51 protein-coding genes and 7 tRNA genes (2 of these 58 only partly in view) are annotated in these 57,460 nt (G+C 56.5%); 22 read left to right on the forward strand and 36 right to left on the reverse strand.

The window, feature by feature from the left end; translation table 11 throughout:
* From PGR79_RS10495 to miaB, 7 genes are all read right to left on the reverse strand, one after another.
* A protein-coding gene (locus PGR79_RS10495) for an amino acid ABC transporter permease (protein WP_087860236.1) crosses the window boundary here: on the reverse strand, positions 1–153 show its beginning. The gene continues 588 nt to the left of window position 1, outside the view; only the first 153 of its 741 coding nucleotides appear in the window; the start codon lies at positions 151–153; its stop codon lies off the left edge, out of view.
* A 163-nt stretch (positions 154–316) separates the two neighbouring features.
* Positions 317–1,228, reverse strand: a complete 912-nt coding sequence (locus PGR79_RS10500) for an amino acid ABC transporter substrate-binding protein (RefSeq protein WP_113373852.1) — start codon at positions 1,226–1,228, stop codon at positions 317–319.
* A 428-nt stretch (positions 1,229–1,656) separates the two neighbouring features.
* Entirely contained in the window at positions 1,657–3,195 is a 1,539-nt protein-coding gene (lnt, locus tag PGR79_RS10505) for an apolipoprotein N-acyltransferase (protein ID WP_087860234.1), read from the reverse strand.
* A gap of 22 nt (positions 3,196–3,217) precedes the next feature.
* Positions 3,218–4,096 (reverse strand): CNNM family magnesium/cobalt transport protein CorC, encoded by an 879-nt coding sequence (gene corC, locus PGR79_RS10510; protein WP_015704743.1) that lies wholly within the window; start codon positions 4,094–4,096, stop codon positions 3,218–3,220.
* A 158-nt stretch (positions 4,097–4,254) separates the two neighbouring features.
* Positions 4,255–4,728 (reverse strand): rRNA maturation RNase YbeY, encoded by a 474-nt coding sequence (gene ybeY, locus PGR79_RS10515; protein WP_087860233.1) that lies wholly within the window; start codon positions 4,726–4,728, stop codon positions 4,255–4,257.
* Positions 4,725–5,771 (reverse strand): PhoH family protein, encoded by a 1,047-nt coding sequence (locus PGR79_RS10520; RefSeq protein WP_015367714.1) that lies wholly within the window; start codon positions 5,769–5,771, stop codon positions 4,725–4,727. Before PGR79_RS10520 ends, ybeY begins: the two co-directional genes overlap by 4 nt.
* Positions 5,772–5,927: 156 nt before the next feature.
* Positions 5,928–7,352, reverse strand: coding sequence for a tRNA (N6-isopentenyl adenosine(37)-C2)-methylthiotransferase MiaB (miaB, locus tag PGR79_RS10525; RefSeq protein WP_045381508.1), 1,425 nt, complete (start codon positions 7,350–7,352; stop codon positions 5,928–5,930).
* 170 nt (positions 7,353–7,522) lie between these two features.
* Between miaB and ubiF the strand changes: the two genes are divergently transcribed.
* Positions 7,523–8,698 (forward strand): 3-demethoxyubiquinol 3-hydroxylase, encoded by a 1,176-nt coding sequence (gene ubiF, locus PGR79_RS10530; RefSeq protein WP_113373854.1) that lies wholly within the window; start codon positions 7,523–7,525, stop codon positions 8,696–8,698.
* 114 nt (positions 8,699–8,812) lie between these two features.
* Here ubiF and PGR79_RS10535 read toward each other — a convergent pair.
* The 12 genes from PGR79_RS10535 to nagB all read right to left on the reverse strand — a co-directional run bounded on the left by PGR79_RS10535 (position 8,813) and on the right by nagB (position 15,771).
* A tRNA-Gln gene (locus PGR79_RS10535) sits at positions 8,813–8,887 on the reverse strand.
* 35 nt (positions 8,888–8,922) lie between these two features.
* Positions 8,923–8,997: transfer RNA gene (locus tag PGR79_RS10540), tRNA-Gln, on the reverse strand.
* Positions 8,998–9,042: 45 nt separating this feature from the next.
* A tRNA-Met gene (locus tag PGR79_RS10545) sits at positions 9,043–9,119 on the reverse strand.
* A 23-nt stretch (positions 9,120–9,142) separates the two neighbouring features.
* Positions 9,143–9,217, reverse strand: a tRNA-Gln gene (locus PGR79_RS10550).
* Positions 9,218–9,253: 36 nt separating this feature from the next.
* Positions 9,254–9,328, reverse strand: a tRNA-Gln gene (locus PGR79_RS10555).
* Positions 9,329–9,351: 23 nt separating this feature from the next.
* A tRNA-Leu gene (locus tag PGR79_RS10560) sits at positions 9,352–9,436 on the reverse strand.
* A 9-nt stretch (positions 9,437–9,445) separates the two neighbouring features.
* Positions 9,446–9,522 (reverse strand) — tRNA-Met (locus PGR79_RS10565).
* A 226-nt stretch (positions 9,523–9,748) separates the two neighbouring features.
* On the reverse strand, positions 9,749–11,413 hold the full coding sequence (gene asnB, locus PGR79_RS10570) for an asparagine synthase B (RefSeq protein ID WP_015367711.1): 1,665 nt from the start codon (positions 11,411–11,413) through the stop codon (positions 9,749–9,751).
* 279 nt (positions 11,414–11,692) lie between these two features.
* A complete protein-coding gene (locus PGR79_RS10575; RefSeq protein ID WP_045392984.1) occupies positions 11,693–12,445 on the reverse strand; it encodes an HAD-IIA family hydrolase in 753 nt (250 codons plus the stop codon).
* Positions 12,446–12,490: 45 nt separating this feature from the next.
* Entirely contained in the window at positions 12,491–13,711 is a 1,221-nt protein-coding gene (nagC, locus tag PGR79_RS10580) for a DNA-binding transcriptional regulator NagC (protein WP_087860229.1), read from the reverse strand.
* Positions 13,712–13,719: 8 nt separating this feature from the next.
* Entirely contained in the window at positions 13,720–14,868 is a 1,149-nt protein-coding gene (gene nagA, locus PGR79_RS10585) for an N-acetylglucosamine-6-phosphate deacetylase (RefSeq protein ID WP_015367708.1), read from the reverse strand.
* A 102-nt stretch (positions 14,869–14,970) separates the two neighbouring features.
* Positions 14,971–15,771: a glucosamine-6-phosphate deaminase gene (nagB, locus tag PGR79_RS10590; protein WP_015367707.1), complete on the reverse strand. Its 801-nt coding sequence runs from the start codon at positions 15,769–15,771 to the stop codon at positions 14,971–14,973.
* A gap of 314 nt (positions 15,772–16,085) precedes the next feature.
* Between nagB and nagE the strand changes: the two genes are divergently transcribed.
* From nagE to chiQ, 4 genes are all read left to right on the forward strand, one after another.
* The gene (gene nagE, locus PGR79_RS10595) at positions 16,086–18,038 is read left to right on the forward strand and encodes a PTS N-acetyl glucosamine transporter subunit IIABC (protein WP_113373855.1); all 1,953 of its coding nucleotides are present in this window, start codon (positions 16,086–16,088) and stop codon (positions 18,036–18,038) included.
* Positions 18,039–18,215: 177 nt separating this feature from the next.
* Entirely contained in the window at positions 18,216–19,883 is a 1,668-nt protein-coding gene (gene glnS / locus PGR79_RS10600; RefSeq protein ID WP_045381516.1) for a glutamine--tRNA ligase, read from the forward strand.
* A gap of 435 nt (positions 19,884–20,318) precedes the next feature.
* Positions 20,319–21,719, forward strand: coding sequence for a chitoporin ChiP (chiP, locus tag PGR79_RS10605; protein ID WP_430921633.1), 1,401 nt, complete (start codon positions 20,319–20,321; stop codon positions 21,717–21,719).
* A 47-nt stretch (positions 21,720–21,766) separates the two neighbouring features.
* A complete protein-coding gene (chiQ, locus tag PGR79_RS10610) occupies positions 21,767–22,099 on the forward strand; it encodes a ChiQ/YbfN family lipoprotein (protein WP_113373857.1) in 333 nt (110 codons plus the stop codon).
* Between the two features lie 52 nt (positions 22,100–22,151).
* On the opposite strand, the gene PGR79_RS10615 is transcribed toward chiQ, so the two are convergent.
* The 8 genes from PGR79_RS10615 to ybfF form a co-directional block, all read right to left on the reverse strand.
* Entirely contained in the window at positions 22,152–23,447 is a 1,296-nt protein-coding gene (locus PGR79_RS10615; RefSeq protein ID WP_113373858.1) for an MFS transporter, read from the reverse strand.
* A gap of 55 nt (positions 23,448–23,502) precedes the next feature.
* Positions 23,503–24,642: a tricarballylate utilization 4Fe-4S protein TcuB gene (gene tcuB, locus PGR79_RS10620; RefSeq protein ID WP_113373859.1), complete on the reverse strand. Its 1,140-nt coding sequence runs from the start codon at positions 24,640–24,642 to the stop codon at positions 23,503–23,505.
* Positions 24,629–26,032, reverse strand: a complete 1,404-nt coding sequence (tcuA, locus tag PGR79_RS10625) for an FAD-dependent tricarballylate dehydrogenase TcuA (RefSeq protein ID WP_087860226.1) — start codon at positions 26,030–26,032, stop codon at positions 24,629–24,631. The genes tcuB and tcuA overlap by 14 nt, the downstream gene beginning before the upstream one ends.
* Before the next feature lie 96 nt (positions 26,033–26,128).
* Positions 26,129–27,055, reverse strand: coding sequence for a tricarballylate utilization LysR family transcriptional regulator TcuR (gene tcuR / locus PGR79_RS10630; protein WP_113373860.1), 927 nt, complete (start codon positions 27,053–27,055; stop codon positions 26,129–26,131).
* Positions 27,056–27,168: 113 nt separating this feature from the next.
* Positions 27,169–27,621, reverse strand: coding sequence for a ferric iron uptake transcriptional regulator (fur, locus tag PGR79_RS10635; RefSeq protein WP_015367698.1), 453 nt, complete (start codon positions 27,619–27,621; stop codon positions 27,169–27,171).
* 292 nt (positions 27,622–27,913) lie between these two features.
* Positions 27,914–28,444: a flavodoxin FldA gene (gene fldA / locus PGR79_RS10640; RefSeq protein WP_015367697.1), complete on the reverse strand. Its 531-nt coding sequence runs from the start codon at positions 28,442–28,444 to the stop codon at positions 27,914–27,916.
* A 149-nt stretch (positions 28,445–28,593) separates the two neighbouring features.
* Entirely contained in the window at positions 28,594–28,887 is a 294-nt protein-coding gene (gene ybfE / locus PGR79_RS10645) for a LexA regulated protein (RefSeq protein WP_015367696.1), read from the reverse strand.
* A gap of 133 nt (positions 28,888–29,020) precedes the next feature.
* Entirely contained in the window at positions 29,021–29,794 is a 774-nt protein-coding gene (ybfF, locus tag PGR79_RS10650; protein ID WP_430921636.1) for an esterase, read from the reverse strand.
* Between the two features lie 229 nt (positions 29,795–30,023).
* Here ybfF and seqA point away from each other — a divergent pair, with 229 nt between their 5' ends.
* Positions 30,024–30,584, forward strand: coding sequence for a replication initiation negative regulator SeqA (gene seqA / locus PGR79_RS10655; protein ID WP_113373862.1), 561 nt, complete (start codon positions 30,024–30,026; stop codon positions 30,582–30,584).
* A 32-nt stretch (positions 30,585–30,616) separates the two neighbouring features.
* A complete protein-coding gene (gene pgm / locus PGR79_RS10660) occupies positions 30,617–32,257 on the forward strand; it encodes a phosphoglucomutase (alpha-D-glucose-1,6-bisphosphate-dependent) (protein ID WP_113373863.1) in 1,641 nt (546 codons plus the stop codon).
* A 54-nt stretch (positions 32,258–32,311) separates the two neighbouring features.
* Here pgm and kdpE read toward each other — a convergent pair whose 3' ends face one another.
* The 6 genes from kdpE to kdpF are packed head-to-tail and all read right to left on the reverse strand — an operon-like array spanning position 32,312 to position 40,097.
* The gene (gene kdpE, locus PGR79_RS10665) at positions 32,312–32,989 is read right to left on the reverse strand and encodes a two-component system response regulator KdpE (protein ID WP_047049246.1); all 678 of its coding nucleotides are present in this window, start codon (positions 32,987–32,989) and stop codon (positions 32,312–32,314) included.
* Positions 32,986–35,673: a two-component system sensor histidine kinase KdpD gene (gene kdpD, locus PGR79_RS10670; protein ID WP_430921639.1), complete on the reverse strand. Its 2,688-nt coding sequence runs from the start codon at positions 35,671–35,673 to the stop codon at positions 32,986–32,988. The genes kdpE and kdpD overlap by 4 nt, the downstream gene beginning before the upstream one ends.
* 3 nt (positions 35,674–35,676) lie before the next feature.
* Entirely contained in the window at positions 35,677–36,249 is a 573-nt protein-coding gene (gene kdpC, locus PGR79_RS10675; protein ID WP_087860219.1) for a potassium-transporting ATPase subunit KdpC, read from the reverse strand.
* 10 nt (positions 36,250–36,259) lie between these two features.
* Positions 36,260–38,308 carry a potassium-transporting ATPase subunit KdpB gene (kdpB, locus tag PGR79_RS10680; RefSeq protein WP_015704756.1) on the reverse strand — a complete coding sequence of 683 codons (2,049 nt, stop codon included), beginning with the start codon at positions 38,306–38,308 and terminating at the stop codon, positions 36,260–36,262.
* A 20-nt stretch (positions 38,309–38,328) separates the two neighbouring features.
* Complete coding sequence (gene kdpA / locus PGR79_RS10685) at positions 38,329–40,008, reverse strand: potassium-transporting ATPase subunit KdpA (protein ID WP_430921641.1); 1,680 nt, start codon at positions 40,006–40,008, stop codon at positions 38,329–38,331.
* Positions 40,008–40,097 (reverse strand): K(+)-transporting ATPase subunit F, encoded by a 90-nt coding sequence (kdpF, locus tag PGR79_RS10690; protein ID WP_020079348.1) that lies wholly within the window; start codon positions 40,095–40,097, stop codon positions 40,008–40,010. The genes kdpA and kdpF overlap by 1 nt, the downstream gene beginning before the upstream one ends.
* 313 nt (positions 40,098–40,410) lie before the next feature.
* Here kdpF and PGR79_RS10695 point away from each other — a divergent pair, with 313 nt between their 5' ends.
* On the forward strand, positions 40,411–40,617 hold the full coding sequence (locus PGR79_RS10695; protein WP_015367687.1) for a DUF2517 family protein: 207 nt from the start codon (positions 40,411–40,413) through the stop codon (positions 40,615–40,617).
* 178 nt (positions 40,618–40,795) lie between these two features.
* Positions 40,796–42,205, forward strand: a complete 1,410-nt coding sequence (phrB, locus tag PGR79_RS10700; RefSeq protein ID WP_430921643.1) for a deoxyribodipyrimidine photo-lyase — start codon at positions 40,796–40,798, stop codon at positions 42,203–42,205.
* A 3-nt stretch (positions 42,206–42,208) separates the two neighbouring features.
* On the opposite strand, the gene dtpD is transcribed toward phrB, so the two are convergent.
* A complete protein-coding gene (gene dtpD, locus PGR79_RS10705; protein WP_430921645.1) occupies positions 42,209–43,687 on the reverse strand; it encodes a dipeptide permease DtpD in 1,479 nt (492 codons plus the stop codon).
* 268 nt (positions 43,688–43,955) lie between these two features.
* Here dtpD and ybgI point away from each other — a divergent pair, with 268 nt between their 5' ends.
* From ybgI to nei, 8 genes are all read left to right on the forward strand, one after another.
* Positions 43,956–44,699 (forward strand): radiation resistance protein YbgI, encoded by a 744-nt coding sequence (ybgI, locus tag PGR79_RS10710; RefSeq protein WP_430921647.1) that lies wholly within the window; start codon positions 43,956–43,958, stop codon positions 44,697–44,699.
* A gap of 14 nt (positions 44,700–44,713) precedes the next feature.
* A complete protein-coding gene (gene pxpB / locus PGR79_RS10715; protein ID WP_316424638.1) occupies positions 44,714–45,370 on the forward strand; it encodes a 5-oxoprolinase subunit PxpB in 657 nt (218 codons plus the stop codon).
* The gene (gene pxpC / locus PGR79_RS10720) at positions 45,364–46,296 is read left to right on the forward strand and encodes a 5-oxoprolinase subunit PxpC (RefSeq protein ID WP_213317412.1); all 933 of its coding nucleotides are present in this window, start codon (positions 45,364–45,366) and stop codon (positions 46,294–46,296) included. Before pxpB ends, pxpC begins: the two co-directional genes overlap by 7 nt.
* Entirely contained in the window at positions 46,286–47,029 is a 744-nt protein-coding gene (pxpA, locus tag PGR79_RS10725; RefSeq protein ID WP_430921649.1) for a 5-oxoprolinase subunit PxpA, read from the forward strand. Before pxpC ends, pxpA begins: the two co-directional genes overlap by 11 nt.
* A 73-nt stretch (positions 47,030–47,102) precedes the next feature.
* Positions 47,103–47,828 (forward strand): DUF969 domain-containing protein, encoded by a 726-nt coding sequence (locus PGR79_RS10730; protein ID WP_015704763.1) that lies wholly within the window; start codon positions 47,103–47,105, stop codon positions 47,826–47,828.
* The gene (locus tag PGR79_RS10735; RefSeq protein WP_213317413.1) at positions 47,825–48,820 is read left to right on the forward strand and encodes a DUF979 domain-containing protein; all 996 of its coding nucleotides are present in this window, start codon (positions 47,825–47,827) and stop codon (positions 48,818–48,820) included. Before PGR79_RS10730 ends, PGR79_RS10735 begins: the two co-directional genes overlap by 4 nt.
* Positions 48,821–48,829: 9 nt before the next feature.
* Positions 48,830–49,474: a pyroglutamyl-peptidase I gene (pcp, locus tag PGR79_RS10740; RefSeq protein ID WP_213794495.1), complete on the forward strand. Its 645-nt coding sequence runs from the start codon at positions 48,830–48,832 to the stop codon at positions 49,472–49,474.
* A 15-nt stretch (positions 49,475–49,489) separates the two neighbouring features.
* Positions 49,490–50,281, forward strand: coding sequence for an endonuclease VIII (nei, locus tag PGR79_RS10745; protein WP_213317416.1), 792 nt, complete (start codon positions 49,490–49,492; stop codon positions 50,279–50,281).
* Positions 50,282–50,379: 98 nt separating this feature from the next.
* Here the strand turns inward: nei and gltA are convergent, their stop codons facing one another.
* Positions 50,380–51,663, reverse strand: a complete 1,284-nt coding sequence (gene gltA / locus PGR79_RS10750; RefSeq protein WP_015367676.1) for a citrate synthase — start codon at positions 51,661–51,663, stop codon at positions 50,380–50,382.
* Positions 51,664–51,846: 183 nt separating this feature from the next.
* Positions 51,847–51,978, reverse strand: a complete 132-nt coding sequence (locus PGR79_RS10755; RefSeq protein WP_418268990.1) for a hypothetical protein — start codon at positions 51,976–51,978, stop codon at positions 51,847–51,849.
* Between the two features lie 324 nt (positions 51,979–52,302).
* On the opposite strand from PGR79_RS10755, the gene sdhC reads away from it, so the two are divergent.
* From sdhC to sucA, 5 genes are all read left to right on the forward strand, one after another.
* Entirely contained in the window at positions 52,303–52,707 is a 405-nt protein-coding gene (sdhC, locus tag PGR79_RS10760; RefSeq protein WP_020079340.1) for a succinate dehydrogenase cytochrome b556 subunit, read from the forward strand.
* Complete coding sequence (gene sdhD, locus PGR79_RS10765) at positions 52,701–53,048, forward strand: succinate dehydrogenase membrane anchor subunit (protein ID WP_015367674.1); 348 nt, start codon at positions 52,701–52,703, stop codon at positions 53,046–53,048. The genes sdhC and sdhD overlap by 7 nt, the downstream gene beginning before the upstream one ends.
* On the forward strand, positions 53,048–54,814 hold the full coding sequence (gene sdhA, locus PGR79_RS10770) for a succinate dehydrogenase flavoprotein subunit (RefSeq protein ID WP_032707635.1): 1,767 nt from the start codon (positions 53,048–53,050) through the stop codon (positions 54,812–54,814). Before sdhD ends, sdhA begins: the two co-directional genes overlap by 1 nt.
* Positions 54,815–54,829: 15 nt before the next feature.
* Positions 54,830–55,546: a succinate dehydrogenase iron-sulfur subunit SdhB gene (gene sdhB / locus PGR79_RS10775; protein ID WP_430921652.1), complete on the forward strand. Its 717-nt coding sequence runs from the start codon at positions 54,830–54,832 to the stop codon at positions 55,544–55,546.
* A gap of 265 nt (positions 55,547–55,811) precedes the next feature.
* On the forward strand, positions 55,812–57,460 hold the 5' portion of the coding sequence (sucA, locus tag PGR79_RS10780; RefSeq protein ID WP_045381571.1) for a 2-oxoglutarate dehydrogenase E1 component. It continues 1,159 nt past the right edge of the window; the window shows 1,649 of its 2,808 coding nt (coding positions 1–1,649); it begins with the start codon at positions 55,812–55,814; the stop codon falls past the right edge of the window.

Below are 57,460 nucleotides of genomic sequence, written 5' to 3' on the forward strand. Positions count from 1 at the left end.
GCCGAACAGCGAGCCGACAAGGAAAGCGATAATCCAGGCGCTAATCGACAGCGCGACGGTAACCTGAAAGCCGCTCCATAACCAGCCTAAGTAAGTCGTGTTGCCGAACGGGGCGGGTTGCAGGAATATTCCCCAGTTCCAGTCTATTGACATAAATAAACTCCAGAAAAAAAAGGGTAGCAGCGCTACCCTCGAAGATTGTTGCCCTGCTTGTTTCGGTATTCGCGGCGGCTGGGGAACGACCAGCCACCGTATAGTCTGTCCGTGCGAAGGCAACAATCGGGAGGGCTACTTAGTCGAGCCCCTGTTTTTTTAATTAGTTAAGAGCTTTGTCATTCGGTGATTTGAACAGCGCCTTCATGTCTTCTGACAGTTCGAAGTTCAGGTTCAGATTTTTCGGCGGAATCGGGTTCTTGAACCACGTGTCGAACCATTTTGCCGCTTCGCCGGAGGTCTGCGCCTGGGCGACGGTGTCATCGACCAGCGTTTTGAACGATGCGTCATCTTTACGCAGCATGCAGCCATAAGCCTCTTTTGACTGCGGCGTACCGACGATTTCCCAGTTATCCGGTTTCTTCGCTTTTGCGCGCTCGCCGGCCAGCAGGGCATCGTCCATCATAAAGGCTACCGCACGGCCGCTTTCCAGAGTGCGGAAGGAGTCGCCGTGATCTTTCGCGCTGATGATGCGCATGTTCATTTTCTTCTCGTCGTTAAGCTTATGCAGCAGCACTTCCGAGGTGGTACCGGAAGTAACGACCACCGCTTTGTCTTTCAGGTCCGGGAAGTCTTTAATCGGGCCACCTTTTTTCACCAGCAGACGAGTGCCGACGACGAAAATGGTATCGGAGAAGGCGGCCTGCTTCTGACGCTCAAGGTTGTTGGTGGTGGAACCACACTCGAAATCATAAGTGCCGTTCTGCAGCAGCGGGATGCGGTTCTGCGAGGTGACTGGAATCAGTTTCACCTGCAGGTCGGGTTTGTTCAGCTTTTTCTTGATGGCTTCAACGATAGCGTTGGAGTAATCCTGAGAGTAACCCACCACTTTTTGTTGGTTATCGTAATAGGAGAATGGTACTGACGATTCGCGGTGGCCGACGACGATCACCCCGTTTTTGGCGATTTTATCCAGCGTGCTCTGACCTGCGGCCGGGGCGGCATCTTCAGCGTGCGCCAGACCGGTGGTCACTCCCATGACCAACATTGCGGCGGCCAGTTTACGTAATTGCATATCCAACTCCTTATCCTTAACGCCAGGGACGCTAGTGATACCCATTGTGATTGTGTGTATGTGTTGTTATTCCTTCCGGCACTGCGGTAAGGCGGCGCTTTCGGGAATCGTCTGCAATCTTAAAGTGCAGTATTTGTATGAGCTTGTTAGCATTTAGTTTGGCTTAATGTAAAGATTTTGATGCTTTATTGTTTATTTTTGCGAAGTGCTCCGCACCATTTGTGGGCAAAAATGGGTTGTTGCACCAACCTGGCGCGAAGTGCGAACGCTTTCGGTGCAACCCCGGTACAACCGCGGTCAAAATCGCCTACAGGGATGAAATTAAGCAATGGACGTGCCAGATTGGCGCTGGAGAGCGTAAAGCGGGGAAGACCCGCCGGCGACGAATGCCGCCGGGAGCAGGCCGGGCGGCTGCCCGGCGGAAAAGATTAGCGTCGACGCTGGCGCAGGCTCATCACCAGCGCGGCAAAGCCAAAGAGGGCGGTTAACGCCCACAGCGGCCAGTTGCCGGTACGGGCATACGGCGTCAGGCCGGTGGTTGGCGTGACTTTGGTGGTCAACACCGCGCGGGTAAACTGCGGGATCATGTCCTGAATTTCACCTCGAGGGCCAATAACGGCGGTGATACCGTTGTTGGTGCTGCGTAGCAGCGGACGCGCCAGTTCCAGCGCGCGCATCCGCGCCATCTGGAAGTGCTGCCACGGGCCTATCGACTTACCAAACCACGCATCGTTGGAGATGGTCAGCAGATAATCGGTATCCGGGCGGAAATTATCTCGGACCTGTTCGCCGAGAATAATTTCGTAGCAAATTGCCGCCGTAAGCTTCAGGTTATGCGCCACCAGCTGCGGCTGCACGTAAGGTCCGCGGCTGAACGAGGACATCGGCAAATCGAAGAATGGCGCCAGCGGGCGTAAAATCGACTCCAGCGGTACGAATTCGCCGAACGGCACCAGATGGTTTTTGTTATAGCGATTGCTCGAGTCGTAGCTGTACGGGTTATCTTTACCCAGCGTGATGATGGTGTTGTAGGTATCGTAGCGGTTTTGTTTATTGAGCCGCGCATCGACAATACCGGTAATCAACGAGCTATTTTTTGCCCGCATCAGGTCATCAACCATGCTAAGGAAATGCTGCTGATTGATTTCCAGATCCGGAATCGCCGACTCCGGCCAGATAATCAGCTGCGATTTACCCATATGCGGCTGGGTGAGATCGAGATAGGTTTTCAGGGTGTTTACCAGCTGGTTTTCATCCCATTTCATCGCCTGCGGAATATCGCCCTGCACCAAAGAGACTTCCGTCGCCCGTTCAGGCAGCAGTTGATACCACTGGATATAACGCAGCGGGAAGGGCAGGGCAAACAGCACTATCGCCACCAGCAGCGGTTTCCAGTGACGCTGTACGACCGCCAGCGCCAGCAGGCCGCTGACCATCATCAACAGAAAGTTTATCGCCTCAACGCCCATCACCGGCGCCAGCCCCTTCAGCGGGCCGTCAATCTGGCTATAGCCGAACTGCAGCCACGGGAAACCGGTCAGCACCCAGCCGCGGAGAAATTCGGTAATTTGCCAGATGACAGGCGCGGCGATGGCCAGACGGATCCAGTTGGTTTTCGGCCACAGCCGCGCGAGGATCCCGGCGAACAGACCGGTATACAGCGATAAATAGGCCGCCAGCAAGGCAACGAGGAAAACGTTAACCGGGCCCGGCATGCCGCCGAACTGCGCGATGCTAACGTAAACCCAATTGATGCCGGTGCCGAATAGCCCAAGCCCCCAGAAGTAGCCAATCCAGGCGCTCTGTAGCGGCCGACGGTTGAGAGTGAGCGCCTGCAGACCAAACAGCGAGACAATTGCCGCTGGCCAGAAGTCGTAAGGTGAAAAAGCCAGCGTTCCGCTGGCTCCGAATAACAGCGCCAGCAGCAGACGTACGCGCTGGCGTTCAAGTAAAGAGGCAAATACCATTTAGGTTAATCGTCCCGTTAAATTAGTCTTCCAGCTTCGGCTGCGGCGCATCATCAGGAAGCTTTACATGGACCTGAATAATACGTCTGCTGTCAGCCATTGCGACCTTGAATTGGTAACCATCAATGTCAATCGACTCGCCGCGGGCCGGGAGATGACCAAAGGCCTGCATCACCAGTCCGCCGATGGTATCGACCTCTTCATCGCTGAAGTGGGTACCGTAGGCTTTATTGAAGTCTTCAATCGATGCCAGCGCGCGTACCGTCCAGGTATGACGGCTTAGCTGGCGAAAATCGATATCTTCCTCTTCATCGTATTCGTCTTCGATTTCGCCGACGATAAGCTCAAGAATATCTTCGATAGTTACCAGACCGGAGACGCCGCCGAACTCGTCGATGACGATCGCCATATGATAACGTTGCGAGCGGAACTCTTTCAGCATGCGGTCAACCCGCTTGCTTTCAGGCACGACAACCGCCGGGCGTAACACTTTTTCCATGCTGAAAGCTTCGGCGTCGCTGCGCATAAACGGCAGCAGATCCTTAGCCATCAGAATCCCTTCAATGTGATCTTTATCTTCGCTAATGACCGGGAAACGCGAGTGGGCGGATTCGATGATGACATCGAGGCATTCGTCCAGCGTCTGGTTGCGTTTCAGGGTAATCATTTGCGAACGCGGGATCATAATATCGCGGACGCGCTGGTCGGCGATATCCATTACCCCTTCGAGCATGTCGCGCGTATCTTCATCGATAAGCTCGTTCTGCCCGGAGTCACGGATCAGCGCCAATAATTCATCACGGTTTTTCGGTTCACCGTGGAAAAGTTGGCTGAGTAAGAGGGAGAAAAATCCCTTTTTGCTGTTTACTGTGTCACTACTGTGTGAATTGTCGTCGCTCATGGCGTCGTATGGGTTCTCGTGTTGATTTAATTGTCGCTCGTCGCGCGTAAACTCAGCGTCGTACGGCATGTTTCGCCTGATGGCGCTACGCTTATCAGGCTTGGGATACGCATAAATGTAGGCCGGATAAGGCGCTCGCGCCGTCATCCGGCAAGTTACTATTCAGCAATCTTCTCGGCAATGTACGGATCCTCATAGCCCAGAGCAAGCATTATCTCTGTTTCGAGGCCTTCCATTTCTTCCGCTTCGTCGTCTTCGATATGATCGTAGCCCAGCAGGTGCAGGCTACCGTGCACGACCATGTGCGCCCAGTGGGCCTCCAGCGGTTTTTCCTGCTCTTTGGCTTCCTGTTCAACCACCTGGCGGCAGATGATCAGATCGCCGAGCAGCGGCATCTCAATGCCCGGCGGGGCTTCGAAGGGGAAGGAGAGGACGTTAGTCGGCTTATCCTTGCCGCGATAGGTCAGGTTCAGCTCGTGGCTTTCGGCGACATCGACCAGGCGAATCGTTAACTCTGACTCTTCCTGGAACTGCGGGATGACGGCATCCACCCAGCGTTGAAAGAGGGCTTCGTCCGGTAGACCGCCGGTGTCTTCGCAGGCCAGCTGTAAATCGAGAATCACCTGACTCATTTTTGCTCCTGTTCCTGGGCTTCGCGTTTGCGCTCGGCGGCCAGTTCTGCTTTACGTTTTTGTTCGGCTTCTTCCCATGCCTCATAGGCATTGACGATGCGGGCGACCACCGGGTGGCGCACCACGTCTTCGCTGTGGAAGAAGTTGAAGCTGATTTCATCGACTTCCGCCAGCACTTCAACGGCGTGACGCAGACCTGATTTGGTATTGCGCGGCAGGTCGATTTGGGTAACGTCGCCGGTGATAACCGCTTTCGAGTTAAAGCCGATACGGGTCAGGAACATCTTCATCTGCTCGATGGTGGTGTTCTGGCTTTCATCGAGAATGATAAAGGCGTCATTCAGCGTACGCCCGCGCATGTAGGCCAGCGGCGCGACTTCAATGACGTTACGCTCAATCAGCTTCTCGACTTTCTCAAAGCCGAGCATCTCGAATAGCGCGTCGTACAGCGGGCGCAAATACGGGTCAACCTTCTGGCTTAAGTCGCCCGGCAGGAAGCCGAGCTTCTCGCCTGCTTCGACCGCCGGACGGGTCAGCAGAATACGGCGAATTTCCTGGCGCTCCAGGGCATCTACCGCCGCGGCAACCGCGAGGTAGGTTTTACCGGTACCCGCAGGCCCGACGCCAAAGGTAATGTCGTGGTCGAGGATATTGGCGATGTACTGCGCCTGGTTTGGCGTACGCGGTTTGATGACCCCGCGTTTGGTTTTGATATTGATGGCCTTACCGTATTCCGGCACGCTCTCGGCGCTCTGCTCGAGCACCCGGGCTTCTTTAATAGCCAGGTGGATTTGTTCCGGTTCAATATCCTGAATCTGGCCGCGCATTGGCGCGGTATCAACATACAGGCTTGTCAGAATATCTGCCGCGGCGTGCACGCAGATGGCGCGGCCGGTCAGTTTAAAATGATTGTCGCGGCGGTTGATCTCAATACCCAACCGGCGCTCCAGCTGTTTGATGTTGTCGTCAAACGGGCCGCACAGTGCTAACAGGCGGGCATTGTCCGCTGGCTCCAGGGTAATTTCACGGGTTTCTATGTTCAAACTGTTCCTCTTATTACGTGTGTTGCCGGAGGACAATCGTCATCCGGCCAATAAGGAAATTATTCACGTCACGGGAATATGGCGCAAGCATTGCTGTAGATATAGGGGCGAGGAGGGGAAATACAAGGCCTGTCGGAACCGACAGGCCTTCGGGGATTACGGCTGGTAGATGCCGACGCCCAGATCGTTTTCTTTACGCGTACGCGCAATGACCGATTCCGGCGATTCCACGACGCGCAGCCCCATCTCGTCTTCGGTGCGGACAATTTTGCCGCGCAGTGAGTTAGTGTAGACATCGACGATTTCCACGTCGACGAATTTACCGACCATATCCGGCGTACCTTCGAAGTTCACCACGCGGTTGTTCTCGGTGCGCCCGGAGAGCTCCATTAGGCTCTTACGCGACGTGCCTTCTACCAGAATACGCTGGGTGGTGCCGAGCATGCGGCGGCTCCACGCCATCGCCTGCTGATTAATACGCTCCTGCAGAATGTACAGGCGCTGTTTTTTATCGGCTTCAGAGACATCGTCGACCATATCCGCCGCCGGGGTGCCCGGGCGGGCAGAGAAGATAAAGCTGTAGCTGACGTCAAAGTTAACCTCGGCAATCAGCTTCATGGTTTTTTCGAAGTCTTCCGTCGTTTCGCCCGGGAAGCCGACGATAAAGTCGGAGCTAATCTGAATATCCGGGCGCGCTTCGCGCAGCTTGCGGATAATCGCTTTATATTCCAGCACGGTGTGGGTACGGCCCATCAGGTTCAGCACGCGATCGGAACCGGCCTGCACCGGCAAATGCAGGAAGCTCACCAGCTCAGGGGTATCGCGATAGACCTCGATGATATCGTCAGTAAACTCAATCGGGTGGCTGGTGGTGAAGCGAATACGGTCGATACCGTCGATGGCGGCGACCAGACGCAGCAGATCGGCAAAGTTGCCGGTCGTGCCGTCGTAGTTTTCGCCGCGCCAGGCGTTCACGTTCTGCCCGAGCAGGTTGACTTCACGCACCCCTTGCGCCGCCAGTTGGGCGATTTCAAACAGAATATCGTCGCACGGACGGCTTACTTCTTCACCGCGGGTATAGGGCACCACGCAGTAAGTGCAGTATTTGTTGCAGCCTTCCATGATGGAAACGAAGGCGGTCGGCCCCTCGGCGCGCGGTTCCGGCAGGCGATCGAATTTTTCGATTTCCGGGAAGCTCACGTCGATAACCGGTTTATGGTTGTTGCGCACCGCGTCGATCATCTCCGGCAGGCGGTGCAGCGTCTGCGGGCCAAAAATAATGTCAACGTAATGGGCGCGCTGGCGAATCAGCTTGCCTTCCTGGGAGGCAACGCAGCCGCCGACGCCGATAATCACGCCGGGTTTTTTCTCTTTCAGCAGTTTCCAGCGGCCAAGCTGATGGAACACTTTTTCCTGCGCCTTCTCGCGAATTGAGCAGGTGTTGAGCAGCAGCACGTCCGCTTCTTCGGCCACTTCTGTGAGTTGATACCCATGGGTGGCATCCAGCAGATCGGCCATCTTGGATGAATCGTATTCGTTCATCTGACAGCCCCAGGTTTTAATATGGAGTTTTTTTGTCATCGACTTGCTCATGCTCAATTATAAAGACGGGTATAAGTTAAGAATTAGAATTCGTTTGCAGGGTACGCATTGTAATGCTTTGGTTGCCACCTGACCAGTGCGACCACGATCCCCCGCAAGGCGCAAAAAATCCGGTAAACTTAAGGAAATCAGCTTTAAGGATAATTGCCATGACAATTCATGCAACAGATATCGCCATTGTCGGCGGCGGAATGGTCGGCGGCGCGCTGGCGCTGGGGCTGGCGCAACACGGGTTTTCGGTGACGGTGATAGAAAAACACGCGCCTCCGGCCTTTGATGCCGCTGCGGCGCCGGATGTGCGTATTTCGGCGATCAGCGCGTCGTCGGTCGGCTTGCTCAAAAGCCTCGGCGTCTGGGAGGCGGTGCGCGCTATGCGCGCGCATGCTTATCGTCGTCTTGAAACCTGGGAGTGGGAAAGCGCGCACGTTGACTTTAATGCCGCCGAACTGAAGCTGCCTGAGCTTGGCTATATGGTGGAAAATAACGTGCTACAGCTGGCGCTGTGGCAGGCGCTCGAAGCCCATCCGCAGGTGACCTTGCGGGTTGGCGTGACGTTAAGCGAGCTTAATCGTGAGCCGCAGGGCGTTTCGCTGCGCCTGAGCGATGAGAGCGTTTGCACGGCGCAACTGGCGATCGGCGCAGACGGCGCGAATTCTCAGGTGCGCGAACTGGCCGGCATCGGCGTTCAGGCGTGGCAATATCAACAATCCTGTATGCTAATTAGCGTGCAGTGCGCCGACGATCCCGGTGATAGCACCTGGCAACAGTTTACCCCCAGCGGGCCACGCGCCTTCCTGCCGCTATTCGATAACTGGGCGTCGCTGGTGTGGTACGACACCCCGGCGCGCATCCGCCAGCTGCAGGGGATGTCGATGTCCCAACTGCAGCAGGAAATCAGCGCGCATTTTCCGAAACGTCTGGGCGGCGTGACGCCGATGAGCGCCGGCGCCTTCCCGTTAACCCGCCGTCATGCATTGCAGTACGTGCAACCGGGACTGGCGCTGGTGGGGGACGCGGCGCATACCATTCATCCGCTGGCGGGGCAGGGGGTTAACCTTGGCTATCGCGACGTTGACGCGCTGCTGGATATTTTGGCGGAAGCCCGCGGGCGCGGGGAAGCCTGGTCCAGCTTGCCGGTGCTGAAGCGCTATCAGGCGCGGCGTCGGGCGGATAACTTTATTATGCAATCCGGCATGGATCTGTTCTATGCCGGCTTCAGCAACGATTTAGCGCCGGTACGCGTGTTGCGTAATATTGGCTTGATGGCAGCCGAACGTGCTGGAGTATTAAAGCGCCAGGCATTGAAGTATGCGTTAGGGTTGTAAAGAGGCATTTGCCGATGGGTGCTGCAGACTAAAGTTTTGCAGTACCTGCATCGGCAAGATGACTATCCGCAGAAAGCAAAAAAGCTCACCGAAGTGAGCTTTTTTGTGAATAAGTGGCTGGGGTACGAGGATTCGAACCTCGGAATGCCGGAATCAGAATCCGGTGCCTTACCGCTTGGCGATACCCCAACAGGCTGCGTTCACAGAGGAACGTCTTTTGAATTTGGCTGGGGTACGAGGATTCGAACCTCGGAATGCCGGAATCAGAATCCGGTGCCTTACCGCTTGGCGATACCCCAACAAATTTTTACGGATTTACCGATGTTAACCGATAGTCCTGAATATGGTGGCTACGACGGGATTCGAACCTGTGACCCCATCATTATGAGTGATGTGCTCTAACCAGCTGAGCTACGTAGCCAAATTGTCATGCTGTTTCTTCGATGGCTGGGGTACCTGGATTCGAACCAGGGAATGCCGGTATCAAAAACCGGTGCCTTACCGCTTGGCGATACCCCAATACCGTCGCGGCTAACCGCAAATATCGAAGAAATATGGCTGGGGTACCTGGATTCGAACCAGGGAATGCCGGTATCAAAAACCGGTGCCTTACCGCTTGGCGATACCCCATCCGTGCAACGCTTTTTGGTGAATGGTGCGGGAGGCGAGACTTGAACTCGCACACCTTGCGGCGCCAGAACCTAAATCTGGTGCGTCTACCAATTTCGCCACTCCCGCAAAAAAAGATGGTGGCTACGACGGGATTCGAACCTGTGACCCCATCATTATGAGTGATGTGCTCTAACCAGCTGAGCTACGTAGCCATCTTTTTTTCGCGTTACCTTATCGGCGTTGCGGGGCGCATTATGCGTATTGGGCCTGCGAGCGTCAACCACTTTTTCAAGGAAAATCGTCGTAATGTGACTGTTTGGTTAGGTTGCGAACAGCATGCTGCAATAATCGGCAAGAATTGATTATTTATCGTTTTTATTTGCCAAATTCGGCATAAAAAAAACGGACCCCGTAGGGTCCGCTATGCGTGTTGATTGCTTATTTATAAGCTGACTGGTGCACGCCGACCGCGCGTCCTGATGGATCGTTCATGGTTTTGAACGCTTCATCCCACTCGATGGCTTTCGCCGAAGAGCAGGCGACGGACGGGCCGCCGGGTACGCATTCCGCCGCGCTTGGCAGCGGGAACAGCTCTTCGAAGATTTCGCGGTACAGATAACCTTCTTTAGAGGTCGGCGTGTTGTACGGGAAGCGGAAGCTTGCCGTCTCCAGCTGCTGGTCGCTAATCTGTTTTGCCGCCACTTCTTTCAGCGTATCAATCCAGCTATAGCCCACGCCGTCGGAGAACTGCTCTTTCTGGCGCCAGGCGACGCTGGCTGGCAGATAGGACTCAAAGCATTCGCGCAAAATATGTTTTTCCATTTTGCCGTTGCCGCACATTTTATCCTGCGGGTTGATGCGCATCGCCACATCGAGGAATTTCTTATCGAGGAACGGTACGCGGGCCTCTACCCCCCAGGCAGACATCGCTTTGTTGGCGCGGGCGCAGTCAAACATGTGCAGCGCCTGCAGTTTACGCACCGTTTCTTCATGCAGTTCTTTGGCGTTCGGCGCTTTGTGGAAGTAGAGATAGCCGCCGAAGACTTCATCGGAACCTTCGCCAGAGAGCACCATTTTAATGCCCATGGCTTTAATTTTACGCGACATCAGGTACATCGGCGTCGAGGCGCGAATGGTGGTCACGTCATACGTTTCGATGTGATAGATAACGTCGCGGATCGCATCCAGCCCTTCCTGCACCGTAAAGTGAATTTCGTGATGCACGGTGCCGAGGTGGTTCGCGACTTCCTGCGCCGCTTTCAGGTCAGGGGAGCCTTCGAGGCCGACCGCGAATGAGTGCAGCTGCGGCCACCAGGCTTCGCTGCGCTCCTGATCTTCAACGCGGCGGGCGGCGTATTTTTTGGTAATGGCCGAAATCACCGACGAGTCCAGGCCGCCGGAGAGCAGCACGCCGTAAGGTACGTCGGACATCAGGTGGCTTTTTACTGACTCTTCCAGCGCCTGACGCAACTCGTTTTTATCCGTGACGTTGTCTTTTACCGCGTCGTAGTCGAACCAGTCGCGCTGGTAGTACTGGCGAATTTCGCCATCCTGGCTCCACAGGTAGCTACCCGCAGGGAACTCTTTAATCGTGCGGCAGACCGGCACCAGCGCTTTCATTTCAGAGGCGACGTAGAAGTTGCCGTGCTCGTCGTGGCCCATATACAGCGGGATAATACCGATATGGTCGCGGCCAATCAGGTAAGCGTCTTTCTCGCTGTCATACAGCGCGAAGGCAAACATCCCCTGCAGTTCATCGAGGAACTCAGGCCCTTTTTCCTGGTACAGCGCGAGGATTACTTCACAGTCGGAACCGGTCTGGAACTGGTAGCGATCGCCATATTCGGCGCGCAGCGCCTGGTGGTTGTAAATTTCACCGTTGACCGCCAGCGCATGGGTTTTTTGTTGGTTATAGAGCGGCTGGGCCCCGGCGTTGACGTCGACGATCGACAGACGTTCGTGGGCGAGAATCGCTTTATCGCTGGCATAAACGCCGGACCAGTCCGGTCCGCGGTGGCGCATCAGGCGGGAAAGTTCCAGTGCCTTTTTACGCAGTTCGCCTGCGTCAGTTTTGATATCCAGTACGCCAAAAATAGAACACATAGCCTTCTCCGTTACCCTGTCTTGTAGTGATGTTATGCAGACCTCGTCTCTTGCAAGGTCTTAGTGCGTGTTAAAGAAAATGCCGTAAAGGAGAGTGGGGCGCAAGAGATTTACTGGCAGGAAAGTAAAAAGTGCAATGCTGATTGCCGGATGTTGAAAAATGAGTATGTTTAGCGCGGCTTTATTGATGATTGTTTAGTGGTAAGCCATTTTCATTAGATGAATCTATTTTTGGCAGCACCAAAAATAAAAAACCACGTCCAGGGACGTGGTTTCGGCTCAAAAAACGTCGATTTCGGCGACCGACGGATAAATCCACGACGGGCGGAACGGCATGCTATCGATATCATCCAGTGTGGAGACTCCGGAGAGCACCAGAATGGTCTCAAGGCCCGCCTGGAAACCGGCGAGGATATCGGTACGCAGGTTATCGCCGACGATCACCGTTTGCTCGGAGTGGGCCTGCATTTTGTTAAGCGCGGAACGAATAATCCACGGGCTCGGCTTACCGACATAAAACGGTTTCCGGCCGGAGATTTTTTCGATTCCCGCACAGAGCGCGCCGCAAGCAGGGTAGTAGCCACGGCCGTGAGTATCCGGGTTGGTGGCGATGAAACGCGCGCCGTTGGCGACGAAGAAAGCCGCTTTATGCATCATTTCCCAGTTAAAGGAGCGGGTTTCGCCAACGATGACGAAATCAGGGTTAACGTCGGTGATGGTGAAGCCGGCCTTATACAGTTCGTGGATGAGCGCGCCTTCGCCAACCACATAGGCTTTTTTACCTTCCTGGCGACGCAGGAAATCAGCGGTGGCCATGGCGGAGGTGTAGAACGCGGTATCCGGCACTTCGATACCGGCGGTGGCGAAACGGTTGGCCAGGTCCTGGCCGGTTTGCGAAGGATAGTTGGTCAGCATCACCAGCGGCATGCCTTTATCCAGGATGCGTTTGATAAATTCAGCGGCGCCGGGAACAGCCACGTTATCGTGCATCAGCACGCCGTCGATATCACAAATTACGTTTTGAATGGTCATGGACAGTCCAACATCATTAACGAAAGGCGAAACTATAAAGCTGGATTAGCTTTCCAGCAAATGCTGTAGCAGGATGCCGTTGAGCATCGCGCGCTTGACCAGCGCGAAGGCGCCGATGGCCGAGCGGTGATCGAGCGTCGAACGTACCACGGGCAGGTTTTTACGAAACGCTTTCAGCGCCTGGCCGTTGATACAACCTTCAATGGCCGGCAGCAGCACCTTTTCCGCCTCGACGATTTCGCCGGCAATCACCACTTTTTGTGGGTTAAACAGATTGATGGCGATGGCGATGGTTTTACCCAGATGACGACCAACGTATTCGATCACTTCACAGGCCAGCGCATCGCCTTTATTTGCCGCTTTGCAGATGGTTTTGATATTACAGTCATCAAGCGTGATACGGCTTTGATAGCCCTGCTCAAGCAGATGACGGACGCGGTGCTCAATGGCGGCGTTCGCGGCGACGGTTTCCAGACAACCGAAGTTGCCGCAGTGACAGCGCTCGCCTAATGGGTCAACCTGGATATGGCCAATTTCACCGACGTTACCGTTACGGCCGATAAAAATACGCCCGTTGGAAATAATGCCCGCGCCGGTACCGCGGTGTACGCGCACCAGGATGGAGTCTTCGCAATCCTGGCTTGCGCCAAAATAGTGCTCGGCCAATGCCAGACTGCGGATATCGTGGCCGACAAAACAGGTGACGCTAAAGCGTTTTTCCAACGCGCCGACCAGCCCCCAGTTCTCGACCTGAATATGTGGCATATAGCGGATAACGCCGCTTTCCGGATCGACCAGCCCCGGCAAAATGACCGAAATGGCGATAAGCTCGCGGATTTTGCGCTGACAATTTTCAATAAAGGTGGCGATGATATTCAGCAGCGCGTGCTCGAGGGTTTCCTGGGTACGCTCCGGCAGCGGGAAATGCTCTTCTTCCAGCGTCTTACTGCTTAAATCATAGAGGGTCAGAGTGGCGTCATAGCGGCCAAGCCGCACGCCGATGGCGTTGAAATTGCGGGTCTCCGCAATGATAGAGATGGCGCGGCGCCCCCCGGTGGAGGCCTGCTGATCGACTTCTTTGATCAGGCCGCGCTCAATAAGCTGACGCGTAATTTTGGTTACGCTGGCAGGGGCAAGCTGACTTTGTTCCGCTATCTGAATGCGCGAGATGGGACCATGTTGGTCAATCAGCCGATAGACGGCCGCGCTGTTCAGCTGTTTTACCAGATCGACGTTACCAATTTGAGCTTGTCCGCCTGCTGTCATACTTTTACTTACTCAGTGACGACCTCGTTACCATTAACGATGGTCTTGATGATTTTATAATCGCGGCTGAAAGCGGTCAGGTTAGCGACCATACCCGGCGCAATGCTGCCGAGCTGCTTGTCCACGCCAATCGCGCGCGCCGGGTAGAGCGTCGCCATACGCAACACTTCGTCCAGCGCCACGCCGCAATGTTCAACGAGGTTACGTACCCCTTCAATCATGGTCAGCGAAGAGCCGCTGAGGGTGCCGTTTTCATCCACGCACAGACCATTGCGGTAGTATATTGTTTTACCAGCAAAAATGAACTGGTCAATATTAGCTCCTGCCGGCGCGGTGGCGTCAGTCACCAGGCACAGTTTATCGCCTTTCAGGCGTTTAGCGTTACGCACGTTGGCATAATCGACGTGCATACCGTCGACGATGATACCGCAGTAGACATCCGGCTCGTCGAAAATGGCGCCGGCCAGGCCTGGTTCGCGACCGGTAATATATGGCATGGCATTATAAAGGTGCGTCGCAAAAGTGATACCGGCGCGGAAACCGATTTTCGCCTCTTTCAGCGTAGCATTAGAGTGGCCTGCTGAAACGACGATGCCGGCGGCAACCAGTTTACGGATCACTTCCGGTTCGACGCGTTCAGGGGCCAGCGTCACTTTGGTGATAACGTCGGCGTTGTCGCACAGGAAGTCGACCAGCGCGGCGTCCGGTTTACGCACGTAGTCCGGGTTGTGAGTGCCTTTTTTAACGATATTCAACCACGGCCCTTCCAGATGCAGACCCAGCGCCTGGTTCGGGTGTTTTTGCAGGTATTCGCGCATCACGCGAATGCCTTGCTTCATCAGGTCATCGCTGGAGGTAATCAGCGTCGGTAGGAAGTTGGTGCAGCCGGAACGCTCATTCGCTTTCTGCATAATTTCCAGCGTTTCGACGGTGACCGCATCCGGACTATCGTTGAACTGCACGCCGCCGCAGCCGTTCAGCTGGACGTCGATGAAACCGGGGGCAATAATCGCGCCGTTGACCGAGCGTTGCTCAATTTCAGACGGCAAATCAGCCAGCGGACAGAGACGTTCGATACGGCCATTGGCGATAACAACCGCATGGTCATCGAGAATTTCATGACCGGTGTAAACCCGGCCCTGGGTTAATGCATACATTACGACCCCCGGTATATACGCCCCACCAGCTCAACTCGCATTGTTCTGGTGTGGCATACAAAGAAAAAGATGGTCCCACGCCAGGGCGCGGGACGGACTACATTACAGACCTTTAATATTTTCAGCTTCTAATTCGTTGAAATATTTCAGAGTCTTCACTTTCAGTTCCATCGTGGACGGCTCGTCGCAGACCACAACCGCTTTCGGATGCAGCTGCAGACAGGTGATGGTCCACATGTGGTTGACGTTACCTTCGACCGCCGCCTGCAGCGCCAGCGCTTTCTGATGGCCCAGCACCAGAATCATCACTTCTTCCGCATCCAGCAGAGTACCCACGCCCACGGTCAGCGCATATTTCGGCACCAGATCCACATCGCCGTCGAAGAAGCGGGAGTTGGCCACGCGGGTGTCATGGGTCAGGGTTTTAATACGGGTACGGGACGCCAGAGAAGAGGCCGGTTCGTTAAACGCGATATGACCATCGTTACCTACGCCGCCCATAAACAGGTGGATTTTACCGTAGGAGCGGATTTTTTCTTCATAACGACGGCATTCTGCATCGATATCCGGCGCATTACCATTCAGCAGGTTGATATTTTCAGCTGGAATATCAACATGGTCAAAGAAATTGCGGTGCATGAAGCTATGATAGCTTTCTGGATGCTCTTTCGGCAGGCCGACATACTCATCCATGTTGAAGGTAACAACGTGCTTGAAGCTAACCTGGCCTGCTTTATGCATTTCAACCAGCGCTTTGTAAGCGGTAAGAGGCGTACCACCGGTAGGCAGACCCAGTACGAACGGACGGTCCGCGGTCGGTTTGAACGCGTTAATGCGGTTAACGATATGACGGGCAGCCCATTTACCTACTTGTTCAGCTGTTACCAGGGGGATCAGTCTCATTCTTCACCTCTATAGTTAAATTAGAACCTGGCGGATTGGCGCCAGCATACTATGAAGAGTATTGCAGCAACTGCGCCGACCGGGGTCAATCCGTGTTGATTTTTTGAATGATAAAATAAGTTTTCGATGTTAGCCAGTCAAAGGGAGGGGGGAATACGATATTTGGTGATTATAGTCACAAAAAATACCCGTTTAATTTGCGATACGAATTAATTTTTCACACACTTTGCCGGTAAGTGATAAATCCGACCTTGTTACACAATAAAAAAGTGGCTTTGAAATGAGCCTCATCGGGGTCTCATAGGGGGAATAAGATGAATATTTTAGGTTTCTTTCAGCGGCTGGGTAGGGCGTTACAGCTCCCTATCGCAGTGCTGCCGGTCGCGGCCTTGCTGCTGCGATTCGGGCAACCAGATCTGCTGAACGTACCCTTCATCGCGCAAGCGGGTGGGGCAATCTTTGACAACTTAGCGTTGATCTTCGCCATCGGCGTGGCATCAAGTTGGTCCAAAGATAACGCGGGTTCTGCGGCGCTGGCCGGCGCGGTAGGTTATTTCGTGATGACCAAAGCGATGGTCACCATTAACCCGGAAATTAACATGGGCGTGCTGGCGGGTATCATTACCGGTCTGGTCGCGGGTGCTGTTTATAACCGCTGGGCCGGCATTAAACTGCCAGACTTCCTGAGCTTCTTCGGCGGTAAACGCTTCGTACCTATCGCTACCGGCTTCTTCTGTCTGGTGCTGGCTGCCATCTTCGGCTATGTCTGGCCGCCGGTGCAGCACGCTATTCATGCGGGTGGCGAATGGATCGTGTCTGCGGGCGCGCTGGGTTCCGGTATCTTCGGTTTCATCAACCGTCTGCTGATCCCAACCGGTCTGCATCAGGTGCTGAACACCATCGCCTGGTTCCAGATTGGCGAGTTCACCAACGCCGCGGGCGCGGTCTTCCACGGCGACATCAACCGCTTCTATGCCGGTGACGGTACCGCGGGGATGTTCATGTCCGGCTTCTTCCCGATCATGATGTTTGGTCTGCCGGGCGCTGCGCTGGCGATGTACATGGCTGCGCCGAAAGAGCGTCGTCCGATGGTCGGCGGTATGCTGCTGTCCGTGGCCATCACCGCGTTCCTGACCGGTGTGACCGAGCCGCTGGAATTCCTGTTCATGTTCCTGGCGCCATTGCTGTACCTCCTGCACGCTATCCTGACCGGTATCAGCCTGTTCATCGCAACGGCGCTGGGTATCCACGCGGGCTTCTCCTTCTCCGCGGGCGCTATCGACTACGTGTTGATGTACAGCCTGCCGGCAGCCAGCAAAAACGTCTGGATGCTGCTGGTGATGGGCGTGGTGTTCTTCTTCGTTTACTTCCTGTTGTTCAGCGCGGTTATCCGCATGTTCAACCTGAAAACGCCGGGTCGTGAAGATAAAACCGACGACGTCGTGACTGAAGAAGCCAACAGCAACACCGAAGAAGGTCTGACTCAGCTGGCGACCAACTACATCGCAGCCGTAGGCGGTACCGATAACCTGAAAGCCATTGATGCTTGTATCACCCGTCTGCGTCTGACCGTCGGCGACTCGGCGAAAGTCAACGATGCCGCCTGTAAACGTCTCGGCGCCTCCGGCGTGGTGAAACTGAACAAACAGACTATCCAGGTCATCGTTGGCGCGAAAGCGGAATCCGTTGGCGACGCCATGAAGAAAGTGGTTGCCCGTGGTCCGGTTGCCGCTACCGCCGTCTCGACTGACAGCGCGCCAGCCGCCGCGCCTGCGGCCAAACCGCAGGCGGTTGCAAACGCTAAAACCGTCGAAGCGCTGGTTTCCCCGATTACCGGCGAAGTGGTGGCGCTTGAGCAGGTGCCGGATGAAGCCTTCGCCAGCAAAGCCGTCGGTGACGGTGTCGCGGTGAAACCGACCGATAACATCGTTGTCGCGCCGGCGGCCGGTACGGTGGTGAAAATCTTCAACACCAACCACGCGTTCTGCCTGGAAACCGATAATGGCGCGGAAATCGTCGTCCATATGGGCATCGATACCGTCGCGCTGGAAGGCAAAGGCTTTAAACGTCTGGTTGAAGAGGGCGCACAGGTGAAAGCCGGCGAGCCGATTCTGGAAATGGATCTGGCGTTCCTCAACGCCAACGCTCGCTCGATGATTAGTCCGGTCGTCTGCAGCAACAGCGATGATTACAGCGCGCTGGTGATTCAGGCAACGGGTAACGTTGTCGCCGGCCAAACGCCGTTGTTCGAGATTAAAGGCAAGTAAGGCTCCTGAGTAGAGTTTTGCCTCAGCGGCGCAGCGAAACCTGCGCCGCTTTTTTTTGCCGCAAATACCCCCATATCCAACAACAGATACGTATTTTGCGTAACTAATAGTTGTCTCTGCGTCCTGCTTGTAAGATCATGTGCCGTTATACGTTGTTTACGCTTTGAGGAACCCGTGATGAGTGAGGCAGAAGCCCGCCCGACTAACTTTATCCGTCAGATCATCGATGAAGATCTGGCTACCGGTAAGCACACCACCGTTCATACCCGCTTCCCGCCGGAACCGAACGGCTACCTGCACATTGGCCATGCAAAATCCATTTGCCTGAACTTCGGCATCGCTCAGGATTACCAAGGTCAATGTAATCTGCGTTTCGATGACACCAACCCGGTGAAAGAAGATATCGAATACGTGGAGTCGATTAAAAACGACGTGCAGTGGTTAGGTTTCCACTGGTCCGGCGATGTCTGCTACTCCTCTGATTACTTCGATCAGCTGCATCAGTATGCGGTTGAACTGATCAACAAAGGTTTGGCCTACGTTGACGAACTGTCCGCCGACGAGATCCGCGAATACCGCGGTACCCTGAAAGAGCCGGGTAAAAACAGCCCATACCGCGATCGCAGCGTGGAAGAGAACCTGGCGCTGTTCGAAAAAATGCGCACCGGCGGCTTTGAAGAGGGTAAAGCTTGCCTGCGCGCGAAGATCGACATGGCGTCGCCGTTCATCGTGATGCGTGACCCGGTGCTGTATCGCATTAAATTTGCGGAACACCATCAGACCGGCAACAAGTGGTGCATCTACCCGATGTACGACTTCACCCACTGCATCAGCGATGCGCTGGAAGGTATCACCCACTCGCTGTGTACCCTGGAGTTCCAGGACAACCGTCGTCTGTACGACTGGGTGCTCGACAACATCAGTATTCCGGTGCATCCGCGTCAGTATGAATTCTCGCGCCTGAATCTCGAATACACCGTGATGTCCAAGCGTAAGCTGAATCAGCTGGTGACGGAAAAGCACGTGGAAGGTTGGGATGACCCGCGTATGCCGACTATTTCCGGTCTGCGCCGTCGTGGTTATACCGCTGAATCCATCCGCGAGTTCTGCAAACGCATCGGCGTGACCAAGCAGGACAACACCATTGAGATGGCGTCGCTGGAGTCGTGCATTCGTGAAGATCTTAACGAAAACGCGCCGCGCGCGATGGCGGTAATCGATCCGGTTAAACTGGTTATCGAAAACTATCCGCAGGGCGCAAGCGAAATGGTGGCGATGCCGAACCATCCGAACAAGCCGGAGATGGGCAGCCGCGAGGTACCATTCAGCGCTGAGATCTGGATCGATCGCGCGGACTTCCGCGAAGAAGCCAACAAACAGTACAAGCGTCTGGTGCTGGGTAAAGAGGTGCGTCTGCGCAACGCCTACGTGATTAAAGCGGAACGCGTTGAGAAAGATGCAGAAGGTAATATCACTACCATCTTCTGTACTTACGATGCCGACACCCTGAGCAAAGACCCGGCCGATGGCCGCAAGGTTAAAGGCGTTATCCACTGGGTGAGCGCGGCGCACGCGCTGCCGGTTGAAATTCGCCTCTATGACCGTCTGTTTAGCGTGCCGAACCCGGGCGCGGCGGATGACTTCCTGGCGGTAATGAACCCGGAATCGCTGGTCATCAAGCAAGGTTTCGCGGAGCCGAGCCTGTCGAAAGCGCAGGCGGGTAAAGCATACCAGTTCGAGCGCGAAGGTTACTTCTGCCTCGACAGCCGCTACGCCACCGAGAGCCATCTGGTCTTCAACCGCACCGTTGGCCTGCGTGACACCTGGGCTAAAATCGGCGAGTAATGCTCACCGTCTTCATGAAACGCCGCGCACTGCGGCGTTTTTTTTATTTCAGAATCAGTGAATTAAGAATCGATATTTTTTCGATGCGAATTAATCTTATTAAAACGCAGTAATAATTCCCCATCTCTTCCTGCCTGCGTATTTACATTTAACCGTTTCAGCTTTGACGGATTTTCAATTTTTTTTCGATATAACCATGACTTATCGTTAAAAAAGCTGAGAAGTAAGTCTGTAACAAAACGACATAAATTATGTGCGCTTTGTCATAATCTTAAGCTTTGCTCTGCGAAAGAGATTGATAATTCGCGTCACGAAAAATAGTCTATCCATAGTGGTTTCGCGGACTTTTAACCGCACCGCTTTTAGTACTTTTTTATTTTTTTAGCGAGCTGCCTTTGGCAATCGCAATTTTAAAACGTCAAAGAGGATATGCACATGCGTACGTTTAGTGGCAAACGTAGTACGCTGGCGCTGGCTATTGCCGCCGTCACCGCGATGTCGGGTTGGGTTGTGGCTCCACAGGCCAGCGCAGCAGGCTTTATCGATGATTCTACCTTAACCGGCGGTATCTATTACTGGCAGCGCGAGCGCGACCGTAAAAACGTAGAAACCGACAAATACGAAACTAACCTTTCCCATTCTACCTGGAACGCCAACCTGGATTTCCAGTCCGGCTATGCCGCCGATATGTTTGGTCTGGATATTGCTGCCTTCACCGCGATTGAAATGGCGGAAAACGGCGACAGCGGCCATCCGAACGAAATTGCTTTCTCCTCCAGCAACCGTGCGTACAGCGAAGATTATACCGGCGATAAGAGCGGGATAAGCCTGTATAAAGCGGCAGCAAAATTTAAATTTGGCCCGGCGTGGGCGCGCGCGGGTTATATCCAGCCGACCGGACAAACGCTGCTGGCGCCGCACTGGAGCTTTATGCCGGGTACCTATCAGGGTGCGGAAGCCGGAGCCAACTTCGACTATGGCGATAACGGCGCGCTGAGTTTCTCCTATATGTGGACGAACGAATATAAGGCGCCGTGGCATATCGAGATGGATGATTTCTACCAGAACGATAAGAAAACCAAAGTTGACTATCTTCACTCTCTTGGCGCGAAGTACGATTTTAAAAACGATCTGGTGCTGGAAGCCGCATTTGGACAGGCCCAGGGCTATATCGATCAGTACTTTGCTAAAGCCAGCTACAAATTTGATATCGCGGGTTCGCCGTTGAGCACCAGCTATCAGTTCTACGGTACCCGCGATAAAGTCAGCAACGGCGGCGTCAACGATATCTACGACGGCACCGCGTGGCTGCAGGCGATCACTTTCGGCTATAAAGCGGCCGATGTGCTGGATCTGCGTCTGGAAGGGACCTGGGTGAAAGCCGATGGTCAGCAGGGCTACTTCCTGCAGCGTATGACGCCAACCTATGCCTCCTCTAACGGTCGTCTCGATATCTGGTGGGATAACCGCTCTGACTTTAACGCCAACGGCGAGAAAGCGGTGTTCTTCGGTGCGATGTACGACATGAAGAACTGGGACATGCCGGGCTGGGCGTTTGGCGCATCCTATGTTTACGCCTGGGATGCTAAGCCTGGCAGAATGGCATCCCCGGATGCTTACTACGATCCTAACTATCTTCTGAAAGAATCCGCCTACAGCCTGGATGCTATCTACACCCTGCAGGAAGGCCGCGCGAAAGGAACGATGTTCAAACTGCACTTCACGCAATACGACAACCACTCCGACATCCCGAGCTGGAGCGGCGGTTACGGCAACATCTTCCAGGATGAGCGTGACGTGAAGTTTATGGTTATCGCACCGTTCACCATTTTCTGATGCCTGCGCGGCGGGCGTGAGCCTGCCGCCCCTCCGGGAGAATAATTATGAAAAAGCTGCTGCTCATCGCCATCATGGCATCGGGTTTGGTTGCCTGCGCGCAATCGCCAGCGCCGAAAGAAGATTCCAAATTGAAAGATGCCTATAGCGCCTGTATCAACACGGCGGAAGGTAATCCGGACAAAATTGAAGCCTGTCAGAGCGTGCTCAATGTCCTGAAGGAAGAGAAACCGCATCAGCAGTTTGCGACGCAGGAGAGCGTCAGAGTGCTGGATTATCAGGCCTGTATTCAGGCGACGCGCACCGGTAATGACCAGGCGGTCAAAGCGCGCTGCGATAAAATCTGGCAGGAGATTCGCAGTAATAACACCACTAAGTAAAGCAGACAATTAAGCGTAAACGGGCGGAGCGCACACTCCGCCCGTCGCTATTTTAACGCGATATTTCCGCTGGCTGATAGCCGCGGCTCAGACGCATGAACAACATGGCGGTGGCGGCGAATCCGCATAGCGCCGCGCACATCAGCCACCAGCCCGGCGCGCTCTTATCGCCGGTGATTTCCACCAGCGCGGTAGAGATAGCTGGCGTCAGGCCGCCGAAGATAGCGGTGGCGAGGCTAAATGCCAGCGAAAAGCCCACGGTGCGAACGTAGACCGGCATCACTTCCGTTAGCGCCGCCACCATTGCGCCGTTATACATACCAAAGAAGAACGAGAACCACAGCAGCACCAGCGTCATGCGGGTGAAGTCCGGCGCGGCGGTGAGCCATTGCATCACCGGCCAGGTGGTCAGCAGCGCCAGGACGGTAATTCCCATCAGCACCGGACGGCGGCCTATTTTGTCTGACAGCGCCCCGCCAATCGGCAACCAGATAAAGTTAGAGATACCGACCAGCATCGTGACCAGCAAGCTGTCGCGTGCGCTCAGATGCAGTACCGCTCTGCCGTAAGTTGGGGTATAGACGGTAATAAAATAAAAGGTGGTGGTGGTCATCGCTACCAGTAAGGTGCCTGCGCTGATGATGCGCCAGTTTTTAACAATTGTGGTCAGTATCTCTTTCGTATCGGGACGATGCTTACGCTGAAGAAAGGCTTCGGTCTCCTGCAGCGAACGCCGTAGCACGAAAATCAGCGGGATAATCAGGCAGCCGATAAAGAAGGGAATGCGCCAGCCCCATTCTGCAATCTCGTCGTGACCCAGCGTCTCGTTCAGTGCGTAGCCAATCAGCGCCGCCATGACGATGGCCACCTGTTGGCTGGCGGACTGCCAACTGGTATAGAACCCCTTTTTCCCCGGTTTGGCGATTTCCGCCAGATAGACCGACACGCCGCCGAGCTCGACCCCGGCCGAGAATCCTTGCAGCAAACGGCCAATTAATACCAACACCGGCGCCAGCATGCCGATGGTTTGGTAGCCCGGCACCAGCGCAATCAGTAACGTGCCGCAGCCCATAATCGCCAGGGTGACCATCAGTCCTTTACGGCGCCCGATCCTGTCGATATAGGCGCCCAGCACCACCGCGCCAATGGGGCGCATCAGAAAGCCGGAACCAAATACGGCAAAGGTGAGCATCAACGCCGCAAACTCGCTCTCTGCCGGAAAGAAGGTTCTGGCGATATAGGTGGCATAGAAACCAAACAGAAAGAAGTCGAATTGCTCGAGAAAATTACCGCTAGTTACGCGGAGAATTGCGCCGAAGGTACCGGCGCGCGATGTTGGTTGGGTCATAGAGTTTGCTCTCCATTGTCTTTATCTTGTTGTTATAGAGGTAAGAGTGAGCGGGTTAGTCGCCTGCGACTGCCGCCTGTTTTCCGCGCCGCTTCTCAATCGCCCACTTGAGTAACGCCGCACAGCGATAAAATCCGTGGGCAAATTTTCCGTAAGGCAGCGTTAAAAACAGCGCCATCACCACCCCGAGATGGATAGCGAGCAGAATGCCCATCCACGAGGTGTCCCGGCCCGCCAGGAGCGCGAGCCCGGTAAAACTGGTCAGCAGCAATAGCAGGATAAAACCACGATCCATCGGTTTTTGCCGCGCGTCGCCGTGCAGCGGCGAGCGGCGCAGGTTCAGCCATAGCAAACCCGCAGGGCCTACCAGCAGCCCGATCCCGCCAAGCGTGCCCAGCAGCACCGGTACGCTGAAGAACGGGTAGGGCGCTTCCCAGCCGGCGAAGTAGTGATAGCCGGTGGCCACAACCGTGGCGGCGAAACAGAGCATAAAACCGTAAAAGGTGAAGTGGTGAAAACGGCGGCGCATCAGGGTGAAGGCGTCATCGGCCTCGTTACAGCCTTTACCGTGTCCGCCGTCGAGATATTTCAACGTCAGCGCATCATGTGAGGCCCTGGCGATATCAGCCGCCTGCGGTTGGCCCGGCGAGATCTCGCGCCAGAAACGAATCACCCCGCTCATCAGTAAACCGATGGCCAAAATAAAGACTGAACCAAACATCCACGCCAGCAGGTTATGTGGGAAAATCTGGTAGAAATCGCCGGCCAACGGCGGGTGCAGCAGCGAGCCTTTGAGCCCCATCGCCAGCAGCAGAAACAGGACAAGACCCGCGACCAGCGCCAGCACCGTGGCGATCCCCGCACGGCGATATAAACTGCCGAAAGCGGCGGGCCGGGCGTAATGTTGATAGGTTTCCAGCCGCACTTCCGCCATCGCTTTGGGAACATTAATCGCAAACTCGTGCGGAGGGGCATACTGGCAGGCGTGCAGGCAGGCGCCGCAGTTGTGGCACAGGTTCGCCAGATAGTTAATATCCGCCTTGCCAAAGGACAGACGCTGGGTCATGGCCGGAAATACGGCGCAAAAGCCTTCGCAATAGCGGCAGGCGTTACAGACCTGCATCACCCGTTCGACTTCCGCTTCCGGCTCGGTGATGATTTGCGCCTCGATGATCAGCTTTTCAAGCGACTTCATGATGTTTCTCCTGCTGCGCCGCCAGGGCGGCTTGCTGACCGGCAATGCGGCCGAATGTGGTCCCGATCGACATGCCTACGCCGGCGGTATAGCCTTTGCCCAGCACGTTGCCGGCCATCATTTCGCCGGCGACAAACAGATTGCGGCTCGGCTTGCCGGCAAAGTGGACGGCGGCGTGTTGATTGACGTACAGCCCGAGGTAGGTGAAGGTGATCCCAGGACGTAGGGCATAACCGTAATAAGGCGGCGTATCGATAGGCCGCGCCCAGTGGGTCTTCGGCGGCGTCAGGCCGGCGGTGGCGCAGTTATCAAGACGGGTATGGTCGAACTGGCCTGGCGTACAGGCGGCATTGTAGCTGGCGATGGTCTGTGACAAACGTTCGCCGTCCAGCCCCAGCTGGCGGGCCAGTTCCGCGATGGTATTGGCCTGGGCGCCCGGAAATACGGGCGGCATAAACTGTCCAACGGCTTTGCTGTCGATGATCGAATAGCCGATTTGCCCCGGCTGGTGGGCGACCAGACGGCCCCAGATGGCGTAACGTTTGGGCCAGAAATCTTCCCCTTCATCATAAAAGCGCTCAGCATCGCGGTTCACCACCACCCCCAGCGACACGCAGTCGACGCGGGTACAGATGCCGCCGTCATAGAGCGGCGCCCGGGCGTCAATGGCGACGCAGTGCGACTGCGAAGGATCGCCGATGATATCGGCCCCGGCGTCGATCATAAATTTGAGCAACACCCCCTGATTAAAACGGGTGCCGCGGATGAGAAAGTTGTCGGCAGGCCATTCGCCGCGCTCATTTTGCCCCCAGGCTTCGCGCAGCCACTCGCGGTTAGATTCAAAACCGCCGGCGGCGAGCACGCAGGTTTTCGCGGCGATCCGCTCGGTGCCCGCCAGTGCGGCGACGAATTCGCCATCACGTAATTCAAGCGCCTGCACCGGAGTGTTATAGCGGATCTGCACGCCCATCTGCTCGGCGCTGCGGTAATAGGCATTGATCAGGGCTTTACCGCCGCCCATAAAAAAGGCGTTGGTGCGGGCGACGTGCAGGGCGCCGGATAAGGGCGGTTGAAAGTTAACGCCATGACGGCGCATCCAGTCCCGACATTGCGACGAGGTGCGGATCACCAACCGGGCCAGCGTTTCGTTGGTGTTGCCCCCGGTCACGCGCAGCAGATCCTGCCAGTATTCTTCTTCCGGATAGCTGTCGACTAAGACATCCTGCGGCGCATCGTGCATACAACGCAGGTTACGCGTGTGCTGAGAGTTACCGCCACGCCATTCCCGCGGCGCGGCCTCCAGCAGCAGGACGGATGCGCCTGCTTCCCGGGCGGTTAAGGCGGCGCATAACGCGGCGTTGCCGCCGCCAATCACCAGTACATCCACCATTATCGGCTCCATTACGCTTTGACTAATTGTTAAATTTGTAATGGAAATGTAAGGTGCAGGGGCGGCAGGCGCTATGGCGTAAAGCTAAAGAGGGGTTTAGTAAGTGTAAAGACAGGCGCCCGGCCAGCAGCCAGTTTCCACAAGCTGACGCATGACTTTGGTCAATATCACGCGCGCGGCAAGGCCTGCCGGGGTGAGTTCATCATCTGAGAGACTGACCAGAAAATTAGGTCGGCTAAGTACTGGATTGTCGACGCCGATCACTCTTAGCGCCTCGCTGTCGAGATGAGAAATCGCCGCGCCCGGCTGCAGCGTGGCGCCGAGGCCATCGCGGACGGCCCGCATCAGCAGGGCCAGGCCATCGATTTCAGCTACCACGTCAACGTTGATGGCGTGCTCCTGGCAAATAGCGTCCAGCCTGCCGCGCAGGCCATGCCCCTGGCTTGGCATAATCAGCGGGATGGCGGCCAGTTGGTTCGGGGAGATGCTATCGCCGGGCAGCGGCGCCAGCACGTCATGGGCGCCAATGAGAAACAGACGCTCTTCGAGAATGGGTCTGGCGCTCCAGCGCAGGATCTTCTCTTTCTGGAAAACGATGGCTAAATCGAGCTGGCGGGTATTGATCATCCGTTCCAGATTGCCGGAGAGGCTCTCCACCAGGTGCAGGCGGACGTCGGCGTAGCTTTCGCGCATGGCGTTGATAAAAGGTACGCCAAGTACAGAAGCGGTGCTGGGCGCCATACCGACGCTGACGTGACCGGAAAGGCGTGCTTCACGCGCGGCGAGAATGGCATCGTCAGCATGGCGCAGCGCCAGTTGCGCCTGTGAGTAAAAGGCCAGCCCGGCGCTGGTGGGCATTACGCCACGCGAAGTCCGTTGCAGCAGGCGGATAGCGAGTTCATTTTCCAGACGCGCCATTTGCTGGCTGAGCGCAGAGACGCCAATATTCAGATCGAGCGCGGCGCGGCCCATACTGCCGGTTTCCACGATGCGGACAAAATAGCGTAGCTGGCGCAGCTCCATAGTGACTCTCCGTACAAGGCGATAGGCTCTGACAGAATACGCATTCAGGCGGATTTCGCCCATAAAAAAAGCCAACCTTCAGGTTGGCTTTTTACGACAAACGAGACGGGAAATTATTTATTCACCGCATCGTGGGCATGTTCATCTTCGCGGCAGTCGCCTTCCGCACAGTGGCCGTACAGGTACAGGCTGTGGTTAGTTAAGCGGATGCCGTGTTGCGCAGCAATTTCACGTTGGCGGGATTCGATAGAATCATCGCTGAACTCGATCACTTTGCCGCAATCGAGGCAAATCAGGTGATCGTGGTGGTGCTGCTGAGTCAGCTCGAATACGGATTTACCGCCTTCGAAGTTGTGGCGAGTCACGATGCCTGCATCGTCGAACTGGTTCAGCACGCGGTAAACGGTAGCCAGACCAATCTCTTCACCCATATCGATCAGGCGTTTGTATAAATCTTCCGCACTGACGTGATGGTTATCCGGTTCCTGCAACACTTCCAGAATTTTCAGTCGGGGAAGTGTGACTTTCAGGCCAGCCTTCTTTAATGCGATATTGTTGTCAGTCATGCGGAATCTGTCCTGTTGCTAAAGATCGGCTTCCTTTAAAGGGAAGCAATACAGAGAATCACCCGATGTAATGCGTCTCATTATAGAGCTGCTACTCTGAAATGAAAACTGCAACCATCGCGCCTTGTAAGCTGTCAAAAACGAATTACCAGCTACAAACTGTGTCACGTGACCTCGTGGAATCAGAGGACATTGTACAGATATGTGATGAAAAGTTAAAAACTTGTAGCTATTAGTTTGATTGCTTTTATCTATTAATTCAGCGCAGCTTAATAGCTGCGCTGTTTGATTCTTAGGCGTTTTTGATTTCTTCCAGATGCAGCTCTTCGGAAATCTGCTTCACCCACTTCTCAACGCGCTCGTTGGTCAGTTCCGGCTGACGGTCTTCATCAATCGCCAGACCGACGAAGTGATCGTCGTCCGCCAGGCCTTTAGACGCTTCGAAGTGGTAGCCCGCGGTCGGCCAGTGGCCAACGATGGTTGCGCCGCGCGGTTCAATGATGTCACGAATGGTGCCCAGCGCATCGCAGAAGTATTCTGCGTAATCTTCCTGGTCGCCGCAGCCAAAGACGGCTACCAGCTTACCGTTGAAGTCGATCTCTTCCAGCGTCGGGAAGAAGTCGTCCCAGTCGCACTGCGCTTCGCCGTAGTACCAGGTTGGGATGCCGAGCAGCAGAATATCGTGGCTTTCCAGATCTTCTTTGCTGCTCTTGGCAATGTCGTGAACTTCAGCAACGTCTTTACCGAGCTGCTTTTGGATCATTTTTGCAATATTTTCGGTGTTGCCGGTGTCGCTGCCAAAAAAGATGCCGATGATTGCCATGAGTAAAATAACCTCTTGAAACTTAATGATGTGGTAGTGGCATTATGCCTACAGTTAACGGCAATCATAGCAGAACAGGGAAGGGCGCGGAAACAGCAATAACGTCCTGGTGCACACTCTGCTACATGAAAGCGATTTTTTTGCGTTTTTCAGACTTCGCCCTGGTTACGCAGGCAGGCCAGTTGGTGCATCAGCATCTCTTCGATAAGATCGCTGCGGCTCATGTTGCGGGCTTCCGCCAGCTCATTAAGCGCGTCGACCGCATCGGCGTTGAGCTTCAACTCAACGCGCTTCAAGCCGCGAACCTTATCGCGTTTGAGCTGATTGCGTTTGTTGATGCGCAGTTGTTCATCGCGCGAAAGCGGATTGGTTTTCGGTCTACCCGGGCGACGCTCATTTGCGAACAAATCTAATGTCGTTCGGTCCGTTTGTTCTTTTGCCATGATTCAGAGTGACTTCGGGGAAACAAGCTGCCGGGCTATAGCCGGCGCAGATAGCGCGCCATAATACATCAGGCGAACCGCTGCGCCAACGACCGCGGGCATTATGCCGCGCGGTCGGGCGTTTTTTAGCCACTCAGGCTTCAATTGTGCTCAGATAAGGGCGAATTGCGCGTAAAACCGCCTCGGGTTTTTCCGCATGCACCCAGTGTCCGGCGCCGGCAATGACGTGGGCCCGGGCCTGCGGGAACTGCGCCAGCAGCGCGTCGCGGTATTCATCAGTGACATAAGGGGAGTTGCCGCCGGGAATAAATTGCGCCGGGTGCGGCCAGGCGGGCACGGTTTCCCAGCCGACAATATGCGGGTATTGATCCCACAGCGCCGGCACGTTGAAGCGCCACGCGCCGTCGACAAAGGATTTCAGCAGAAACTGAATGACGCCTTCTTCCTTTATATGCTCGCGCATCACCTGCGCCGCCTGCTGGCGGGTGCTGGCGGCGGATTCGCTGACCGCGTTAATCGCCGCGAAGATCTCATCATGACGGCGGACGTGATAAGCCACCGGCGCAATATCAATCGCCACCAGCCCGGCGATGCGATCCGGCGCCAGCGCGGTCAGCGCCATCACCGCTTTGCCGCCCATCGAATGGCCGATAAAAGTCGCTTTCTCTATCTGATGATCGTCAAGAGTATCCAGCAGATCCTGCGCCATCGCGCGGTAGGTCATCTCCGGCGAACGCGGGGATAAACCGTGGTTTCGCATATCGACCTGCAATATATCGTAGTCGGCGACCAGATCGCGGGCGAGGATCCCAAGATTGTCCAGGCTGCCGAACAGGCCATGTACCAGGACGATTGGGGATTTATTGTGCGGGTTTTGTGCAGATTGCGCTCGGCTATTTAATTTCATGGCAAAGTTCTTTTTTTCGCTCCGTCGGGTTAGGGTATTATGTTGGACATTCTGCCATTAGGCTGCAAGACCCGGAAGCATTCTGAGTTTTAACGCCATCCTGGTTTGACGCTATTCGCGGTTGGGATTTGTCCTCTATCTGCTGCCTGTTGCGCTGCGGCGTGAAAGACAAAGGATAGTTAATCCCGACGACTTGTATTCAGAAACAAAGAAATCGCACTGGATTAAGATGAAAACAATCGAAGTTGATGATGAGCTCTACCGCTATATTGCCAGCCACACTCAGCATATTGGCGAGAGCGCATCCGACATTTTACGGCGCATGCTGAAATTTTCCGCCGTTTCTCAGCCTGCATCTGGCGCGCCAGCGGCGAAAGCCGCGCCGACGGCTGCTCCTGCGGCGGCGCCAGTCGTCGAAGCGAAGCCGGCCAACCCGGTTAAAGATAAAGTCCGCGCGATGCGCGAGCTGCTGTTATCTGACGAATACGCTGAACAAAAGCGCGCGGTTAACCGCTTCATGCTGGTATTGACTACGCTTTACTCGTTAGACAGTAAGGCTTTTTCAGAAGCCACTGAATCTCTGCACGGGCGCACCCGCGTATACTTCGCCGAAGACTCACGGACGCTGCTGAAAAGCGGTAATCAGACCAAACCGAAACAGGTTCCTGGTACGCCGTGGTGGGTTATCACCAATACTAATACCGGCCGTAAATGCAGCATGATCGAACACATCATGCAATCAATGCAGTTCCCTGCGGAGCTGATTGAAAAGGTTTGCGGCACGATCTAGTTAATTAAACTTTGCACCAGAAGGATCAGGCAATGGCAATCGATAAACGTGCGGGTCAGCCGGCACAACAGAGTGATTTGATTAACGTCGCCCAGCTGACCGCTCAGTACTATGTGCTGAAGCCGGAAGCGGGCAATGCGGAGCATGCGGTTAAATTCGGCACCTCCGGCCATCGCGGTAGCGCAGGGCGCCACAATTTCAATGAGCAGCATATTCTGGCGATTGCGCAGGCGATTGCGGAAAACCGCGCGAAAAACGGCATCACCGGCCCGTGCTACGTGGGTAAGGATACCCACGCTTTATCCGAACCGGCCTTCATTTCCGTGCTGGAAGTGCTGGCGGCAAACGGTGTTGATGTGATCGTTCAGGAAAACAACGGCTTCACCCCGACGCCGGCGGTTTCCAACGCGATTCTGGTGCATAACAAAAAAGGCGGGCCGCTGGCGGATGGTATTGTCATTACCCCGTCGCACAACCCGCCGGAAGATGGCGGTATTAAGTACAACCCGCCAAACGGCGGCCCGGCTGATACTAACGTGACTAAAGTGGTAGAGAACCGCGCTAATGAACTGCTGGCTGCTGGCCTGCAGGGCGTGAAACGTATTTCTCTCGACGCCGCGCTGGCTTCCGGCCACGTGAAAGAGCAGGACCTGGTACAGCCGTTTATTGAAGGGCTGGCGGATATCGTCGATATGGCGGCTATCCAGAAAGCGGGCCTGAAACTGGGCGTCGACCCGCTGGGCGGATCCGGTATCGAATACTGGAAACGCATCGGCCAACACTACAAGCTGGATTTGACCATCGTCAACGATCAGGTCGATCAGACGTTCCGCTTTATGCACCTTGATAAAGATGGCGCGATCCGCATGGACTGCTCCTCCGAGTGTGCGATGGCGGGTCTGCTGGCGCTGCGCGATAAGTTCGATCTGGCTTTCGCCAACGATCCGGATTACGACCGTCACGGTATCGTGACCCCGGCTGGCCTGATGAACCCGAACCACTATCTGGCGGTGGCTATCAACTACCTGTTCCAGCATCGTCCGCAGTGGGGCAAAGATGTTGCGGTTGGTAAAACGCTGGTTTCTTCGGCGATGATTGATCGCGTGGTTAACGATTTGGGCCGTAAGCTGGTGGAAGTGCCGGTAGGCTTCAAGTGGTTTGTTGATGGTCTGTTCGACGGCAGCTTCGGCTTCGGCGGCGAAGAGAGCGCGGGGGCATCGTTCCTGCGTTTCGACGGCACGCCGTGGTCCACCGATAAAGACGGTATCATCATGTGCCTGCTGGCGGCGGAAATCACCGCGGTCACCGGTAAGAACCCGCAGGAGCACTACAACGAGCTGGCGCAACGCTTTGGCGCCCCGAGCTACAACCGTCTGCAGGCCTCCGCCACTTCCGCGCAGAAAGCGGCGCTGTCTAAGCTTTCGCCGGAAATGGTGAGCGCCGATACGCTGGCGGGCGATCCGATCACCGCGCGTCTGACCGCGGCTCCGGGCAACGGCGCTTCTATCGGCGGGCTGAAAGTGATGACCGACAACGGCTGGTTCGCGGCCCGTCCGTCAGGCACCGAAGACGCCTACAAAATCTACTGTGAGAGCTTCCTTGGCGAAGAGCATCGCAAGCTGATTGAAAAAGAAGCGGTAGAGATTGTCAGCGAAGTGCTGAAAAACGCCTGATCCTGTTTACCCCGGCGGCGTTAACCGACCGCCGGGGTCATTGATTTGTTCCCTTCAAGGCATAAAGCGATAGCCAATCCCGGTTTCGGTCAGCAGATGCTGCGGCCGCGCCGGGTCAACCTCCAGCTTTTGCCGTAAGTGTCCCATATAAATCCGCAAATAGTGACTGTGTTCGACGGCGTTAGGCCCCCATACCTGATTCAGAAGCTGGCGCTGGGTGAGCACTTTGCCCGGATTGTTCAGCAGCGCCGCCAGCAGGCGAAACTCGATGGGCGTCAGGTGAATTTCTTCACTGCCGCGCACGATACGGCGGGCGGGGATGTCGACGCTAATATCGGCAAAACGCACCACCGGCTCATCGGCCTGCGCGCTGCCGTGACGGCGCAGCGCGACGCGTAGCCGCGCCTGCAGTTCACCAATGCCGAACGGTTTACTGAGGTAGTCATCGGCGCCGGCGTCAAGGGCGGCTATCTTGTCATGTTCTTCGCTGCGCGCCGACAGCACGATAATCGGCATCTGGCTCCACTGGCGGACTTCGCGGATAAAATCATTACCGTCCCCGTCCGGCAGGCCAAGATCGAGGATCGCTAAATCCGGTTTGCGGGTGGCGGCTTCGATGAGTCCGCGCTGCAGGGTTTCGGCTTCAAATACGCGCATGCCGTCGGCTTCCAGCGCGGTGCGCAGAAAGCGGCGGATAGCGTGTTCGTCTTCGATGATTAAAACGTTAATCACATTTCCTCGGCTAACTCTTCCAGTTCTGGGGGGGCTTCTCGCGGCAGTGTAACACGGAAACAGGCGCCGCCCTCCGGACGGTTGCTGGCGGTAATGCTGCCGTCGTGCACCTCGACAATGGCCTGGCAAATCGCCAGCCCCAGGCCGACGCCGGGGATGGCCGACTCTTTATTACCGCGGGCGAATTTATCAAAGATAGCCTGTTCCTGGCCTGCCGCGATCCCTGGACCATTATCCCAGACTTCGATGATCAACTGTTGCGTATCCGCTTCGGCATGAATGCCAATCTGCGCTTGTGCGCCGGCGTATTTATGCGCGTTCTCCAGCAGGTTAATCAGCACCCGTTCAAACAGCGGGCCGTCAACGTGGACCAGTAGCAGCGGGTCCGGCAGCGACAGTTGGATGTGCTGGCCGCCAAGCCCAGGCTCCAGCATACGCAGGGCGCTACCGACGATCTCTTCGAGAGTTAACCACTCTTTATGCAAATTAAAACCGCCTGACTGAATACGCGCCATATCCAGTAGATTATTCACCAGCCGGGTGGTGTTGAGCACGTGCTGGCGAATTTCGTTGGCCTGCGGCGCGTGCTTCGACCCTTCGCTGGCCAGATCGAGGGTCAGGATCTCCGCCTGGCCGAACAGGACCGTCAGCGGCGTCCGCAGATCGTGAGAGAGGGCGGCCAGCAATGAGTTGCGCAGGCTTTCGCGTTCGCTGGTCAAGCGCGCCTGCTCTTCGCTGGCGGTCAGGGTCAGGCGCTCAAGCGCGCTGGCCACCAGCAGGGTAAAGGTTTCCAGCAGTCGCTGTTGTTCGGGGATCATCAGCTGGCGCAGATTTTCCGGTTCGACCAGCAGCAGCCCCCAGGTGCGGGCGGCGCTTTGTAGCGGCAGAATTTGATACGGCACGCCGGGGAGAGTGTCGGTACCGGCCCCGGCTGGCTGACCTTTATCGAAACTCCAGCGGGCAATCGCATCATCCCACGAGAAAACGCCGGATTGCTGGGTCATCGGCTGCAACTGCCCGTTCTCATCAGGCAGCAGTAGCTGGCTGCGGGCCTGAAAGGTAGAAGTAATAAAGCGTTCGCTGGTGGCGGCGATATCTTCACGGCTGCGGCCGACCGCCAGCGCTTTTGACATTTCATACAGATGGCGGGTACGCCGCTCGCGATAACGCGCCACCCGCGCCTGGTATCGCATCCCGGCGGTCAGGTTGCCGATCACCAGACCAACGGTCAGCATCACGCCGAACGTCAGCAGGTACTGAACGTCGGAAACCGCCAGCGTACCGCGTGGGGCGACAAAAAAGAGATCGAAGCTAATGACGTTGATAAAGGTCGCCAGCACCGATGGCCAGCGGCCATACAGCAGGGCGATTATCACCACGCCAAGTAGATAGAGCATCACCAGGTTGGCGGCTTCAAAGGCCATCAGCCACTGCATGGCGACCACGGTGATAATGGCGCATAGCGCCACGGCCAACAGACAACCCTTCAACTGTTGGCGCCATTTATCAATAGCCGTACGATTGTCATTTGCGCGGGCGGGCAGGGAGGCCGGTTTTTCATCCAGCGCGATCACCACCAGATCGAGGTCCGGGGCGCGACGCGCCAGACGGTCGGCAAACCCGGCTCGTTCCCACCAGCGGCGCTCTCCCTGGCGACCAATCACAATTTTGCCGAGGTTGTGCTCGCGAGCGTAATGCAGCACCGCTTTTTCTTCCGATGGGTCGGAAAGGGTGGCGGTTTCGGCGCCTAACTCTTGCGCTAGCTTCAGCGCGGCGAGGATCGCCCGCCGCCTGGCCTCCGGTAGACGGTGCAGCGCGGGCGTTTCTACATAGACCGCGTGCCAGACGCTACCGAGCCTGGCCGCCAGCCGGGCGGCGGCGCGAACCAGTTTTTCGCTGCCGGTATTGTGCCCGATGCACAGCAGAATGGCGTCGCGGGTGTGCCAGACTTTTTCCTGCCCCTGGCGGTCGCGCCAGGCGCGCATTTGTTCATCTACCCGGTCGGCGGTACGACGCAGCGCCAGTTCGCGCAGGGCGATCAGATTACCTTTGCGGAAGAAGTTTTCGATGGCGCGTTCGGCCTGGCCGCCGATGTACACCTTGCCCTCATTCAGGCGCTGGCGCAGATCGTCCGGCGGCAAATCCACCAGAACCACATCATCGGCGGCGTCAAAGAAGGGGTCGGGGACGGTTTCGCGTACCTGCACGCCGGTAATACCGCTGACTACATCATTGAGGCTTTCAAGATGCTGGACGTTGACGGTGGTGAAGACGTCGATACCGGCTTCGAGCAGTTCTTCGACGTCCTGCCAGCGCTTCGGGTGTCGCGAACCCGGCGCGTTGCTATGCGCCAGTTCGTCCACCAGGATCAGCGCAGGGCGGCGGGCCAGCGCGGCATCAAGATCAAACTCATGAACGTAGCGTCCGCGGTGGGAAATGCGCTTTTGCGGGAGGGCGCTAAGCCCCTCCAACATGGCGGCGGTATCTTTGCGGCCGTGGGTTTCCGCCACGCCGATCAGAATATCCAGCCCCTGAGCGCGCAGCCGCTGCGCTTCCGCCAGCATTGCCCAGGTTTTGCCCACCCCGGCGCAGGCGCCGAAAAACACCTTCAGCTTGCCGCGATGCGGCGCAGCGGTTTGTTGCAGCAGACGGTCGGGGTCCGGGCGCAGCGGCTCGTCACTCATTGATTAATCCTTTAGGGCATCCAGCGCCATATTCAGTTGCAGTATATTTACCACAGGTTGACCGAGAAAACTGAGCAACGGTTTTTGCGTCGCCTGATCCACTAGCTGTTTCACCTGCGCATCGCTGAGATTGCGCGCTTTGGCGACGCGCGGTACCTGCCACAGCGCCGCGGCTGGGGTCAGATTGTTATCCAGTCCGCTGGCCGACGCGGTAACCAACTCGACCGGCACCGTCGGGCTCGCTTGCGGGTTAGCGGCGCGTAATGCCTGTACCCGTTCGCTTATCGCTTTATCCAGCGCCGGATTGCTGACCGCCAGATTACTGCCGCCGGAGGCCAGCGGATTATCCGCCACCTCTGCCGTCGCGGAAGGGCGGCCGTGGAAATAACCGGCGGCGGTAAAGTTCTGCCCGATCAGAGCGGAGCCGCGCACCTCGCCGTCGAGATGGATCAGCGAGCCGTTAGCCTGCTGCGGGAACCACCACTGCCCTAAGGCGGTAGTCAGTAACGGATACAGGCCGCCGGTGAGCAGGGTTAACAGAATAAATAGCACAAGTGCCGGACGAATCAATGACATGGTAATTTCCTCACACCAGACCGGTCAGGGTCAGCAACAGGTCGATAGCTTTAATACCGACAAAAGGCACGATCAGCCCGCCGAGGCCGTAAACCCACAGGTTGCGGCGCAGCATCGCCGACGCCGACAGCGGACGATAGCTCACGCCCTTCAGCGCTAAAGGGATCAGGCAGACGATAATCAGGGCGTTAAAAATAACCGCGCTCATGATCGCCGAAGAGGGCGAGTGCAGATGCATCACGTTCAGCATCGCCAGCTGCGGATAGGCGGCGGCGAAGGCGGCCGGAATAATCGCGAAATACTTGGCGACGTCGTTGGCGATACTGAATGTGGTTAACGACCCTCGGGTCATCAGCATCTGTTTACCGATATGCACCACTTCAATCAGCTTGGTCGGGTTCGAGTCGAGATCCACCATGTTGCCCGCCTCTTTCGCTGCCTGAGTGCCGGAGTTCATTGCGACCGCCACATCAGCCTGCGCCAGCGCCGGAGCGTCGTTGGTGCCGTCGCCGGTCATCGCCACCAGCCGTCCTTCCGACTGATACTGGCGAATCAGCGCCAGCTTGGCTTCCGGCGTTGCTTCGGCCAGAAAATCATCAACCCCCGCTTCGGCGGCGATGGCGGCGGCGGTCAGGCGGTTATCACCGGTGATCATCACCGTCTTAATGCCCATTTTGCGCAGCTGGGCGAAACGCTCTTTAATGCCGCCTTTGACGATATCTTTGAGCGAAATAATCCCCAGCACGCGTTCGCCCTCGGCGACGACCAGCGGCGTGGCTCCCTGGCGGGCGACCTCTTCTACCTGCTTATCGACATCGGCCGGGAAGTGGCCGCCGTTAGCTTCGATATGGCGGCGAATCGCGTCCACCGACCCTTTACGGATCATGCGTTGGTCGATGTTAATACCGCTCATACGGGTCTGGGCGGTGAAGGGGACAAATGTGGCGTGCAGCGACTGCAGATCGCGTTCGCGCAGATTAAAGCGCTGTTTCGCCAGCACCACGATGCTGCGGCCTTCTGGCGTTTCATCCGCCAGCGACGATAGCTGGGCGGCATCGGCCAGCACGCGCTCTTCGACGCCGCGAGCCGGCAGAAAAGCTGAGGCCTGACGGTTGCCGAGGGTGATGGTGCCGGTTTTATCCAGCAGCAGTACGTCGACATCGCCGGCGGCTTCCACCGCGCGCCCGCTGGTGGCGATAACGTTGGCGCCGAGCATCCGGCTCATCCCGGCGACGCCGATAGCGGAGAGCAGGCCGCCGATGGTGGTTGGGATCAGGCACACCAGCAGCGCCACCAGTACGGTCACGCTAACCGCATTACCGCTCCACGCCGAGAAGGGCCAGATGGTGGCGGTGGCCAGCAGGAACACCAGCGTCAGGGCGATCAACAGGATCGTCAATGCGATTTCGTTCGGCGTTTTACGGCGCTGCGCGCCTTCAACCATGGCGATCATCCGGTCGAGGAAGGTTTCACCCGGATTGACGCTGCAGCGGATCACCAGCCAGTCAGAGAGGATCCGGGTGCCGCCGGTGACCGAGGCGAAATCGCCGCCGGACTCGCGGATAACCGGCGCGGATTCCCCGGTGATGGCGCTTTCATCTACCGAAGCGCCGCCTTCGATCACTTCGCCGTCGCAGGGGATAATGTCGCCGGCTTCCACCAGTACGATATCGCCTTTGCGTAACTCTTCCGCCGGGACGTGATCCATCGGGGCATCGTGCTGCGGCGCGCGCAGCTTACGGGCGAAAGCGGTTTTTTTCACCCCTTTCAGGCTGTTGGCCTGCGCTTTGCTTCGTCCTTCGGCCATCGCTTCGGCGAAGTTGGCGAACAGCACGGTAAACCACAACCACAGACTCACGGCTGCGGTAAAGCCGGCGTGACCCGTAAGATATCCCCCGGCCATGGCCATCGCCAGCAGGGTGGTCAGCACGCTGCCAATCCAGACGATAAACATCACCGGGTTACGCCACTGCACCGAAGGGCTGAGTTTTTTCACGGCATCCAGCAGCGCCTGACGCACCAGCGTCGGCTCCAGCAGGGCTAATTGTTTGCGACTCATAACAGGCTGCTCCGCATCGCTTAAAGTAAAGAGAAGTGTTCCGCCACCGGGCCGAGCGCCAGTGCGGGGATAAAGGTGAGGGCGCCGACCAGCAGGACGGTACCGATCAGCAGGCCGATAAACAGCGCATCGTGGGTGGCGAGCGTGCCGGAACTGGCGGGCTGAATTTTCTTGTTCACCAGCGACCCGGCAATCGCCATCACCGGGACGATCACCCCGAAGCGGCCCACCAGCATGCAAAACGCCAGCAGCAGGTTCCAGAAGGTCGTGCCGGCGCTTAAGCCGCCGAAGGCGCTGCCGTTGTTGTTGGCCGCCGAGGTGACTGCGTACAACACTTCGCTAAAGCCGTGCGGGCCCGGATTCAACATGGCGCTGCGACCGGCTTCGGTCATCATCGCCAACGCGGTGCCGAGCAGTACCAGCGTCGGGGTCACCAGAATCGCCAGCGCGATCATTTTCATTTCGCGCACGTCGATTTTCTTGCCAAGATATTCCGGCGTGCGGCCAATCATCAGCCCGGCGATAAATACCGCCAGCATGACGAACAGCAGCATGCCGTACAGCCCGGAGCCCACGCCGCCGAAGACCACCTCGCCAATTTGCATCAGCCACATTGGCACCATGCCGCCCAGCGCGGTGAAGGAATCATGCATCGCGTTGACCGCGCCGCAGGAGGCGGCGGTGGTGACTACCGCAAACAGGCTGCTGGCGAGAATGCCAAAGCGGCTCTCTTTCCCTTCCATATTCAGGCTGCTGTCGGCGCCAAGGCTGAGCAGGTGCGGATTTCCGCGAGTTTCCGCCCACATCACCACCGCCACGCAGACCACGAAAATCAGCGCCATTGCCCACAGGATTGCGCGTCCCTGACGGCGATCGCCGACCGCTTCGCCAAAGGCAAAACACAGCGCCGCCGGGATCAGGAAGATCGCCAGCATCTGCACCAGGTTGGTTAACGCCGTCGGGTTCTCAAACGGATGCGATGAGTTGGCGTTGAAGAAACCGCCGCCGTTGGTACCGAGCATTTTGATCGCTTCCTGCGAAGCGACCGGACCCATCGGCAGCCACTGGCGAACGCCTTCCAGGCTGGTGAACGGCTGATAAGCCTGCAGGTTCTGCGGCACGCCCTGTTGCACAAAGAACAGCGCGATCAGCAGAGAAAGAGGCAGTAGCAGCCACAGCGTAATGCGGGTCAGGTCGACCCAGGCGTTGCCGAGGGTGCTGACTTTCTGTCGCGCCCAGGCGCGGGTCAGCACGAAGATAACCGCAATACCGGTCGCGGCCGACAGGAAGTTTTGCACCGCCAGACCTACCATCTGGCTGAGATAGCTCATGGTGGTTTCCCCGGCGTAGGCCTGCCAGTTGGTGTTGCTGACGAAGCTTACCGCGGTATTCAACGCTAAATCCCAGGACAGATTGGGGAAGTGCTGCGGATTGAACGGCAGCCAACCCTGACACATCAGCAGCGCCATCAGCGCCGCGAGACCAATCGCGTTAAACAGCACAATGGCGATCAAGTACTGCCGCCACTCCATCTCCTGGCTGCGAATCCCCGCCAGCCGCCAGATACCGCGCTCAACGCCGGCAAGCCCCGGGAGCGGGAGGTCGTTGATCATTCGCGCCAGCAGCGAACCGAGCGGCCGCGCCAGTACCAGCAGTACCAGCAGGAAGCTGGCGATAAGTAAGAACCCTTGCGCGGCCATCAGAACGCCTCCGCATGTATCAGGGCATAGACCAGATACGCCAGCAGCAGGAATACCAGCGTTACGCCAGCAATGATGCCTGTAGTCACTTTCCACCTCCGGGTGTGTCTCTTATTGATATACCGAGAGGGTAGGAATTTCGGCGCAAAGATTTCGCAAAAATCGCCGCGGGCGGTGTAAAAAAAGTATAAAAATGGCTAAAGGCACAATTTAACTAATGGTTAGTATTAATTTAACTTTTTTGTAACTCAGTTACGCCGTGAATGTAAATTAAGTATAAATAAGTGCTTTTTAGTGGTCGGATGAGTAGTAAAATTACAACCAGCGCGGTACTATTTGTGCAGACAAACATTGTGACATTTACCGGCGCTGCTTGCCGGCCTGACAAAGGGGAGAGAAATTATGGCGTTGTACAAAGCTTATCCTGCTCACATTATCCTGATGCGTCGCGCTTTCGCCGTCGTGGCCGGGGTTGCTGCGCTGCCGGTGATGCTGTTCTGGAAAGATCGCGCCCGTTACTACAGCTGGCTGCATCGCGTATGGGCGAAAACCAGTGAACAGCCGGTATGGATGGCGCAGGCGGAAAAAGCCGCGCACGACTTCTACTAATCCGCGCTGCTGCGACGAATATAAAAACCGCCGGTTGACGACCGGCGGTTTTTTTTCGTCCGCTGTCTACACTTAGCTTTCACGCGCCGTGGCAGAATTGGCAGGTGCTTATTTTGTCGCAGCGCGCTATTTTGCCGGCCTGAGTGATGAGTTTTGCTTACGGAGAGTGAGGAGTTTTATGGCCACCCATCTGGTCTGGTTTCGCATGGATTTACGCCTACACGATAATCTGGCGCTGGCCGCCGCCTGCCGCGACCCGCAGGCGCGGGTGCTTGCGCTCTATATCGCCACGCCAGAGCAGTGGCGCCAGCATCATATGGCGCCGCGCCAGGCGGCCTTTATCGCCAGCCATTTACGCAGCCTGCACGCGGCATTAGCGGAACGCGGTATTCCGCTGCTGGTAGAAGAGGCGGACGATTTCGCCGCCAGCATCGAGTTGCTGACGCGCTTCTGTAAACAGCACCAGGTGAGCCATCTATTTTATAACTATCAGTATGAGTTTAATGAGCGCCGGCGCGACGCCGACGTAGAGAAAACCCTGACAGAAGTTACCTGCCAGGGGTTTGACGACAGCGTACTGTTGCCGCCGGGCAGCGTGATGACCGGCAACCGTGAGATGTATAAAGTCTTTACGCCGTTTAAAAATGCGTTTATCCGCCGCCTGCGTGAAGGGCTGCCGGAGTGCGTGGCGGCGCCGAAACCACGCCAGTCAGCCGCCGGGCAGGCGCCGCCGCTGCCTGAGATCAACTATCCGCAAACGGCATTTGACACCGATCTGTTCGCGGCAGATGAAAAAACGGCGTTGACTCGATTGCGCGCGTTTTGCCAGCAACCGGCGGCGGATTACGATCAGCAGCGCGATTTTCCGGCAATAGAAGGAACCAGCAGGCTATCGCCGTGTCTCGCGGTAGGCGTACTGTCGCCGCGCCAGTGCCTGCATCGCTTGTTACGGGAGCAGCCCGGCGCGCTGGATGGCGAAGCGGGCGCAAGCTGGCTGAACGAGATTATCTGGCGCGAGTTCTATCGTCATCTGATGGTTTACTACCCGAAACTGTGTAAAGGCCGGCCCTTTGTCGCCTGGACCGACAAGGTCGCCTGGCGCAGCAATGAGGATGAACTGCAGGCCTGGCAACAGGGGCAAACCGGTTTCCCCATCGTCGATGCCGCCATGCGGCAGCTTAACGCCACCGGCTGGATGCACAATCGCCTGCGGATGATTGTCGCCAGCTTCCTGGCGAAAGACCTGCGCCTCGACTGGCGGCACGGAGAGCGCTATTTCATGAGCCAACTGATCGACGGCGATTTGGCGGCCAACAACGGCGGCTGGCAGTGGGCGGCCTCGACCGGTACCGATGCAGCCCCTTATTTTCGTATTTTCAATCCGACGACCCAGGGCGAGAAATTTGATAAGCAGGGCGAGTTTATTCGCCGCTGGCTGCCGGAACTGGCTGAAGTGCCAGAGAAAGCGCTGCATCAGCCGTGGCTGTGGGCGGATAAACAGGGGGTAACGCTGAGGTATCCGCGCCCGCTGGTTGACCATAAGCAGGCGCGGCTGGAGACGCTGGCGGCCTGGGAAGCCGCCAGATAGTTTCTATTCTACCGCCAGTTGGCGGGTTTTGACCTTCACGGAGTGATACAGCCAGATGACCAGCACCAGGCCAACGCAGGCCAGCGCGCCCCAGGTGATCTGGCTGAAGACGTCGATGTAGGCTTCAATCGAATAGTTAACCGCGCCCGCGGCATCAAACGACGCCTGCGATGTCTGGTCGGCGATGACGCCGGCCAGATAGTTGGCGATCGCCCCGGAAAGCAGCATATAGATACCGGTCAGCACTCCGGTGACGCCGGGGATTTCGATCCGGGTGATTTGCGACATCGCTACCGGGTCGATAAACAGTTCGGCGAAACCCATCACCGCCAGCCCTAGAACCATTAGCGGCATGGAGGAGTGGCCATACGCGGCCGACCAGCGGGCGCTTAAGGTCAGAATGCAAAACCCGGCGCTCATTAGCCCGAGACCGAGGGCGAATTTCCCCCAGATACGCACGGTACGGTTGCCCTTGATGTTTTCTTTGACCAGCCATGCCAGCACCATACCGCAGAGCATCACCGCGAAGGCGTTAACCGACTGGAACATCGCGGTTGGTACTTCATAGCTCATGACGTGGCGGTTCACGAAACGGTCGATATAGAGGCTGATGGAGCTGCCGCCCTGCTGGGCAAAGGCCCAGAACAGCAGGCTAAAACCGGTGAGGACGATAATCAGACGCAGCTCTTTACGCTGTTTGTCGTTCTCCGCGCGCAGGTAAATACGCGCCAGTACCGCCAGGCCAATCACCGTCGCCACAATCAGCGCATACACCGACCACTCCTGCCAGAACAAGACGGTAATTAGCAGCGGCGCCGCCACCAGCAATACCAGCAGCCAGCCCCAGTTCGGCAGGAGGAAGGTCCGGGCGCGCAGCGCCTCGCGGTTAACGCCGGTGGTGTGGCGGAAGTGGCGACCGCCGCAAAGGAAGATCACCAGTCCAGCAATCATACCGACTGCCGCCAGCGCAAAGCCCATCGCCCAGCTGTACTCTTCCTGCACGTAGCCGCAGGCGATAGGCGCGATGATCGAACCAATATTTCCCGCGGCGTACATCAGCGAGAAGCCGCCATCGCGGCGCGGATCGGTCGGCTCGTACAGTTCGCCAAGCAGGCAGCTGACGTTGGATTTAAACAGCCCGTAACCGCAAACGATAATCGCCAGCGATAAATAGAGGAAGGTGGGGGCGACTTCGCTGGCGCCGAGCACCAGATGGCCGATAGCCATGAGTAGCGCGCCGAGCATCACCGCCATGCGGTTGCCGAGCAGTTTGTCGGCGAGGAAGCCGCCGAGAATAGGGGTGACATAGACCAGGGAGCAGTAGGCGCTAAACAGGGTATAGGCGTGATTATCGTCGTACTTGAGCTGGTTGGTGAGGTACAGGATTAACAGCGCCCGCATGCCGTAAAAACTGAAGTATTCCCAAATTTGCAGCGCAACGACGTAGTAAATCGCCCGTGGCTGTGAAGTTTGTCTGTTCATGTAACGTTCATTTCCTGGCCGTAAAACGAAAGTCGATCTTTCTGCATGAATAGCGTTTGTCTGGTGTTATTCATGGCCTAAATGGCTTTCTGGTTATTTAATATGCTTTATAAGTGCATAAATATACACTAATGCGCGGTGAGGGGAAGAGGCAATTTGGGCGATTATGCGAATGGCTGAAATGGACCCTTTGGCGTCGCTATCGACGACTCGGGCGGATGTGGTTATGTTATAGGTTTGTACAAACAGATTTTCTGATGGAGCGGCAATGAAAAATAGCGAACTGGAACAATTAATTAACGAAAAACTGAATAGCGCGGCCATCAGTGATTACGCCCCGAATGGCCTGCAGGTGGAAGGGCGGGAGACGGTGCGGAAAATCGTCACCGGCGTCACCGCCAGCCAGGCGCTGCTCGATGAAGCCGTGCGTCTGCAGGCGGATGCGGTGATTGTGCATCACGGTTACTTCTGGAAAGGCGAATCGCCGGTGATCCGCGGCATGAAGCGCAATCGCCTGAAAACGCTGTTGGCCAACGATATCAATCTTTATGGCTGGCATTTACCGCTGGATGCGCATCCGGAGCTGGGCAATAACGCCCAACTGGCGCAGCTGCTGGGGATCAATGTGATGGGGGAAATCGAACCATTGGTGCCCTGGGGCGAGCTGTCTATGCCGGTATCCGGGCTGGAACTGGCATCGTGGATTGAAGCGCGATTAGGGCGTAAACCGCTGTGGTGCGGCGATACCGGGCCGGACAAAGTTACCCGCGTCGCCTGGTGTACCGGCGGCGGCCAGAGCTTTATCGATAGCGCGGCCCGCTTTGGCGTCGATGCCTTTATTACCGGTGAAGTGTCTGAGCAGACCATCCATTCCGCTCGTGAGCAGGGGTTGCATTTTTATGCCGCCGGCCATCATGCCACCGAGCGCGGCGGTATTCGCGCCCTGAGCGAGTGGTTGACGGAAAATACCGACCTGGACGTCGCCTTTATTGATATCCCTAACCCGGCCTGATGAGAGAGAAAAAAGTGCAGCGAGCGCGTTGTTATCTATTAGGTGAAACGGCGGTGGTCCTGGAGCTTGAGCCTCCGGTGACCCTGGAGAGCCAAAAACGTATCTGGGGCCTGACGCAGCGGTTAACCGATCACGAAGAGGTGATTGAAGTGATCCCGGGGATGAACAACATCACCGTTGTGCTGCGTCGTCCGCAGGAGATGGCGTGGGAGGCGATTGACAAGCTGCAGCGCTGGTGGGAAGAGAGCGATGCGTTGGAGCCGGAATCCCGTGAGATAAGTATCCCGGTTATCTATGGCGGTGAAGCGGGGCCAGATCTTGGCGACGTCGCGCGCCATAGCGGGTTGAGCGAAAAGCAGGTGGTCGAACTGCACTCTTCGGTGGAGTATGTGGTGTGGTTTCTGGGGTTCCAGCCGGGATTTCCGTACTTTGGCGGCCTGCCGGAGCAGTTGGCCATGCCGCGTCGCGCCGAGCCGCGCGTACTGGTACCGGCGGGATCCGTCGGTATCGGCGGATCGCAAACCGGTATTTATCCGCTGGCGACGCCGGGCGGCTGGCAGCTGCTGGGGCGCACGCCGCTGGCATTATTCGATCCAAAGCGTGAAGAACCGGTGCTACTACGTTCTGGCGATCGCGTACGCTTTGTGCCGCAGAAGGAGGGGGTATGTTGAAATTTATCCGCGCCGGCATGTACACCTCGGTACAGGATGGCGGCCGGGAAGGCCAGCGGCAGTGGGGGATTAGCCGCTGCGGCGCGCTGGATAAACCGGCGATGACCATTGCCAATCTGCTGGTAGGCAATGCGCCGGAGGCGGCGGCGCTGGAAATTACGCTGGGTCAGATCGATGTGCAGTTTACCCGCCACTGCTGGTTCGCGTTGACCGGCGCCGCCTGTGAAGCGACGCTCGACGGCGCGCCGGTCTGGCTGGGCTGGCGAATGGAAGCAAAGGCCGGGCAGCGGCTGGTGCTGAAAAATCCTCAGCATGGGATCCGCAGCTACCTGGCGGTGGCGGGCGGCATCGACGTACCTGAAGTTTTAGGTTCCCGCTCTACCGATCTGAAAGTTGGCATCGGCGGAATCGAAGGGCGCCGATTGCAGGATGGCGATCAATTGAAGATTGGGAAATCCTCCCGCCGCTTTAGCGCCTCGCGCGGCGTTAAACAGCTACCGACCGGTAATATCATTCGTGCGCTGCCGGGGCCGGAGTATCACGAATTCGACAGCGTGTCGCAGGAGTCGTTCTGGCGTTCGCCGTGGCGGCTTAGCCCGCAGAGCAACCGTATGGGCTACCGCCTGCAGGGTCAGCCGCTCAAGCGCACAACCGACCGTGAAATGCTCTCCCATGGCCTACTGCCTGGGGTGGTACAGGTGCCGCATAACGGCCAGCCGATCGTGTTGATGAACGATGCGCAGACCACCGGCGGCTATCCGCGTATAGCCTGCATTATTGAAGCCGATATGTACCAACTGGCGCAAATTCCGCTGGGTCAGCCGATCCATTTCGTCCCCTGTTCGCTGGAAGATGCGCTGAAAGCGCGCGCCGACCAGCAGCGTTACCTTGAACAACTGGCCTGGAGATTGAGCGATGAAAATTGATTTAAATGCCGACCTCGGTGAAGGCTGCGCCAGCGATAGCGCGCTGCTGCAGCTGGTCTCTTCCGCCAATATCGCCTGCGGCTTTCACGCCGGCGATGCGCTGCTTATGCAGCAGTGCGTGCGCGAGGCGCTGAAAAACGGCGTCGCTATTGGCGCACACCCGAGCTTCCCGGACCGGGAAAATTTCGGTCGAACCGCAATGCAGTTACCGCCAGAAACGGTCTACGCCCAGGTGCTGTACCAAATTGGCGCGCTGGCGGCGATTGTGCATGCCCAGGGCGGCGAGCTGCGGCACGTTAAACCGCACGGCATGTTGTACAACCAGGCGGCGAAAGAGCCACCGCTGGCCGATGCCATCGCCCGTGCGGTGCGCGATGCCGACGCCGGGTTGGTGCTGGTCGGGCTGGCGGGGAGCGAGCTTATTCGCGCCGGACAGCATTATCAGCTGACGACGCGTCAGGAAGTCTTCGCCGATCGCGGCTATCTCGCCGACGGTAGCCTGGTGCCGCGTAGCCAGCCGGGCGCGCTGATAGAGAGCGAAGAGCAGGCGCTGGCGCAAACGCTGGAAATGGTGCAACACAATCGGGTGCGCAGCCTGAGCGGCGAATGGGCGCATGTGAAGGCGGAAACGGTCTGCCTGCATGGCGATGGCGCTCATGCGCTCGATTTCGCCCGACGCTTGCGCGCTGCTTTCGCAGGGCGCAATATCGACGTCAGCGCGGACATCAATTAATAGTCCGCCTTAGTATTTTAATAATAATTAAATCAAATAACTAACAACACTCACAACTGAACAGGACGTTATTATGCAAGAGGCGATATCCCTCTGGCCGCTGATCGGCATTGCCGTGATTGTGGTCGGTTTTGTATTACGCTTTAACCCGGTGCTGGTGGTGATTATCTCCGGGATCGTCACCGGCGTGGCGGCGCATATGCCAATAGCCACTATTCTGGAGAAACTGGGCGAGGGCTTCCTTAATACCCGTAATCTGCCGTTTATTCTGCTGTTGCCGCTGGCGGTGATCGGGCTGCTGGAGCGCCATGGTCTGAAAGAGCGGGCGCAGGCGTGGATCGCGAAGATCCATAGCGCGACCGCCGGACGTCTGCTGATCGTCTATCTGTTTGTGCGCGAAGCCACCGCCGCCCTGGGCTTGACCAGCCTCGGCGGACATCCGCAAATGGTGCGCCCGCTGCTGGCGCCGATGGCGGAGGGGGCGGCGGAAAAGCGCTTTGGTCCGCTGCCGGGTCATGTGCGCTACCGCCTGCGTGCGATGTCGGCGGCGACCGACAACGTTGGCCTGTTCTTCGGTGAAGATATTTTTGTCGCCTTTGGCGCGATCATCTTCATGCACAACTTTATGCTGGAGTCGGGCGGGATCCAGACGGAACCGTTGCATATTGCCCTGTGGGGGATCCCGACGGCTATCTGCGCCTTCCTGATCCACGCCGCGCGCCTGTGGCGCCTCGATCGCCATCTCCAGCGCGAGTTGGACCGCGTTAACGCCGGGCAGGCGAAAGGCGGTGCGGCATGAACTTCCAGCAAACGTATTTATACTGGCTGGCCGGCGCGGTACTGCTGGTCGTGGCTATCATGTCCTGGCGCGACAAAAGCAATCCGCGGCGCCTGACAACCGGCCTGTTCTGGGGCCTGTACGGGCTGGTGTTCTTGCTCGGCGACTGGACATATCAACTGGTGGGCGATAAGCGTACGGTGAACATCGCCGTCGGCGGCTTGGTGGTTGTACTGGCGCTAATCGCTGGTTTTGGCGGCGTGCGCCTCGGCAGCTACCATCAGCGTACCCAGGAAGAGAAAACCGCCAGCGCGAAACGCCTCGGCAACAAACTTTTCTATCCGGCGCTGGCGATTCCGGTCGTCACCGTTATTGGCGTTCTGCTGTTTAACAATCTGCCTTCATGGCAGGTGGCGCTCTTCGGGCCGGGCAACCACGCGACGCTGATTACCCTGTTCTCGATGACCGTCGGTACGCTGATTGGCCTGGCGATGGCGATTCGTATGACGCATGAAACGGTTGCGCAACCGATGCAGGAAGCGCGCCGTTTGCTGGATTCCGTCGGCTGGGCCTTTATCCTGCCGCAAATCCTCGCGGTGCTGGGGCTGCTATTTACCGCGGCGGGCGTCGGAACCAGCATTTCATGGCTGACCGAGCACTATCTGGCGGTAGATAACCGCTTTATCGCCGTGGCCGTGTACGCCATCGGCATGGCGGTGCTGACGATGGTGATGGGTAACGCCTTTGCCGCTTTCCCGATCGTGACCGCCGGGGTTGGCATTCCGATTTTAGTTCTGCAGCACGGCGGTAATCCGGCGGTAATGGCGGCGATTGGTATGTTTTCCGGCTACTGCGGCACGCTGATGACGCCGATGGCGGCGAACTTTAATATCGTACCGGCGGCGCTGCTCGAACTGCCGGATAAAAACGCGGTGATTAAAGCCCAGGTACCGACCGGTATCCTGCTGCTTATCGTCAACGTATTCTTACTCTATTTCCTGATGTTCCTGTAAGGAGGGATGATGGCTGGCGTATTAATTACCGGTTTTGAGCCGTTCGGCGGCGAAACGATTAACCCTTCATGGGAAGTGGTTAAGCAACTTGATGGCGTGATGATTCGCGGGCAGCAAGTGGTGGCTAAACAGTTACCCTGCGTGTTCGGCGAGGCGCTGACGGCGCTGAAGGCCGCGCTGGAAATCTATCAACCGCAGCTAACGATTGCCGTCGGCCAGGCCGGCGGCCGTGTCGATATTACCGTCGAACGAGTGGCTATCAATGTCGATGATGCGCGGATCCCCGACAATAAAGGCCAACAGCCGATCGATGAGCCGATCGTCGCTGATGGCCCCGCGGCCTGCTTCAGTACGCTACCGATCAAAGCGATCGTTAGCGCGCTGCGCCAGCAGGGGATCCCGGCCTCGGTGTCGCAAACCGCGGGCACTTTTGTCTGCAATCACGTGATGTATGGTTTGCTACATCAGTTGCAGGGCAAAGCCGGGCAGAAGGGCGGTTTTATCCATATTCCGTATCTGCCTGAACAGGCGGCGGCTCATCCGGGGCAGGCGAGTATGTCGGTCGCGACGGTACGCGCGGCGCTGGAAACGGCGATTGCCGTCGCTCTTGAACAGGATGACGACGTCAAAATTGGCGGCGGCGCCACGCACTAACAGAAGGACGATACTATGCCTGAAGGCCCGGAGATCCGCCGCGCGGCGGATAACCTGGAGGCGGCTATCAAAGGCGAACCGTTAACCGAAGCCTGGTTCGCCTTTCCACAGTTGCAACCCTATCAAAGCCAGCTGATTGGCCAACGGGTGACCCATATCGCTACCCGCGGCAAGGCCCTGTTAACCCACTTCTCCGGTGGATTGACGCTGTATAGCCATAACCAGCTGTATGGGGTCTGGCGCGTGGTGGATGCCGGCGTTGAGCCGCAATCGAACCGCGTCCTGCGCGTCAGACTGCAGACCGCACGCAAGGCGATTTTGCTCTATAGCGCCTCGGAGATTGAGATGCTGACGGCGCAACAGCTGGCCGATCATCCGTTTTTACAACGGGTCGGGCCGGATGTGCTGGATATGACGTTAACCGCCGGGCAGGTCAGAGAGCGCCTGTTGTCGGCGAAATTTCGCAATCGCCAGTTTTCCGGCCTGTTGCTGGACCAGGCGTTTCTCGCCGGGCTCGGTAACTATCTGCGGGTGGAGATCCTGTGGCAGGTAGGGCTGACCGGGCAGCATAAGGCCGCCGAGCTCAATGACACGCAGCTCGATGCGCTGGCGCACGCGCTGCTGGATATCCCGCGCCTTTCTTACCGCACCCGCGGCCAGGTGGATGAAAACAAACATCATGGCGCGCTATTCCGCTTTAAGGTTTTCCATCGCGAGGGGGAGGCCTGCGAACGTTGCGGCAGCATCATTGAGAAAACGATGCTGTCATCGCGACCCTTTTACTGGTGCCCTGGCTGCCAGCACTAACGCCAGTTGTTGAGCGATTAAAATTTTTTTGTACGCTTAAATAAAAAAAAATCGGGGAAGGTCCCCGATTTTTTTTGCTAACCCCAAAAGGGGTGAAATTACTTCTTGAGATCGGACTTGAAATCGCGCTTCTGGTAGCCGGTATACAGCTGACGCGGACGGGCAATTTTCATACCGTCGCTGTGCATTTCGTTCCAGTGGGCAATCCAGCCGACGGTACGCGCCATCGCGAAGATGACGGTAAACATCGAGGATGGAATACCCATCGCTTTCAGGATGATGCCGGAGTAGAAATCGACGTTCGGATACAGTTTCTTCTCGATGAAGTACGGGTCATTGAGCGCGATGTGCTCAAGTTCCATCGCCACTTCCAGCAGATCGTCCTTGGTGCCCAGCTCTTTCAGTACTTCGTGGCAGGTTTCACGCATTACGGTGGCGCGCGGATCGTAGTTCTTGTACACGCGATGGCCGAAGCCCATCAGGCGGAAAGAGTCATTCTTGTCTTTCGCGCGGCGCACGAATTCCGGAATGTGTTCAACGGAGCTGATCTCTTCCAGCATTTTCAGCGCGGCTTCGTTGGCGCCGCCGTGCGCCGGTCCCCACAGGGAGGCGATACCCGCAGCGATACAGGCGAACGGGTTAGCGCCGGAAGAGCCAGCGGTACGGACGGTAGAGGTTGATGCGTTCTGTTCGTGGTCAGCGTGCAGGATCAGGATACGGTCCATTGCGCGTTCCAGCACCGGGTTAACCTCATAGGTTTCGCACGGCGTGGAGAACATCATATTCAGGAAGTTACCCGCGTAGGAGAGATCGTTGCGCGGATACACGAAAGGCTGGCCGATAGAATATTTGTAACACATTGCTGCCATGGTCGGCATTTTAGACAGCAGACGATAGGCGGCGATTTCACGGTGACGTGGGTTATTTACGTCCAGGGAGTCGTGATAGAACGCCGCCAGCGCGCCGGTAATACCGCACATCACCGCCATCGGGTGAGAGTCGCGACGGAACGCGTGGAACAGACGGGTAATCTGCTCGTGGATCATGGTGTGGCGGGTAACGGTAGTTTTGAATTCGTCGTACTGCTGTTGAGTCGGTTTTTCGCCGTTCAACAGGATGTAGCACACTTCAAGATAATTTGACTCGGTAGCCAGCTGATCGATCGGGAAACCGCGGTGGAGCAGGATCCCTTCATCGCCGTCGATAAAAGTAATTTTAGATTCACACGAGGCTGTTGAAGTGAAACCGGGGTCGAAGGTGAAGACACCTTTTGAACCAAGACTACGAATATCAATAACATCCTGACCGAGCGTGCCTTTTAGCACATCAAGTTCAATAGCAGTGTCACCACCCAGGGTGATTTTTGCTTTAGCATCAGACATTTATGGTCTCCTTAGCGCCTTTTATTGCTTAAGACTGCCGGGTGGTGGATTTGCATTCGGCCCGAACCTGACTACGTTACCAGATTGTTATGTTGCTCACAGCTCTGTGTCGCGAAAATTGCAGGGTACAGAGAGCAGGCGCTTGATGGTACGTCTTCAGCCCGGGAGTGAAACGGCAGCAAATCAGCGTTTTAGCAGCCCGAATATTAAAACCTGTATACCACTAATAACTGTCCTGATTACATCGGTCAATACCATCACACTGTTACATAACTTATTCTCAGGTGAAAGAGTGACCCCATAACTTTTGGGCATTATTGCATTAATCTAGTAATGGTTGTAACAAGAATGTTTAATATTTGTCAAATCAGGTGATTAAAATTTAAAATAATGTTGTAATCGTGACCTTGATCACTGTTCCGGACAAAACCCGACAAACTATATGTAGGTTAATTGTAATGATTTTGTGAACGGCCTATACTGCCGCCAGGTCTCCGGAACACCCTGCAATCCCGAGCCACCCAGCGTTGTTTGGTCACGCTTTTACTCCTGGAAAGGGGTTTTAACATGACTTCTGGTTATAGAAAGGACGCTGTCTGACCCGCAAGCAGACCGGAGGAAGGAAACAATAAGAACAGCATGTGGGCGTTATTCATGGTAAGAAATGTGAAAAAACAAAGACCTGTCAATCTGGATCTACAAACGATTCGATTCCCAATCACGGCGATAGCGTCCATTCTCCATCGCGTATCCGGTGTGATCACTTTTGTGGCGGTCGGTATTCTGCTTTGGTTGCTGGGCACCAGCCTTTCCTCTCCGGAGGGCTTCCTGACGGCCGCTTCCATCATGAATAGCTTCTTCGTGAAGTTCATCATGTGGGGCATCCTCACCGCGCTGGCTTATCACGCCGTTGTCGGTATCCGCCATCTGCTGATGGACTTTGGCTATCTGGAAGAAACCCTCGAAGCAGGGACACGCTCCGCCAAAATTTCTTTTGTTATTACTGTCGTGCTTTCACTTCTCGCAGGAGTCCTCGTATGGTAAGCAACGCCTCAGCACTGGGACGCAACGGCGTACATGACTTTATTCTGGTCCGTGCTACCGCCATCGTTCTGACCCTCTACATCATCTACATGGTTGGCTTCTTCGCCACCTCCGGTGAGATCTCCTGGGAAATCTGGACCGGATTCTTCTCCTCCGCGTTCACCAAAGTCTTTACCCTGCTGGCTCTCGTTTCCATCCTGATTCACGCCTGGATCGGTATGTGGCAGGTGTTGACGGACTACGTTAAACCACTGGCCGTGCGCTTAGTTCTGCAACTGATTATCGTTGTGGCGCTGGTGGCTTACGTTCTTTATGGATTTGTTGTGGTGTGGGGTGTGTAATGAAATTGCCAGTCAGAGAATTTGATGCAGTTGTAATTGGTGCCGGTGGCGCAGGTATGCGCGCGGCGCTGCAGATTTCCCAGAGCGGACAGACCTGTGCGCTGCTCTCTAAAGTTTTCCCTACCCGTTCCCATACCGTTTCCGCGCAGGGTGGCATCACCGTTGCGCTCGGTAATACCCATGAAGATAACTGGGAATGGCACATGTACGATACCGTGAAAGGGTCGGACTATATCGGCGACCAGGACGCCATCGAATATATGTGTAAGACCGGCCCGGAAGCGATTCTTGAGCTGGAACATATGGGCCTGCCGTTCTCCCGTCTTGATGACGGCCGTATTTATCAGCGTCCGTTTGGCGGCCAGTCGAAAAACTTCGGCGGCGAGCAGGCGGCACGTACCGCGGCGGCGGCCGACCGTACCGGTCATGCGCTGCTGCACACCCTGTATCAACAGAACCTGAAAAACCACACCACTATTTTCTCCGAATGGTATGCCCTCGATCTGGTGAAAAACCAGGACGGCGCGGTGGTCGGTTGTACCGCTCTGTGCATCGAAACCGGTGAAGTAGTGTACTTCAAAGCCCGCGCTACCGTGCTGGCGACCGGCGGCGCAGGCCGTATTTATCAATCCACCACCAACGCCCACATCAACACCGGCGACGGCGTCGGTATGGCTCTGCGCGCGGGCGTTCCGGTGCAGGATATGGAAATGTGGCAGTTCCACCCGACCGGTATCGCCGGGGCAGGGGTGCTGGTCACCGAAGGTTGCCGCGGCGAAGGCGGTTACCTGCTGAACAAACACGGGGAGCGCTTCATGGAGCGTTATGCGCCGAACGCGAAAGACCTGGCGGGTCGTGACGTGGTGGCGCGTTCCATCATGATCGAAATCCGCGAAGGCCGCGGCTGCGATGGTCCGTGGGGCCCGCACGCCAAGCTGAAACTGGATCACCTGGGTAAAGAAGTGCTGGAATCCCGTCTGCCGGGCATTCTTGAACTGTCTCGTACCTTTGCCCACGTTGACCCGGTTAAAGAACCGATTCCGGTTATCCCAACCTGCCACTACATGATGGGCGGTATTCCGACCAAAGTGACCGGCCAGGCGCTGACCGTGAACGAGAAGGGCGAAGATGTGGTGATTCCGGGCCTGTTCGCTGTTGGCGAAATCGCCTGCGTATCGGTACACGGCGCCAACCGTCTGGGCGGCAACTCGCTGCTGGACCTGGTGGTCTTCGGCCGCGCGGCGGGTCTGCATCTGCAGGAGTCCATCGCCGAGCAGGGCGCGCTGCGTGCTGCCAGCGAGTCCGATGTCGAAGCTTCCCTGGATCGCCTCAACCGTTGGAACAACACCCGTTCCGGCGAAGACCCGGTTGCTATCCGCAAAGCGCTGCAGGAATGTATGCAGCATAACTTCTCGGTCTTCCGTGAAGGCGACGCGATGCATAAAGGTCTGGAACAGCTGAAAGAGATCCGCGAGCGTCTGAAAAATGCGCGCCTGGACGACACTTCCAGCGAGTTCAACACCCAGCGCGTTGAGTGCCTGGAGCTGGATAACCTGATGGAAACGGCGTATTCCACGGCGGTATCCGCTAACTTCCGTACCGAAAGCCGCGGCGCGCATAGCCGCTTCGACTTCCCGGAACGTGATGATGAAAACTGGCTGTGCCATTCCCTGTATCTGCCAGAGTCGGAATCCATGACGCGTCGAGCGGTCAACATGGAACCGAAACTGCGTCCGGCATTCCCGCCGAAGATTCGTACTTATTAATGCGGAGACAGGAATATGAAACTCGAGTTTTCAATTTATCGCTATAACCCGGATGTTGATGACGCTCCGCATATGCAGGATTACACCCTCGACGCGGAAGAAGGTCGCGACATGATGCTGCTGGATGCGCTTATCCAGCTGAAAGAAAAAGATCCGTCGCTGTCGTTCCGCCGCTCCTGCCGTGAAGGGGTGTGCGGTTCCGATGGTCTGAACATGAACGGTAAAAATGGTCTGGCGTGCATCACGCCGATCTCCGCGCTGAACCAGCCGGGTAAGAAAATTGTTATCCGTCCGCTGCCTGGATTGCCGGTTATCCGCGATTTGGTGGTAGACATGGGGCAATTCTACGCACAATATGAGAAGATCAAGCCTTACTTATTGAATAATTGGCAAAATCCTCCGGCTCGCGAGCATCTGCAGATGCCTGAGCAGCGCGAGAAACTCGATGGTCTGTACGAGTGTATTCTGTGCGCATGTTGTTCGACCTCTTGCCCGTCGTTCTGGTGGAACCCGGACAAGTTCATCGGCCCGGCAGGCCTTCTGGCCGCGTATCGCTTCCTGATCGACAGCCGCGATACCGAAACCAGCGAGCGTCTGGAAGGTCTGAGCGATGCTTTCAGCGTATTCCGCTGTCACAGCATTATGAACTGCGTCAGTGTTTGTCCTAAGGGATTGAACCCAACGCGCGCCATCGGCCATATTAAGTCGATGCTGCTGCAGCGCAGCGCGTAAGTTGTTTTCGTTGCCGGATGGCGACGTAAACGTCTTATCCGGCCTACAGGATCGTATCTTGTAGGCCTGATAAGCGAAGCGCCATCAGGCAATAGAGATAGCAGGAAACCTCTAAAAACTGCCCCTGATAGTTAGACAGTTTTTAAAGGTTCCTTAGCGGATAGAAACCACAACTCGTCCGCAACAAGTGAACCCCGGCACGTGCACTCGGTGTGCGTGGTAGTTTCTACGGCGAAATAAGCATAAAAATGCTTAAGGGATCACGATGCAGAACGGCGCAATGAAAGCCTGGCTGGACTCTTCTTACCTCTCTGGTTCGAACCAGAGCTGGATAGAACAGCTCTATGAAGACTTCTTAACCGATCCTGACTCTGTTGACGCCAACTGGCGTTCGATGTTCCAGCAGTTACCTGGCACCGGAGTTAAACCGGATCAATTTCATTCGAAAACACGTGATTATTTCCGTCGACTGGCGAAGGATGCCTCACGTTACACTTCTTCGATATCCGACCCTGATACCAATGTGAAGCAGGTTAAAGTCCTGCAGCTCATCAACGCATACCGTTTCCGCGGTCACCAGCAGGCGAATCTCGATCCGCTGGGACTGTGGCAGCAAGAGAGAGTGGCGGATCTCGATCCGGCTTACCACGATCTCACCGAGGCCGATTTCCAGGAAAGCTATAACGTAGGTTCTTTCGCCATCGGAAAAGACACGATGAAGCTGGGCGACCTGATTGCGGCGCTTAAGCAAACCTACTGCGGCTCCATCGGCGCGGAATACATGCATATCACCTCTACTGAAGAAAAACGCTGGATCCAGCAGCGTATTGAGTCAGTAGCTGGTAAAGCGAGCTTCACCGCGGAAGAGAAAAAGCGCTTCCTGAGCGAACTGACCGCCGCGGAAGGCCTGGAGCGCTACCTCGGCGCCAAATTCCCGGGCGCGAAACGCTTCTCGCTGGAAGGCGGCGATGCGTTAATCCCGATGCTCAAAGAGATCATCCGTCACGCCGGTAAGAGCGGCACCCGTGAAGTGGTGCTGGGCATGGCGCACCGTGGTCGTCTGAACGTACTGGTTAACGTGCTGGGTAAAAAACCGCAGGACCTGTTCGACGAATTCGCGGGCAAACATAAAGAACACCTCGGCACCGGCGACGTGAAGTACCACATGGGCTTCTCTTCCGATATGGAAACCGAAGGCGGCCTGGTTCACCTGGCGCTGGCGTTTAACCCGTCGCACCTGGAAATCGTAAGCCCAGTGGTTATCGGCTCCGTACGCGCCCGTCTGGATCGTCTGGACGAGCCGAGCAGCAACAAAGTTCTGCCAATCACCATCCACGGCGACGCCGCGGTAGCCGGCCAGGGCGTGGTTCAGGAAACCCTGAACATGTCCAAAGCGCGCGGTTACGAAGTGGGCGGTACCGTTCGCATCGTTATCAACAACCAGGTTGGCTTCACCACGTCCAACCCGCTGGATGCGCGTTCTACGCCTTACTGCACCGATATCGGTAAGATGGTTCAGGCGCCGATTTTCCACGTTAACGCGGATGACCCGGAAGCGGTCGCTTTCGTTACCCGTCTGGCGCTGGATTTCCGTAATACCTTCAAACGCGATGTCTTCATTGACCTGGTGTGCTACCGCCGTCACGGCCACAACGAAGCCGACGAGCCGAGCGCAACCCAGCCGCTGATGTACCAGAAAATCAAAAAGCATCCGACTCCGCGCAAAATCTATGCTGACAAGCTGGAGCAGGACAAAGTCGCGACGCTGGAAGACGCTACCGAACAGGTTAACCTCTACCGCGATGCGCTGGATGCCGGCGATTGCGTGGTAGCGGAATGGCGTCCAATGAACATGCACTCCTTTACCTGGTCTCCGTACCTCAACCATGAGTGGGACGAGAGCTATCCGGATAA

The organism is Klebsiella sp. 141161 (assembly GCF_050600815.1).
Lineage (GTDB): Bacteria > Pseudomonadota > Gammaproteobacteria > Enterobacterales > Enterobacteriaceae > Klebsiella > Klebsiella aerogenes.

What these genes read in the sequence shown, in the direction of transcription:
- pcp (WP_213794495.1), top strand. Translation starts at nt 48,830, where the DNA reads ATGGCTGGCGTATTAATTACCGGTTTTGAGCCGTTCGGCGGCGAAACG.
- tcuB (WP_113373859.1), bottom strand. Translation starts at nt 24,642, where the DNA reads ATGAAGTCGCTTGAAAAGCTGATCATCGAGGCGCAAATCATCACCGAG.
- corC (WP_015704743.1), bottom strand. Translation starts at nt 4,096, where the DNA reads ATGAGCGACGACAATTCACACAGTAGTGACACAGTAAACAGCAAAAAG.
- lnt (WP_087860234.1), bottom strand. Translation starts at nt 3,195, where the DNA reads ATGGTATTTGCCTCTTTACTTGAACGCCAGCGCGTACGTCTGCTGCTG.
- nagA (WP_015367708.1), bottom strand. Translation starts at nt 14,868, where the DNA reads ATGTATGCATTAACCCAGGGCCGGGTTTACACCGGTCATGAAATTCTC.
- ybgI (WP_430921647.1), top strand. Translation starts at nt 43,956, where the DNA reads ATGAAAAATAGCGAACTGGAACAATTAATTAACGAAAAACTGAATAGC.
- seqA (WP_113373862.1), top strand. Translation starts at nt 30,024, where the DNA reads ATGAAAACAATCGAAGTTGATGATGAGCTCTACCGCTATATTGCCAGC.
- sdhB (WP_430921652.1), top strand. Translation starts at nt 54,830, where the DNA reads ATGAAACTCGAGTTTTCAATTTATCGCTATAACCCGGATGTTGATGAC.
- pgm (WP_113373863.1), top strand. Translation starts at nt 30,617, where the DNA reads ATGGCAATCGATAAACGTGCGGGTCAGCCGGCACAACAGAGTGATTTG.
- tcuR (WP_113373860.1), bottom strand. Translation starts at nt 27,055, where the DNA reads ATGGAGCTGCGCCAGCTACGCTATTTTGTCCGCATCGTGGAAACCGGC.
- tcuA (WP_087860226.1), bottom strand. Translation starts at nt 26,032, where the DNA reads ATGGTGGATGTACTGGTGATTGGCGGCGGCAACGCCGCGTTATGCGCC.
- gltA (WP_015367676.1), bottom strand. Translation starts at nt 51,663, where the DNA reads ATGTCTGATGCTAAAGCAAAAATCACCCTGGGTGGTGACACTGCTATT.
- dtpD (WP_430921645.1), bottom strand. Translation starts at nt 43,687, where the DNA reads ATGAACAGACAAACTTCACAGCCACGGGCGATTTACTACGTCGTTGCG.
- asnB (WP_015367711.1), bottom strand. Translation starts at nt 11,413, where the DNA reads ATGTGTTCTATTTTTGGCGTACTGGATATCAAAACTGACGCAGGCGAA.
- kdpB (WP_015704756.1), bottom strand. Translation starts at nt 38,308, where the DNA reads ATGAGTCGCAAACAATTAGCCCTGCTGGAGCCGACGCTGGTGCGTCAG.
- PGR79_RS10735 (WP_213317413.1), top strand. Translation starts at nt 47,825, where the DNA reads ATGAACTTCCAGCAAACGTATTTATACTGGCTGGCCGGCGCGGTACTG.
- nagC (WP_087860229.1), bottom strand. Translation starts at nt 13,711, where the DNA reads ATGACAGCAGGCGGACAAGCTCAAATTGGTAACGTCGATCTGGTAAAA.
- glnS (WP_045381516.1), top strand. Translation starts at nt 18,216, where the DNA reads ATGAGTGAGGCAGAAGCCCGCCCGACTAACTTTATCCGTCAGATCATC.
- sdhC (WP_020079340.1), top strand. Translation starts at nt 52,303, where the DNA reads ATGTGGGCGTTATTCATGGTAAGAAATGTGAAAAAACAAAGACCTGTC.
- nei (WP_213317416.1), top strand. Translation starts at nt 49,490, where the DNA reads ATGCCTGAAGGCCCGGAGATCCGCCGCGCGGCGGATAACCTGGAGGCG.
- ybfE (WP_015367696.1), bottom strand. Translation starts at nt 28,887, where the DNA reads ATGGCAAAAGAACAAACGGACCGAACGACATTAGATTTGTTCGCAAAT.
- PGR79_RS10615 (WP_113373858.1), bottom strand. Translation starts at nt 23,447, where the DNA reads ATGACCCAACCAACATCGCGCGCCGGTACCTTCGGCGCAATTCTCCGC.
- nagE (WP_113373855.1), top strand. Translation starts at nt 16,086, where the DNA reads ATGAATATTTTAGGTTTCTTTCAGCGGCTGGGTAGGGCGTTACAGCTC.
- miaB (WP_045381508.1), bottom strand. Translation starts at nt 7,352, where the DNA reads ATGACAAAAAAACTCCATATTAAAACCTGGGGCTGTCAGATGAACGAA.
- sdhD (WP_015367674.1), top strand. Translation starts at nt 52,701, where the DNA reads ATGGTAAGCAACGCCTCAGCACTGGGACGCAACGGCGTACATGACTTT.
- ubiF (WP_113373854.1), top strand. Translation starts at nt 7,523, where the DNA reads ATGACAATTCATGCAACAGATATCGCCATTGTCGGCGGCGGAATGGTC.
- nagB (WP_015367707.1), bottom strand. Translation starts at nt 15,771, where the DNA reads ATGAGACTGATCCCCCTGGTAACAGCTGAACAAGTAGGTAAATGGGCT.
- PGR79_RS10695 (WP_015367687.1), top strand. Translation starts at nt 40,411, where the DNA reads ATGGCGTTGTACAAAGCTTATCCTGCTCACATTATCCTGATGCGTCGC.
- sdhA (WP_032707635.1), top strand. Translation starts at nt 53,048, where the DNA reads ATGAAATTGCCAGTCAGAGAATTTGATGCAGTTGTAATTGGTGCCGGT.
- fldA (WP_015367697.1), bottom strand. Translation starts at nt 28,444, where the DNA reads ATGGCAATCATCGGCATCTTTTTTGGCAGCGACACCGGCAACACCGAA.
- PGR79_RS10730 (WP_015704763.1), top strand. Translation starts at nt 47,103, where the DNA reads ATGCAAGAGGCGATATCCCTCTGGCCGCTGATCGGCATTGCCGTGATT.
- phrB (WP_430921643.1), top strand. Translation starts at nt 40,796, where the DNA reads ATGGCCACCCATCTGGTCTGGTTTCGCATGGATTTACGCCTACACGAT.
- kdpD (WP_430921639.1), bottom strand. Translation starts at nt 35,673, where the DNA reads ATGAGTGACGAGCCGCTGCGCCCGGACCCCGACCGTCTGCTGCAACAA.
- kdpA (WP_430921641.1), bottom strand. Translation starts at nt 40,008, where the DNA reads ATGGCCGCGCAAGGGTTCTTACTTATCGCCAGCTTCCTGCTGGTACTG.
- kdpC (WP_087860219.1), bottom strand. Translation starts at nt 36,249, where the DNA reads ATGTCATTGATTCGTCCGGCACTTGTGCTATTTATTCTGTTAACCCTG.
- pxpC (WP_213317412.1), top strand. Translation starts at nt 45,364, where the DNA reads ATGTTGAAATTTATCCGCGCCGGCATGTACACCTCGGTACAGGATGGC.
- ybfF (WP_430921636.1), bottom strand. Translation starts at nt 29,794, where the DNA reads ATGAAATTAAATAGCCGAGCGCAATCTGCACAAAACCCGCACAATAAA.
- chiQ (WP_113373857.1), top strand. Translation starts at nt 21,767, where the DNA reads ATGAAAAAGCTGCTGCTCATCGCCATCATGGCATCGGGTTTGGTTGCC.
- ybeY (WP_087860233.1), bottom strand. Translation starts at nt 4,728, where the DNA reads ATGAGTCAGGTGATTCTCGATTTACAGCTGGCCTGCGAAGACACCGGC.
- pxpA (WP_430921649.1), top strand. Translation starts at nt 46,286, where the DNA reads ATGAAAATTGATTTAAATGCCGACCTCGGTGAAGGCTGCGCCAGCGAT.
- PGR79_RS10575 (WP_045392984.1), bottom strand. Translation starts at nt 12,445, where the DNA reads ATGACCATTCAAAACGTAATTTGTGATATCGACGGCGTGCTGATGCAC.
- chiP (WP_430921633.1), top strand. Translation starts at nt 20,319, where the DNA reads ATGCGTACGTTTAGTGGCAAACGTAGTACGCTGGCGCTGGCTATTGCC.
- fur (WP_015367698.1), bottom strand. Translation starts at nt 27,621, where the DNA reads ATGACTGACAACAATATCGCATTAAAGAAGGCTGGCCTGAAAGTCACA.
- PGR79_RS10755 (WP_418268990.1), bottom strand. Translation starts at nt 51,978, where the DNA reads ATGCCCAAAAGTTATGGGGTCACTCTTTCACCTGAGAATAAGTTATGT.
- PGR79_RS10500 (WP_113373852.1), bottom strand. Translation starts at nt 1,228, where the DNA reads ATGCAATTACGTAAACTGGCCGCCGCAATGTTGGTCATGGGAGTGACC.